Origin of the sequence: Thioalkalivibrio sp. ALE10, from assembly GCF_000381385.1 — a bacterium.
Lineage (GTDB): Bacteria > Pseudomonadota > Gammaproteobacteria > Ectothiorhodospirales > Ectothiorhodospiraceae > Thioalkalivibrio.
The window spans coordinates 1-41,854 of record NZ_KB906459.1; the positions used below are offsets into that span (position 1 = coordinate 1).

The window sequence follows — 41,854 nt, forward strand, 5'->3', positions numbered from 1 at the left end:
CTGCGCTTCGACGACGCCCGCGACGCCGAACAGATCCACCTCCACGCCCAGCGCGACCTCGACCTGATCACCCGCAACGACCGCAGCGAGACCATCGAACGCCACAGCCACCTCGGCGTCCACGGCGACCGCCTCGCCGAGGTCCGCGGCAACGAACACCTCACCGTCCAGGGCGAACGCCGCGAACACACCGCCGCCGACCAGCACCTCACCGTCGACGGCACCCTGCACCAGCGCTTCGGCACCGCCCAGCTCGTCGAGGCCGGACGGGAGATCCACCACGCCGCCGGCACGAAGATCGTCCTCGACGCCGGCGCCGAGATCACCCTCGAAGCCGGCGGCAGCTTCATCAAGATCGACCCCTCGGGCGTCACCGTCAGTGGCCCGACGGTCCGCCTCAACTCCGGCGGCAGCCCGGGCTCCGGCTCCGGGCAGGCCGCCCGAACACCTGCGTTACCTGAGGATGCGAAAACACGTGAACCTGCGGTTGCGCAGGTAGGTACGGAGCCTGACGGGCCCCGCATCGAACCGGCTCGCCAGGAGGCTGCCCTGCGCGGGGAAATGGCTCTGACCCAGCCCTGCACACCTGCCGGCGATGACCAGGGATCGGCATGACCATGGAAACACTCCGCATTGGTGCGCCACCAACGGGGACGTCCCTCGGTGACGGGAGACACTACCTGCTGCTAGACGGCATCGCGCTGGAGCCTCTGGAGCGGTGGCTCTACGAGCATCTCGATGCCCCCCTCCATGAGCCGCTGTACCTGCATACCCCCCTGGCGGAGTGTCGAAACATATCGCCATGTCTGGTGGCCCTGGAAGGGGATAGCCCCCTCTGGGACTCCTTCCTGAAACGGGGCGCGGCAGAGGGCTGGGGCTGGCTCATGGCCAGCGACTTCTCGTTGCTCGAAGTGGCGGAGCACCTGCGCTGGCTGTTGTTCGTCGAGCACCCCGAGCAAGGTGAGAACATTCTGCGAGTGGCCTCGCCCCGGGTCATGCAGTGTCTGCTCGAGGCCGAACCCGAGCCATCACAAAGCCCTCTCCTTGGCGTGATAGAAGCGCTATGGCTGCCCACGGACGAAGACGGCAACGTCACCTGGCGACACTTGACCCGCGACCGGGGCAACAGTCACCCCGGGGCACCGACACCACCGCGGGAGCGCTTCAGCCTGCAGCCGGCGCATCTCGAGTCGCTCAGCCGCATTCCCTGGCAGCGGTTTGCCGGAGAGCTGGCACAACACCTCGAGACGTTTTTTGCCGACGGCCCTCTGCTCAGGGAATGCGCGACAGCCACGGCGGCCGCCCGGCGGGTCATCGATGCCATACGAGACCTGGGGTTCGCCGGTCGGCGCGCCCACTACCACATGGCCAACATCCTGGGTGCCCACGGTCAGGCGGCCCTGGATGCACAGCGCATGCCGGAGCTGGCTCGCCTCCTGACCCAGACCGACGACCGCCCCCCCATGGAACGACTCAAGGCCGCCCTCGCCGAGGCCCAGCGGCTTGCGAGCAGGGAGAACAGTGCATGAGTAGCGATATGGAAGCCGCCAACCGCGTCGCCGACAGTCAGAACGACAACGACCCGGGCGAGGAACAGGGCCTGTGCCCCATTACGCGAAGCGACCTGCAACTGGTTCCGGTGCGCTACGCCCTGGTCGAGTCATCGGAGGCGGAGCGGGCATCGGACACCCCGGGCTTTGCCCCGCTGCACGACGGCAGTTTCCGGCGTTGCGGCGTTCGTCCGGTCCATGAGGGCTGGCTCTACCTGGTCCACAGTTCCGCGCCGGACGAGTTGCAGGTCTTCCGGGTCAAACCCGATGGCAGCGGTGATCCGATCATCGTCGAACGCAAGGGCAGCATCCAGGTGCTGTTCAGCCCGGTGGAGCTCACCGACGTGCATCAGTCGATGCTGCGGCAGGCGGCCTTTCGCGATCAGGTCATGACGCGGGTGAATGTCGGCGCCTACTGCCCGGGGAACGGCACCGCCCATCTGCTGGACCCCGAAGCGTTGAAGGATGTCCTGGCGGACGATTACGGTGAACCTCGCCCGACGCCGGCCGCCCCGGTCCCGGACAGCGGCGAGCCCCTCGACCCGGGCAGCTATCCCTGGTGCGAAACCGAAGGCGAACACGGCGAATGGCGCCTTGCCCGTGCCGCGGAGATCAAGGCGGCGATTCAGGGAGGCTACCAGCAGGACAGTGCCTGCTTGCTGGTCGACGACATCGCCGGGCGCATCAAGGACCTGGCCCAGGCCTGGGCCTGCCTGGCGGAACAGCAGGGCAACTGGCTTGCCGAGCAGGAAACCCCGCTCTTCGCCGCCCGAACCATAGAGGGGCTGATGACGCTGAACTTCGAGCCTCACGTCGGCAATGCGGGGGAGGGCAACGTCCCCGACTGGCTGGGGAATGCGGGCGATACCGAGCGGGATGACCTCCAGCGTCTTGCCGAGCTCTTTGCCCAGCATCGCGAAACCCGTGAGGACGCGGTCGCCAGTTCCGGCGGGCACCCGGGGCTTATTGCCAGGCATCTGGCACCCATCGAAGACGACATCACGGCGTTGAGCGAACAACTGGCCGAAAGACTGGGCACCATGCCCGAGCAGGTGGAAGACTTCGTCGAGCGCGCTGAGCGGGATCACTTCCGCGAGGTGATCGGCGGCCACTACGCCCTGGCGCCCAAGGGCATCGTCGATGTGATCCGCCAGAGCGAGATGGCGGACTACCTGGCCCATGCCGATCGACTCGAGGCGCAGTGGCAGCACGACTATCAAAGCATCGGCACCGATCTGGCGGCCATTCTGGAGACCTGGCATTCCCAGGCGCTGCTGCTCGACCGAGAGGAAGAGCGCCACATCGTGCTGGCCTGCCTGCTGGAGAAGCAGGCCGTGGAAACGCTGCTGGCCTGCGGCCAGGAGGCCTTCCTGGCGCGTTACTACGCCGGCAACGCCCCGGCAACGGCGCACCTGATGCACTTCGTGCCTACCGAATCGTTCATCGAGACATTCCTGTCACAAGGGAGTGGCATTCAGAAGGCCCTGTCCCAAGCGGCATCACTGATCGGCGCCGAAGGCGCGTTGGCCCGCTACCAGCAGTGGCGGGATACGGTGGAGCAACAGACCGGGCTTCGCTTTCGCAGCGTGGCGGGCCTTTCCGACGAAGCCCGAACCGCCATCGCCGGCGAAGTGCAGCTCAAGGAGAAGCTGCTGGGGCAGGCCGTCGTCAACACGCTGCTCGACGAGGTCCAGGACATCGATCTCGGGCCCCGTATCGCAACCCTCGCTTCCCGGTTGCCGGAAGGGCAAAGGCTGATGTTCGCCGAACGCCTGGGCCTGCTGGAGCTGGGCTGGGACATCCCCGATCAATCGGCGCTCGGCCGCATCCAGCAGGCGCTGGACGACACCGATACGGCCATGACCCGGCTGACCGCGCTGGAACAGGAACTCGAACAACTCCGGCGAGAACGCCAACAGGAGATGGCGCGCGCCTCAAGGCGGGGCACCCGCCAGGCCCATCGCCGGGCGGCCGACCAGTTCAACGCCCGCAAGATCCGGGAGGCCCAGGCGGACATCAACCGGCACCAACGCCTGCTGGGCGAAGCACTTGACGCGCTCGCCGAACACAGTTTCCCGATCGACCAGGACAACGGCCACGCCCTCAAAGTCGGCGGCCTCAGCATGGCCGCCACCCGTGCGGCCCTGGCGGAACGTGCCGCCGACCGGGAAATCGCCCGCCAGCCAAGAGCCACCCTGCACGCCACCCTGAACACCCTGGTGCGCGACGAGCAGGGCGAAATATCCACGGGTCGCAGCCTGGGGGTGCTGGTCAACGGCAGCCTGTCCGTGCTGGGCATGATCATGGCGGGCGTGGCGCTGCGAGACATGCTCAACGCCAAGGCACAGGCAGATGTTCTCGAGCACCTGAACAGAATGGTTGCCAACGTGTCCGGGGCCGCTGCAGGAGTCATGGCGATCCGGGAAATGATCATCGACGCCCGCCACCGCAACCTCTACCAGGGGCGCGGCTTCCAGCAGGTGGCCCTGGCCGAGACGCGTGCGGCTGCCGGCAGCCCCGCGCAACTGGAGCGCTGGGCCAGGGTGGCTAATGGGGCGATGGGGATGGTAGCCGGCCTGGGTGGCGCTGCGGGTTTCCTGGAGCTACTCAGGCAAGGCCAGCGCATAAATCGCGCAGACACCGACGCCGAGCGACTGGCCTCACAGGTTGCCTTTACAGGTGCCGTCGGAGTCGCCGGTGGTGGCTTCTTTATCGGCGGAATGAGCGCCCTTGGCCGGATACTGGGCAAGCCCGCCGTCGCCTGGCGACTGCTGCTGCTGAAATTCGCCGGCCCCGCGGGCTGGGTGGTGGCGGTCGGCACCGCCCTGCTGATCATCGGCGAGGCCCTCGCCAACCGCTTCTCGTTGAGCCCCGTGCAGCGCTGGTGCCAGCGCAGCCACTGGGGGCGAGAGGACGCAGGCTGGGATCGCGAGGCCCACGAGCGGGCACTGGCCCGACTGGGCGATACCGATCTCAGGGTGGAACGCCAGGGGCAGGCCGAGCCCCATGGCGGCCCGGGACCCGGCCCGGCAGCAACTGACCTCGCCATCCGCATTGGGCTGCCCGGGCTTGACGCCCCCAGTGCCGAAAACCTTGCAGTGGGCCTCTGGGGCGTCACCCCGCACCTCAAGGGAATGACCCGGGACTTACTCGAACATGCCGAGCTCGAAACCCGGGGCTCGAGCTATACCCTGCACTACCATTTCGATCCCGAGGCATTGGCCGACTGCCACGAGTTCCGCCTGGTCCTCCGCACCAAAGGCCCCGAGGGGGGTACCACCCGGGTATTCCAGCTGCATCGCCGCGGCACGTCGCTCTCCGACGCGTGGAAGGAGCTCGCCGCCCTCGGCGATCGCCGCCTCACCCGCCATCAGGTGGGCAACTGGCCGGACATGCCCCTGACGCCCTGGTCATAACAACAAGGGAAAACCCCGCATGCCCAAACCGACCAAAGACGAATCGTTGCCCCCCATGCGCGCCGGCGAGCGGGAAAGCCGCGCCGGCGGCGAGCAGTACTGCCTCAGCCCCCTGCCGGTCCCCACCGACAGCGAACACGGGGTGGACGTGGCCCACATCGACGTGCGCCATGACGAGGCCACGATGGACCTGCGCCAGGGCGCCAGCCCTGAGAGCCTCCTGATTACGGGGCATGTCTTTAGTGTTGGGTTGGTGGCAATTGGCGGACTGGCTCTCATTTTTTTGCTGAGTGCCGTATACAAGGGTTCACTGCCCCTGGAATTGGTTGCAGGGGGCCTGGGCAGCATTTACGCGGTTATATTATTTCCTCTGTTCGCGGGCATTCTCTATCCCGATGTCGTACTGAAACGCATCCCGCCCATTCGCCTGCACCGACAACGCCGCGAGGTGGCCTTCGTGGTGGATGCCCCCGGAAGGCGCTTCTGGCTGCCCGATCCGACCAACATGTGGTTGATGGCAATTTCCGGTGCCATTGCCATGCCGACCGGCATCATGATTTTTGTGGACATGTTCGAGTGGATGACGAATCCGGAAACGGCCTTCCCACTCAAGGTCCTGCTGATCCACATCGCCTCTTTGGCCTTTCTTCCCCTCTACCCCCACTTTTATGACTTCTGCCGCAAGCTGGTCGGCCAGCAGCGCCAGACGGTGCTCGTACCCTGGGAGGACGTGATCGCGGTCTGCGGGTTCAACCCCAGCCTCAGCGCCGGCGGGGTGACCGGCTTCGGCTGGAACTTCGCCCTGATGCCGCCCGATCCCGAACGACCCGGCTACACCCTGCCCGGGGCCGGCATCATCGTCGGGGTCGGCGGCCTGCCCGGCGCGCTGGCCCAGTGGGAGTACATCCGCCGCTTCATGGAGGAAGGGCCCGAGGCGATCACGCCTTCGGCCCAGGAGTGGGGCCTGGAGTGGTACGACGCCCAGGTGGCCCGGGAGCGGGAACGCTACGAGCGCACCCACGACAAGCGCCGCTGGCAGCGCTTTCGCCGCGAGCAGTGGTGGAACCATGCCCGCTTCGCCCACTGGTACACCGAGTACCGAATGAAGCATGTGCTGCCCCGGGCCGTGCCCAAAGACTGGCTCGCCGAGTGGTCCCGACCGCTGCCCAAGGCCCAGTGGGCCCGGCCCTCCCGACCCCTGACCGAGCTCAGCGAACACCTGCGCGCCGCCTACCAGCGCGGCGAGCCGTTCATCGAAATGGGCAATGTCGAAGACCGCTTCGGCGTCGAGGTCGAGCCAACACCGCGCAAGGCCTACCCCACACTGCCATTCGCCGCCAACGCGGCCTGACCGGAACAACCATGCACAGGCTCAACACGACCGCCTCAAATACTACCGCCCGTTCGGCCGGGTCATCCGCACGAAATGCCCCGAGGGGGGCACCAGCCGAGGCTCTAGCTATGCCCTGCACTACCATTTCGATCCGGAAGCATTGGCTGACTCCCGCGAGTTCCGCCTGGTCATCCGCACCAAAGGCCCCGAGGGGCACACCACCCGGGTATTCCAGCTGCATCGCCGCGGCACGTCGCTGTCCGACGCGTGGAAGGAGCTCTCCGCCCTCGGCGATCGCCGCCTCACCCGCCATCAGGTGGGCAACTGGCCGGACATGCCCCTGACGCCCTGGCCGTAAGAACAAGGTACAGGAGGCCCAATGCCCAAACCGACCACAGACGAATCGTTGCCCCCCATGCGGGCCGGCGAGCGGGAATGCCGCGCCGGCGGTGAGCAGTACTGCCTCAGCCCGCTACCAGCCCCCACCGACAGCGAACACGGGGTGGACGTGGCCCACATCGACGTGCGCCACGACGAGGCCACGATGGACCTGCGCCAGGGCGCCAGCCCTGAGAGCCTCCTGATTACGGGGCATGTCGCGAGCGGGTTGGGGATCTTTATTCTTGGCATCGGGGCATTTCTGTTACTGCTGGCTTTCTTTGGGGGGGGGCTGCCATTGGCAACCATCCCATGGTGGTTTGGGGTGGCTTATGGCATTTCGCTGTTTCCTTTTTTCACCGGCATTCTCTTTCCCGATGTTGTACTGAAACGCATCCCGCCCATTCGCCTGCACCGACAACGCCGGGAGGTGGCCTTCGTGGTGGATATCCCGGGAAGGCGCTTCTGGCTGCCCGACCCAACCAACATGTGGCTGATGGCGATTAATGGACCCATCGCCATGGTCACGGGGTATTACACCATATGGGAGTTTGCCGAGTTCCTACGCCCCGGGGTCGAAGCCGCATTTCCGATCAAGATGCCGCTTCTGCACATCGCCTCTCTGGCCTTTCTTCCCCTCTACCCCCACTTCCATGACTTCTGCCGCAAGCTGGTCGGCCAGCAGCGCCAGACGGTGCTCGTACCCTGGGAGGACGTGATCGCGGTCTGCGGGTTCAACCCCAGCCTCAGCGCCGGCGGGGTGACGGGCTTTGGCTGGAACTTCGCCCTGATGCCGCCCGATCCCGAACGACCCGGCTACACCCTGCCCGGGGCCGGCATCATCGTCGGGGTCGGCGGCCTGCCCGGCGCGCTGGCCCAGTGGGAGTACATCCGCCGCTTCATGGAGGAGGGGCCCGAGGCGATCACGCCTTCGGCCCGGGAGTGGGGCCTGGAGTGGTACGACGCCCAGGTGGCCCGGGAGCGGGAACGCTACGAGCGCACAAACGACCAGCGCCGCTGGCAGCGCTTTCGCCGCGAGCAGTGGTGGAACCATGCCCGCTTCGCCCACTGGTACACCGAGTACCGAATGAAGCATGTGCTGCCCCGGGCCGTGCCCAAAGACTGGCTCGCCGAGTGGTCCCGTCCGCTGCCCGAGGCCCAGTGGGCCCGGCCCTCCCGGCCCCTGACCGAGCTCAGCGAACACCTGCGCGCCACCTACCAGCGCGGCGAGCCGTTCGTGGAGATGGGCAATGTCGAACAACGCTTCAGCGTCGAGGTCGAGCCGCCACCGCGCAAGGCCTACCCCACACTGCCATTCGCCGCCAACGCGCCCTGACCGGAATAACCATGGGTATGGCTAAAAGGAACATGGTGGAGCCGTTGGCCGCCCGCTCGTCGCGGGACCGGATGAGCGACCTCAGCGCCTGGGCTATCGGTGCCCACGCCCTCCACGCCTGCCTCCAGGCCCTGCACGTCGGTCGGGCCACCCGAGCCGCCAGCACCCCGCTTCCAGCGCTACCTGCCCGACGGGCGCGAATACTACTTCTGGATCGATCGCTCGCTGCCCGACATCGAGCGCAGGGGCGGGCACTGCCACATCCACAGACAGACAATCACGGTCCGCGTGCAGTGGCGCCGCAACACCGAAAACGACGACCTGCCGCGCGTCCTGCCCGCGCCAGGCCCCACCGAACCCCGGCCGGACGACCTGCTCACGCCCGACTTCGAACGGACCGGACAGCCCGGGTGGGCCGACGAACGGACCTACCCGGCCGACGACGGCAAAGACGACCGCGAGACCGCATGAACAACCTCGATCCCATCACCTACGCGGACACCGCCTACACCGCCGAACAGGCCCACTGGCCCCGCCCCGAGCCCGACCAGCGCTCGCGGCGGTTCCGCATGACCGCCGCCAGCGGACAGCAACTCCCCCGCCGGTGCCCCACCGTCGACCTGTTCCCCATGAACGAACTGCAAAAGTTGCCGCCACGGAAACTTCGCGAGTTCGAGGCGGAAATCGCCGAGGAACCGGAAGGAAACACGCCGCGACCGAAGGAGCGCCCCAATCACCCCATCCGCTGGGACGAGGAGTGCCTGCGCCACACCTCCCTCTCCCGACTCAACTTCATCGTCGGCTTCATCCGCCTCCTCGGATGGGCCGGCGTCGTCGGCGTGACTCCGATCATGGCACTCGCTTCGGTCCTTGCCATTTTTCTCTTGTACGACCCCCAGGAAGTTGAGAATTTCTGGTCCCACGCCACCACATTCTTCTACTGGGAAATCACCTTCTGGGCCGCCGTGGTCTCCCCCGTGCTCTGGGGCGGCGCCAACCTGATCTACCGCCTGTTCCCCTCCGTCGGCGGCCTCCAGCGCGGCCCTCAGTGGGAGCTCAACCGCCGCACCGGCAACGTCATCGTCTACGACAACCCGAGACGCCGCAAAACCGCCTGGAAGATCCTGCACGAACGCCCGTTCCGCGAGTTCGACTGCCATCTGCAGAGCACCCCCAGCCACCAGGGACTGCCCCAGTACACCCTCAGCCTCGTCCACTACAGCCAGGACATCCACGTCCCCATCGCCGGCATGTTCGGGGCCACCGGCCACGTCGACCAGCGCGCCGCCTGGGACATGATCCAGCGCTTCATGGATACCTCCCAACCCCTGCCCGACACCCCCATGTGGGAAAAGTTTCGCCCGCTCGACCCCACCACCCTCGAGCATGACCGCCAGACCGGCCGCCCCCCGCGCTACTGGCGCGACATGGACGACGAGACCTTCAGCCAGGTCCTCCACGAACACCAGGACCGACTCAACATGCACTACCGCCGCTGAGCCCGCACCGTTGAACATGCAACTCGCACCCGACTCCATGTCGCCGGTCGCCCGCGTCGGCTCCGTGTCCGAGATCACGGCGCACTCGCTGCTGCGCCACTCCGCCGCGCATCCGCCCGCCCTCGAGCCGGACTCGGCGGGGCCGCTCGTGCCGGCGCGCTTCGATGACGATGCCGACCGCGCCAACCGCCGCGTAACCGTGCGCAGCAACCTCCCCGGGCTGGCGCCCGACTGGGATCCGTTCGCGGCCTTCCGCCTGAGCACTCGCACCCGAAGCGTCGAGCAGGCCAACGATGCACCCGTCGGAGCGCCGGAGGAGTCCATCGGGCAACTCCTGACACCCCGCTTCCAGCGCTTCCTGCCCGACGGGCGCGAATACTACTTCTGGATCGACCGCTCGCTGCCCGACATCGAACACAGGGGCGGCCACTACCACATCCACAGACAGACGATCACGGTCCGCGTGCAGTGGCGCCGCAACACCGAAAACGACGACCTGCCGCGCGTCCTGCCCGCGCCTGCCCCCACCGAACCCCGGCCGGACGACCTGCTCACGCCCGACTTCGAACGGACCGGACAGCCCGGGTGGGCCGACGAACGGACCTATCCGGCCGACGGTGGTGGGACTGTCAGGATCCGCTCACAACGCCACTGCCGCCCCCACCCACCATGACGCCACCACAGGACACCGGGTGGCCCGTCAGAGCGACAGGGCGGCCATCCACCAGCACCGTGGAACCGCCCGGAGCAATGTTGCGGGTGTGGGTGGACTTGCCGGATTTCTTGTGCGGGGCCAGCGGGTCGCCCTCGCGCGCAACCGGGCGTCCGTTGACGAAGACCGAGGGACTGCCCGAGATCACGGGCGTTGGCGGGTAGCCGTCATGCCCGGTATCCAGGTCTCCCACGACCATGATCGTTTTGGACATGGTTCCTTCTCCCTTGTATTGGCTATCCAGACTGCATAGCCCCCGGCACCACGAGAGTCCATCGGCGGCCATGACAGCGTTTGATTCGAGGGTCGAGGCCGCCCTTCCGGGCGGCCTCGATCCGGATCAGGACTCCTCGGGCGAACGCCAGTCGTCGGTACCGGAGGTACCGGCCACTGTGTGCTCCCAGTCGACCTTGCGATAGGCCAGGCTGACGTTCACGAGCTGGGTGAACTCGGCCTTGGATGCGTCCTGCGCGTGCGGCATGCTGAGATCGATGTCCACGATGGTGGCGTCGGTCAGCGTGGTGGTGAAGAAATGCTCCTGCTTGCCGTCCGTGGAGGTGCGGTACCAGCGCAGGTCCACGGACGGCAGGGATTCACCCGCTGCCAGGGCGTTGTAGAGCAGCGGCACGGCCTTGTTCAGGGCGACGGTGACGATCAGCGGCTTGTGCGCGCGCTGACCGGAGGGCTGACCGGATTGCGGATCGGTCGGGACAGTCACCACGTGCTTGACCTCCTGGACAAGCATTTCGTCCTCGTGCCCTTCCACATAGATGTTGCCGACCGAATCGGGGGTGAACGCGCCAGCGGTGATGTTGCCCTGGGTTTGTCCCTGGATGCTGATGTAGCAAGGTGTTGGCATTGTCAGTTCCTTGTGACGTTGGTTGGTGAATGTCCCGGAGGACACCAAACGAAAAGCAGCTTCCGTGCCAATGCTGCCCCGTTCTTTGTGCGGCCTGAAAAACAATAAGTTGTCGCCCCAGTCAACCGAGTCTCCCCTCCCGTGGGCGAAGTCTTGCCCGGCATGGCGAGCAGGATGTTGCCTGCGGGCAACTTGTTACCCGGGCGCCGCACGGCCCCGGACCGTCCGCCCCGCCCCTTGCGCACCGAGGGACGGGGACGGAAACGGCAACAGGTGGAAGCCGGCCGTGCAGCCTGATGCCCCCGACCGGGACAAACCCGTCAGGGTCCCCAGTAGGCCGGTGCTTCGTAATGCATTACGTCCTTTGCATCCGTCCCCTGGCGCTCGAAGCCGGCACCTTCCAGACAACGGGCCGCTGCTTCGCAGACGACAGGCAGACGCGCGACACAGGGTTCCCCCCGAAAGGCCTCCCGGGTCTGTCTTAACAACCGACGGCCATAACCCCGCCCCCGCCACTGCTCGGGCACGCCGAAGAACCGTAGCTGCCACGCCGCTTCCGGTTGCGGCCGGCAGGCGAGCACGAACCCCAGCGGCTCGGTCGGGCGTGGGCACAGGCTCATCAGGCGCCCATCCCAGTGTTCGACCCCCTCATCGGCAACCTGCAGCCAAACGCCACTCTGGACCAGATGCTCCAACGCACGCCGAAACGTTGCGAGCTGTTGCTCTTCACGCAGCACCCAGGGAGAACAGCCTTGGTAATCGGCAAGCCGAACGGTCTCCAGAAACGCGTCCAGCATTTCCGCGGGCACGGGGCGCAGGCCCAACCCGGCCGCAGTGTCCCCGGCAGCCGCCGCGGGCGTTGCATCGCCCTGGCCACGACGCCGGAACCACCCCTCAACGCGTTTCAGCATTCCGGCTTCCCCCGTCGTGGTAAAGCGCTGTCGGCAAGTCGTAGTTCCGTGTCAGAGGCCGGGTGAAGGGGTTCCGGGAGCCCTTGGCGGTGAGCTCGTAGGTCATGTGCCCCCCATCAACGCCGAAGCGAAGTTTCAGCTCCCTTTCCCCGGCGGAGACGATCTCGGCGTGGTCCACCAGACGGAACCATGCCCATGCCCCGCGGAACGACACACTGCGTGGCGAGCGGTTGACCTGTCCCGGTACCAGGGTGATCCGGCTTTCGTTGGTATCGCGAAGGTTGTTGGGCCAGATCATGCGAACCCCTTCCGGCGCACCGTGGCGGTATTCCAGGAGTTGTCCGTCAACGTTGAGAATGCTTCGCCGCTTGTCGCTGCTCAGTGTTACGGGCTCTACAGTGAATTCCACGTCCAGGAGGCCATCACGACCGAAATAGGCTTCGCGAATCCATTGGGCCTGCTCGACCGACCGCAGCACGGCGGGGTTCAGCAGCGAAGCGCCATCCGCATCCTCGAGCAGTTCCGGCCCCTCGTCGATGAACGGCTGCAGCTTGTCCTGGAAGAAACCATCGATCACCCCGCCTTCCGCAAAGAATGCCTCGAAGTCCTCGAGTGCCGCCTCGCGGTCGGCCTCCGGATCGAGGGGATAACGTCCCGCCAGACCGCTCTCGAAAGGGGCCACCACTTCGTCCAGCCATTGCCGCTCGAGATAACGAATCGCCTCGGCGGTGATCAGCTGCCAGCTCTGTTGCGCCAGGTCGTCAAGGAATCGATCAACGGGGGCCGGCAGATCCCCCGCCAGACGCTCGACCGCCTCCACCGGGTCACCGCTCGACAGCAACAGACGGTCGCGTGCGTGCCGGAAGGCCGTACGCCCGGGCTCGCTGGACTGCTCGATCGCCCGAAGGTGATCCCGCAGCTCTGCCACCGCGGCCATCGCGCTTTCCAGGTCACTCGGGTCGTCCTCGTCGGCGCGGCCGACGGCGTGCAGGGCCTCGAAATGCCGGGCAACCTCGCCGGCCAGCTGGTAACGCGGCGAAGTCTTGAGCGCCTCGCGGGCGGCTTCGTCGTCCACCGGCAGGCGCGGGTAGAGATCGGTATGGCGCCCCGCCTCGAGCAACAGCCGATCCAGAGGACGACTCGCCCCCAATAGTGCATCCATCACCACAACGGCGTGGGACACATGCTCGAAATCGACCAGCCGGATGTTGTCCAGGGCCTGACGCCAGGTGACATGGTAATCGGCCACGTAGCGCTCGCGAAGCGCGTCGCGGAGCCGCTCCTCATCCCGGTCGCTGAAGGCGATATCGTCACGTCGGCCCAGAACCCACAGGTCCACCAGCGCCAGTTCGGTGGCCTCCTCGATGTCCTCCAGAAATACTTCCTCGAAGCCCTGCCGGGTCAGCAGCCCGGGGAGCCGAATGCTGGAGACGTCGCCATCCCGCGCCCGAAAGACCGTACTCCACCCGGGTCCGACCCGACGGTCGAGACGCAGTGCCCCGTCGCCACGGGCCTCGCCCTGCTTGCGCAGCAGGGAATAGACCCGTTCGTCAAGCGGCTGACGCGCGAGCACCTGCTGGGCCTCCCGAATACTGCCCTCCACCGGCTCCATCGCCGCCTGCGCACGGGGGTTGCCCTGCGACCACTCCGAGAGGAGATCCGTATGGGCCATGGCGTAATCCATGTGGGCCAGCAGCCGGCGCTGCAGCTCACCCTGGTTGGGGAACTGTCTCTGCCAGCGATCCGCCATGTAGGCATGCACGCGCTCCGGCTGGCGGCCGCTGGCATCGGAGATCATCCGGAGAATCCGCAATCGGGTGAGCTGTTCGTTGCTGCCGGGCGCCGCGGTGTTCATCTCGTCCGCAATACCGATCAACACCGCGGGCAGGAAGTGGTACTGCAACATGTCCAGATAGGCCTGATCGACCATCCGGCCCACGGTATACCCCTGATACAGGCCCATATCCGCCACGGCCGGCCAGCGCTGTCGATAGTCACCGAAAACCGCAGTCGCATCGCGCATCCGGTCCAGCAGATCAACCATGCTTTGCCCGGTGGGGTCGTCACGCTGCATCACCGAGGGCTGTACGTCCATTAGCCCATGGGCCTTGGCTTCCACCGCCTGCAGGGCAAGGGCGTTCTTCTGGTAGAAATGACCCCAGCCCAGCACCAGCGCCAGACCGCCGCCCAGGCACAGCGCAATCGTTGCCCGGTGCACCGTACGACGCTTCGCGACAGCATCGGCCGTTTCTCCGACCAACCCCGCCTCGGGAAACACCACGCGCTGGAGAAGCTGTTCGGAAAAATACGCGACCGAGCGCGCCGCCCTGTATGCCGGACGCGCTTCGCCCTTCATGCGATAACGCGCGCTTGCCGTTTCCGCAAAGGGGTCCACCGGCACGCCCTGTTGATACACGGACGTGAAATACACTCCGCGTACCTGCGGTTCCGTGGCGTATCGTCGGGCGCTGAGTGCTTCCTGGAGGGTCTCGCGCAGCACCTCGCCCAGCCCCGCCAGCTGGCGGGAGAAACGGAACACCGCCTCCCGTTCGGAACGGTCCCGCGACTCCGCCAGCCAGTTCAAAAGCCTTCGGTCGATGCGCTGGACCATCCCTTCGTACTCTTTGGCGAAGGCCTGCTCCCAGTGATCGGGCTGGTCCGCGACTCCGGGCTCGAAGGAGAAGCCCAGTGGCTCGCTGCGGGCATCCCGGCCGTAATGACGGAAGAATTCGTCAAACCCGAAAAGACCGTCCATCTTGGTCAGGACCACGTAGACCGGCACCCGGCTCCGATAGCGGGTTGTCAGATCCTGCAAGCGTCCGCGGACCATCTCGGCCTGTTGACGGCGCTTTGAAGGGTTGGCCGACGCCAGCCACGAAAGATCCAGCACCAGCAGGACCCCGTCCAGGGGGCGCCGGGGCCGCTGGACCCGGATCCAGTCAACCAGGTTGGACCAGAGCCCTTGGGACACCGCGTCCATCGCGTTTTCATCCCTTCCGGAATCGTGTTCGAGCAGGCCCTCTCCAGGCTCGACCAGCACCGCCTGATCACTCACCCACCAGTCCACACGCCGACCGCTGCCTTCATCCTCCTCCGGCTGCAGCACCGTCCGGGTCAGCGCGAAACGCAATCCCGACCGATTGATCAGGCTGGTCTTTCCGCTGTCGTCCGGGCCCAGCACCATGTACCAGGGGAGAGAATACATGGCCCGGCGGCGCCGCCCGAGGTGTCCGCGCAGCTGTTCAAGCCAGCGGGCCAGGCCCTGGGTCTGGTGCTCCACCGCAAGGGCTACCGGGTCGGGCTGGTCAGCCTGTCTGCGTTCCTCGTCAACCGCCTTCAAACGGGCGGCCAGACGCACACCCCATATCACGAGCACCGTTGCGACCACGGCCAGAATCACCGCGAGCCGGTTCGGCCAGGGTGCCAGCGGGTGGCTGTCGCCCACCTGCCAGGCCGGCCCCCATATCCAGATCACGGCCAGCACTGCAGCCAGCATCGCCACGAGCAACCAGAACCAGAGCTTGCCGGAGCCGCCCCCCTGACCCGCCGCCTTCCCGGCCCCACCGATGGCGGACGGCTTGAAGATGCTCCGTGCGAAGCGGGAGATGCCTTTCCTTGCGTGATTCCACATGTGTGCTTCCTGCGTGTTTTTCCGATTAGTTCCGACAGCCTGCACCGGCCGCCTTCAGGCGCTGAACGAGCTGGGGTTCCCAGTGTTCCAGTGCGAGGTCCTCGATCACGGCCTGTACCGCCCGGTACTGCTGCCGGGACAGAGCCTCCAGCCCGGCTTCCCCAAGCAGGTCGGCGCTGGCAAGACGCCAATAGGCCTCGTCACGCGGAGACCTGGCTGCCGCCAGCCCGCGGTCGAGAATGGCGAGTGCGGTGTTCAGACCATCGTCCTGGTCCAGGCAGGAGCGCGCCTCTGCAAGGGCCTGCTGCCATGGAGCATCCGCTGCCGGCAGTCCGCTGCTTTCCGTCCCGCCCGCCCGGGCCAGCCACTGGCGCGTGGTTTCATCCGCGAACGCGGTCCCGTCGCTGAACTGCAGTTCCACAAGCCCGGGTAGCCTGGTTACGAATCGGACGGTTTCCTCGTGAATCGCATCGGCGCAGTCATCGAACCCCAGGCGCTGCGCCAGCGTTGCACTGAGACGCTGCCCCTCGAGCCAGAAGGGGCTGACCGCCAGACTTTTCTCCAGTCGCTGCCAGAGGGCGTGGTTGCCACCGCGCTCCGCCCCTTCGCGATACTCCGCCATGCGGTCGGCGGCCACGGCCGCCAGCTCGGTACGTTGACCGTCACGGGTCGCGGGAACACCGTCGATCGGCGCCCACACCGCGTAGCGACGCAGCCGATAGCCGATGGGCTGATCGGGCGCCTGAGCGGCCAGATGATCGGCCATGCGAAGCAGCGCTTCCCGTTGCCCGCGTTCGTCCCCGGTGCGCAGCTCGATTCCGGCCAGCGCGGAGCCTTGATCCGCGGACAATGGGGCCCGCTCGGGAGGCGTTGGTCCGTGCTCCTCCTCCAGCTCCCCTGGGCCCTCGGGCGCTGCCGCCGCGAGACGGGTCAGCGTTTGTTCCAGCTCCTCCAGGGGGTCGACCGGCAATCCCGCCGCCCGCGCCTTCTCCTGCAATTGCTCGAGTATGTCGAGGTGCTCTTTGTACCCGCATTTCGTGCCGGCCGGGAGACCGGCGGCCAAGTGAACGGCGCGCTGCATGATGGTGCCGAACAGTTTCCGGCGCAGAGCCTTGCCGGGCTCGCCGGGTCGCGGGTAGGCGTTTTCCCACCATGTATCCAGTGCCCCGGAGAGCAACCGCAACGAGACTTCGAAGCGGGCCGGGTCACGCTCCTGCTGCAGACAATGAAGCAGATGGGCGAGCACCCGAATGTCCTTGCCCGCTTCACAGAGCAGCCGGATCGCGCGACTTTCCGCGCCGGCCCAGTCAATCTGGCCATGCCGCAGGGAGCCGACCTTCATCAGTTCCTCGTCCAGCCAGGCGTAGTCGGTACTGCCGGCCACTTCCTGACCAACCCCCGAGGGCCCGTCCACCGGCGCCAGCACCGCCTCCACGTGCGCACCGGATTCGACCCGGTCCATGTCTTCTACCAACGACATTTCGCCCTCAAAGGCCGAATCGCTTCGGCCAGGTCGTCGATCTCGAAGCGCAGCCCGTCCAGTGCCGGCAACGCCTCGCTGCCCAGCTCCAGATTCCCGCCCGCCAGCAACTGCCGCAGGGTTGCGATCGCGGGCAGGCCGCGCCCCCCACTCACGACCCGGCCGCCATCGCGCACGCGCCAGGTCTGCTGGATGCGGGTGCCGCCCTGGACGAGCTCCATGTCGACGCGACCCGCCGACGCCGGTAGCGGAAGATGGACCTGGAAATGGGTAATGTCCGAATAGCAGGCGACCACCAGCCGAGGCCGCGGCGGCGGCGTACCCAGTGCCGGGGCTGTGAGCAGCACCACCTCCTCGTATTCCCCGACACTGAGACGATGATCGTCCGTCGCGCGTCGGGCTTCCTGCCGCTCGACCACCTCCCACAGCGGGGGGGCCGGGTGCGACGCGCCGGGGTCGCCCGATTCGGAGCGGAAGAGGTCGTCATAACAGGCCAGACGATCGGCCCTTGCTTCGATCTCCACGCATGCGGAGACGGCTTCCGGGCCAACCGACTCGCTGGCCTGCAGGAGCCCTGCCGCCCAGGCGAGCGGCAGTAACAGAAGCCGTGCAGCATTTCCGTGCCTCATGTGAAATCCTTGTCCAACTCGAATTGCCGGCATTTGTACGCCAGCGTCCTTTTCGGAACGCCCAGGCTCAGCGCAGCCTTGGCGCGGTCTCCCTCGAACTGGCGCAGCTTCTCCCGGATCAGACGCGCCTCGTAATCGCGCACCGCCTGCCGCAGGTTGACCGGCGCCTGCGCCGGATTGGAGGCTCCCGGGACGACCGGCTCCGTAGCCCTTGCCACCGGCAGCAACTCCGGCCGGATCACTTCGCCTTCGCTCGCCATCGCGCAGGCGTATTCCAGCGTATTGCGCAGCTCGCGCAGGTTCCCGGGGAACTCATACCCCTCCAGACAGGCGAGGGCTTCGTGGCTGATACTGATGCCGTCCCGTCCCTCGCGCGCGGCGAATTCGTCGACGAAATGCCGGGCCAGCTCGTCAATATCCTCCCGACGCTCCCGCAACGGCGGGAGATGGAGGGGGAACTGGTTCAGCCGGTAGTAGAGGTCGGCCCGGAAACGCCGATCGCGGATAAGCTCTACCAGCGGCTGGTGGGTTGCGGATACAAGACGGACATCCACCTCGTGCTCCCGCCCCCCGCCCAGCGGACGATACCGGCCACTCTCCAGCACCCGCAGCAGCTTCGCTTGCAGCGCCGACGGCATGTCGCCGATCTCGTCCAGAAACAGGGTCCCCCCGTCCGCCTCGGCCAGCAGACCGGCGCGATCGTGCGTCGCCCCGGAGTGGGCCCCACGCAGGTGGCCGAACAACTCCGATTCGAGCAGCGCCTCCGGGATGGCAGCGCAATTGATCGCCACAAATGCCTTTTCACGCCGCGCCGAGAATTCGTGGATTGCCCGTGCGACGTGCTCCTTTCCGGTCCCGGTCTCGCCCTGCAGGAGGACCGCGAGCCTGGTTTCCGCCGCGCGGATCACACGGGATCTCAGTTCGGCCATGGCCGGCGACCCCCCGATCAGTCGGCGGCCAAGCGCCTGTTCCAGGGAACGGGCCCGGGAGTCCTGTTGCAGGCGGTTCAGGGAATGGCGCAGATCCTCGTCACGGCGGTGCGCTCGCGCCTGGTTGAGCAGCCTGTACCAGGTGGTGCTGACAAGCCGCTCCAGCGCACCAAGGTCCGGAGCGGCCCGCAGCGCCCGCAAGCGGCCCGTGGGACCCGCGAGCGCCATGACTCCCAGCCAGTCGTTTCCGGCCGCTTCTCCACGCAGCGGCCGGCACTCGATCTCCCAGTCGCCGGGCAGATCCTCGATATCGGCCCGAAACTCCGGGTCATCCATGCGCCCTCGCAGGTCCGCCACGCGTGCTTGCAACGTACGCCCGGACCGGACCACATGCGCATAGGGATGCCGGAAGTCATCGCAGGCGTAGCGCGCCGCGTTGGCGTCGGCAGACATCCACCGCCCGCTGGCATCCAGCGCCAGGAGACGAACCCAGCCGGTCGGCACGGTTTCCTCGAGCAAACGGGCCGTGCGTCGGCGCAACTGTTCGGGTGATCGGCTTTCCACCAGTGGAACCACCGACACAAGCCCGCCGACGACATGGCCGTTCGCCTGCATGTCAGATTCGAGAGTCACGGTTGCGTGCAATCGCGGCGTGTGGTCAGGCGATATCAGCGCGGAATTCACCGCTCTCCGGGTCAATTCCGAGTTCCATGCGCTGGATCGTTTCCTTGCGGGCCAGATGCTCCAGCAGCTTCAACGACACCGGCGGCAACAGCTCGCCTTCGATGACGGATTCGAGCATGCGGGCACCGTTCTCGCTTCGCCGCGCCCGCCGGCAGATGGCCTGCGGCAACGCCGGCGCCACCTCGATTTCGGCACCCGCATGCTGCCGCCGGATACGCGTCACCAGGCCATCGAGTTTCGCGGTCACGATCTCCTCGAGGGTGCTGTCGGACAACGGCCGGTAAGGAACGATCTCCATCCGGGCCAGCAAGGCGGGCTTGAAGAACGCGGCGAGCTCCGGATAAAGCGCCTGCTCCAGGGCCTCCGGTTCCGCGTGATGCCGCACAATCTGTTCATACCCAAGGTTGGAAGCAAGGAAAAACAGAACGTTGCGACAGTCGATACAGCGACCTTCACCGTCACTGAGTTCCCCCTTGTCGAATGCCTGATAGAAAAGGTTCAGGACGTCGGGGTGTGCCTTCTCGGCCTCGTCCAGCAGTACCACGGAGTACGGACGCTGGCGGAGGGCCTCGGTAAGCAGCCCGCCTTCGCCGAAACCGACATAGCCCGGCGGCGAACCGATCAGCCGCGCAACACTGTGCTTCTCCTGATACTCCGACAGGTTGATGGTGGTCAGGAACTGTCGCCCCCCGTAAAGCTGCTCGGCGACCTGATGGACCGTCTCGGTCTTCCCGACACCGCTCGGCCCCACCAGCAGGAACGCCCCCAGTGGACGCCCCGGCCGGCGCAAATCCGCGCGCGCGGTCAACAGGTGCCGGTGAAGCTGTTCGATGGCTGCGTCCTGTCCCTTGATATGTTCGCCAAGCAGAGCGGGAAGCCGCGTCAGACGGCCGAGCTCGTCGTCGCTCATGCGATCCACCGGAACGCCTGTCCAGTCCTCGATCACTTCTGCAACCCGGGGCGCCTCGACCGTCGCGCTGACCAGGGCATGGCGCGTCTGCAGCGCCTCGAGCTCGCGTTCGAATTGCGCAAGCCTGGCGGCCGCCGCATCGCGCTCGCCGTCCTGCCCCGCCGCTTCGCTCAGCAGCGGGGAGTGCAGGTCCAGGATCGCCCGAACCTTTTCACGCTGTTCCTGCCATGCCGCATCGAGTTCGGTGCGCCTGGCCCGGAGCTCCGCAAGATCCCGCGACAGTTCCGCCTCGCGATCCCCCGCATCCGCACGCCCCAGCAGTCGCTCCCGCTGCACCTGGTCCATCTCCCGCTCCATCGCGAGAACCTCGCTATCCAGGTGAACCAGTCCCCGCGGAGGCGACTGCAACGCCCGGGCCACTCTTGCACAAGCGGTGTCCAGCACCTCGATCGCCTTGTCGGGCAGCTGTCGCCCGGCGAGGTAACGTGCCGACAACTCCGCCGCCGCCCGGAGGGCACTTTCGCCGATGACAACGCCATGGCTCTCTTCGTATACATCCCGCAACCCGCGAAGGATCACCAGCGCCTGCTCCGGAGTCGGCTCGGCCACGCTGACGGGCTGGAAGCGGCGCGCCAGCGCCGGATCCTTCTCGATGTATTTCTTGTATTCGCGCCAGGTGGTAGCGGCGATCGTCCGCAGCTCCCCGCGGGCCAGGGCCGGCTTCAGCAGATTGGCAGCATCTCCCGAACCCTCCGGGTTCCCGGCCCCGATCAGGGTGTGCGCCTCGTCGATGAACAGCAGCACCGGGCACCGTGCCTCCGCCGCTTCCCGTATCACTGCCTTCAGGCGTTTCTCGAACTCGCCCTTCATCGCGGCGCCGGCCTGCAGGGCCCCGAGATCCAGCATCCGCAAATCCACTTCCTGCAGTGACGCGGGCACCTTGCCCTCGACAATGCGAAGGGCGAGTCCTTCAACGAGCGCGCTCTTGCCCACGCCCGCATCACCGACCACCACGGGGTTGTTCTTCCGGCGTCGGACCAGGATGTCGATCATCTGGTCGATTTCGAGATTCCGACAGAGCACCGGATCCAGTTCACCTTCGCGGGCCTGTTCGGTCAGGGAATGGGTAAAACGCCCCAGCGCACTGTCATCCCCGCTGGCGGCAACCGCTTCGGCGCCCTCCTTCCGGGGCTGCTCCGCGGACCCGGCGACAAGCCGGTCGAAATCGCGCAACAGTGCATGGCGATCGACGGCCGCCATCCGATACGCGTTGTCGTGATCGAGGTAGCCGTCCGGGTACTGCAGCAAGGCGAGCAGGATGGCGCCGCTGCGCAGTTGACTATGCTCCAGCTCCGTGCTGGCCATCAGCCAGGCATCCTGCAGAAGGGCGACCAGCGTCGGCGAAAAAGCCGGTGTGCCCTCCTCTTCCGGACGCATGGGCGCCGCTGCGGCCAGCAACCGGCCGCGCAGCTCCGAAACCTCCCCGAGGGCATCGCCCAGCAGGCAGCGGACGTCGCACAAGGGCTGATCGAGGAACGCTGCCAGCACATGCGCAGCACTCACCTCCGGTGCGCGCTGTTCAATACACAAACCGGCCGCGGCCTCCAGGCCCTGCCGTGCGACCGGATGCAGACGCTTGAGAAGTGCGCCGAGCTCTACCTTGAGCATGTCAATTCCCTTTTTGTTCGAACCATTGCGCCACGAGGGCGCTGACTTCACTCGCCTGCTGACCGAGGGACCAGGACATCGCCAGATAAAGGCCCACAGACACCACAGCAAAAAGTCCAACGATCATCCACACGGGAAACTCACCGCGCGAGTTCCAGCGACTTCGCGTCACATGCCGTTCCGGATCCGTCAGTGCTTCTTCACTGGTTTCGTGCAGGGACGACAGCTGATCCCCCAGCGCCTTGACGATACGTTGATACTCGTCGTGTCTTTCAGGCTGAATGCGATAACGCCCCTCGAAGCCCAAACAAAGACATACATAAATGAAAGTCAGCAGTCCTTCGTACCGCTGCGGTTCCTGTTGAAGCCGTGCGAGGATGGAAAAGACCTTCTCCCCTCCCCAGGTCTCGTCATGAAAACGGGCCAGCAGCGAATGTTCCGCCCAGTCGCTCTGCCCGCCCCATGAGGTGCTCATCACCGCCTCGTCGACGAACGAACACAGGACATAGCGATACGCCAGCACGGTTGGTCTGTCGTAGCCCTGCTCCGTGAGCTCGATGTCGATGGAGCGGATCTCCTCCACCACCTGGCGATACAGGGCTTCGCTGTCTCCCAGCCACTCCAGCTGCCGAACCCGGATTACCAGTCCAAAAAGAGGGCTGGCCGCATCGACCAGTGGATTGAGGCTGTATCCGCGCAGGCGGAACACCAATGCCTCGTCGCCATCCAGCATGCCCGGCTTCACCGTGGCTCCGGGGTCTCTCTCGCCGGACACCCTTCCCTGATCCTTCAGACTTTCCGCGATAGCCGTCATCGCTAGCTCCTGATCGCCCAGAACTGGATATCCAGCCCCGGGAATTTCCCGCCGACGTGAAATGCAAAGCCGCTACCGCCGGACAACGTCGACCATGCCTCACTACGCCGGTCGAGCTGGAAGTAGATGTGGCTTGCGTGGTATGGAAGCTGCCGTGGCGCCACGGGCAACGGAACCAGCGGCACGCCCGGCAACTGCAGGCTCACCAGGTCCGTGATGCGTTCAATGCTGGCCACCTTGGTCTGCTGCACGAACAGGCGACGCAGTTCCTCCACCGGCATATCGGCGTGCACGGCAACAATGAACTCCGCCTCCTCCAGCAGCCCCGGGTCGCTCAAGGGCGCAACCATCAGGCCATAGCGGCGATGCTCCAGCGGAATCGACACGGCCCGGGCTTCCAGCACGGTCGACAAGGCCAGGCGCAGTCCCTGCATGAGCGCCCGCAACGAGTCGTCCGGGTGGTCATGGTCGTAGGGTGGATAGGTCCGCGGAAGACGCGACTCGTCCGTGAAGGTCGCCAGTTCGCCGCAGGCCTCCAGCATGCAGGCATACAGCGTTTCCGGATGCAGACGGCGATGCCGGGCCAGGTGCAGGAACCGGGGCTGAAGACGGTTGAGCAGCTGCAGAAGCATGAAATCCGAGACATCGGCAACACCCGCCTGCTCGGGAGCTGCGAGACGCTGCGCGACGTTCCTGGCTCGCTCCTGCATCAGGCCGGCCATCTCGCCGAGAAAGCGCTGCAGGCTCGGGGCCACCCGGGTACTCAGCGCCGTCGGGACAAAATGGGGATCCAGAACCAGCCCGCCATCCGGACGGAGCTCGAGGATCCGGGCCAGCGCCAGGCAGGCATAACCACTGCGATCATCGCGCTCCAACAGCAGCCTTGGGGCCACCCTTGCCACGGACAGTTCCGTGGCATCGCCCCCGCGGGAGTGCAGGTCGCGGATTTCGCGCGGCTCCCGCCGAAACCGACCTTCGTATTCCGGCTGATCGGTGTCCGCCACCTCGGCCACGCTGTCGCGCGCAAGCGGAAGCGCAAGATAGACATGCTGGTTGGCAGCACTCGCCTCCGTGACCTCCAGCGGCTCCGGCTCCAGGTCATCCCCGGGAATGTCGAAGGTTGTCCCGTCCGGCAACACGCCACGTGCCCGGGTCAGCGCCACCCGGCCGAACCCGAGAAACTCCTGGTTGAGCGACAGCTCCACGAACCCGTGGTCATAGGCGCAAGCCGCCTCGAGCCGGAGATTGACCACCCCTTCAAGGCTGCGTTGCTGTTGCTGGAAATGCTGCGGCTTGATGAAGTCGCCTTCACGCCAGACTACTCGATTTCGACACACCATCAGTCCTCGTCCTTAAGGTCGGCTTCGTGCCTGCGCAAATGCACGAGAAGGTTGTAGTCGAGGCCTCGCGGTTCAACGCGCAGGGCCTTTTTCCACTGCGCTTCATCCGGCATCGCGTAATACGCCACCAAACCGATGTAGCGGGCATCCGAGTCCAGTTCATCCAGAAAAAAACTCTTGAACTGGCCTGGCAACAGGGTGAAGTCGTCGTGGTCCAGATAATTGGTCCCGAGCGCGTCTTCGAGCTCTTCCTCGAGCTCCTCATAGCTTGCGGCCATGAGCATTGAGTCATCCTTCAGTTGCATCACGCGAAACATCAGCGGTGTACCTTCGCCTTCGCTGTTGGGATTGACGTCCTCGTCGGCCACCAGGCTCAGGCGTACCGCAGAAGGCTGGTCTTCCGGATGGCCTACCGGAACGGACGGGTCCCAGATCACCTGCCCCAGCTTTCCTGCCGTTTCCAATGGCGTTGCACATCCGCTTACAAAAACTGCAAAAATCACCCACACCAGCAACCGACACCCCCGGCAGGAGATCATTTCGTCTCCCCTTGCCGACTCCGCACCGACTGGTCATACGCCTGTTCGAACACCTCCCAGAACAGCTTTGCAAAGCCCTGTTGCCGATCGGAATTCAACTCCGCGAAATAGTGGCGGTACATGCGCCATGACCAACCGTCGCCACGGGCCTCTGCGTCGTCTCCGGTTCGATATGCCGCGAACCGACGCTGCAGGGTGTCCGGCTCGAACGCCGACAGCAGCGTCTGCAGCCCGGCACTGATTGCGGTTTCCATTGCCTGCTGATGCCGGCTCATGAGCTCCAGCGACTCTGACACCGCCGCCGCCGGCGCGAGATGCACCGGACTCCGATCGGAAGAAAACATCGTCCGGACCGTTTCGTCATAGTCCTGGCCCAAACGCAACGGATTATCTTCAATCGGCTGCAGACGGCGGTCGCGCAGCGGGTACCTGGACTCGTGCCGAGTACGGTGGAGTTCGCACAAGCCGGTCACCGTCGCCTTCACGGTCTCGCCGACGAGCGCCAGAAACTCTCTTTGCTCATCCGCGTCACGGAATTCCAGGTTCACACCCAACGCTCCGAGCAAGGGCTGGATACTCGCGCCACCGGCGGCGCCCGCGGTCGCGGTCGCCGTTTCCGGCCCCGACCATCGTTCCTCCAGGTGGGCCCCCACCGATTGCTCCAGCGCCTTCAGTTCGTCTTCGCGTGCTTCCGTGGACCGGGGTTGCGCCGGATTCATCATGGCACACTCCTCCCTGGACCGAAGGTCGCGGCCGCCGTCCGGCCCCGTCCACTCTCCGTTGACCGAACCACTCTTTTCGTTGCCCTCCATAGCCCCCTCCAATGCCTTGATCGGATCATCCGCATGCCGGCCCGCATCGGACTGACCACCCAACGCGACCAACGGGTCGCCTGCGTCATCCGCCTTCTCGGCCATCAACGGCCCGCCATCCGCCGTCATGACCGCCTCGGGACCTCCGGTCAGCGCCCCGGCCAAAGCGGAGATCCCGACATACTCGTTCCCGCTTCCGGCATGAACACGAACGTGGTAATCGCCGATCACCAGGGTGTCCCCCTCGGACAGCGAGACCTTCTGATCTCGCCCCAGCGGCTGCCTTCCATTGTTGATATAGGTATCGCCGCCTTCCGCCTGCAGGATGAAACTGCCGTCCTCGTATCCGACAAAGGCATGTACTCCGCTGACTCGCCCCGCCGTGTCGGGCAGCCACCAATCACAGCCACCCTCATCGCTGCCAATGCAACCGCCATCCGTACCGAAGACATGGCTACTGCTGCACTGACCATCGAGCACCGCCGGATTGGTTACTACCATGGTCAGTTCCGTCGGTCGTTCCGCCACCACATCACTCCCTTGTCTGTATACGGACACGCCGCCTCTGGCGCATCGCTTCCGTTCGTGGAGAGAGAAAACTGGTCCATCCCAATTGACTCGTTTTCGGGCAGGAAAGCCGCATGCCATCGACCTCCTCTGGCTGCAGTTCCAGCTCCAGGTCATACGCGAGCGGTTCACGCAGGAGGAAATCCACCAGCGACTGCAATACGCGGAACTCCCTGCCACTGGGGAGAAAATCGCTCATTCGTGTGCGACTCAGTCCGGCAATGCGGATCACAAACTTGCCGTTGATGTCGCGCACCCGCTCTCCGATGGTGAAATCCTGGTTCAGCCGCATACCGGCGACACCACAACGACTACGTTGATCGGGCGATATCTGCACCGATCGGGCACACCAGGGAAGCACCGTCACCTGCTCGAGGTCGAAGTAATGCGCAAGGATTCCCCCCACGACTTCCGGAGCCCGGGAGCGCCCCGCCACCAGGCCGGCATACGCCAGCATCTTGCTCCAGTTGATCGGCGTCTCGCCGCGCATGCCCTCGTCCGCGAGGCCGGTCAGCGCAAACAGCACCGCCGAGAATCCGTCACCTGCACCGTCCTCGTAGCGGATGTGATGGCGGTACTTTCGCCACGAGAAATGGAAAAGTGTCAGCAGGCGGTGATGGAAAAAATCCAGAAGGTCCGCCGCAGCCCCCTCGTCGTGAGCGCGCGCCTGCGCTACCTGTTCCAGGTAGTAACCGGGCAGGGGTGACTGCGCGCCATGCAACCCCATGAACCCCACTTCCAGCGAATAGCCGCGCCGATCGCAATGCCCCAGACGAACGACATCACTTCCGGGAAATCCCAACGAGGGCGAAACACAGAACCGAAGGCCACGGACGACAGGCCGCGTGTCCACCTTCGGGTCGGGGTTCTCCCCGCGCACGCGAAACAACAGTTCCACCAACTGGAAGAAGTCGTAGTGATGCGCGCGGTCCCGAAGGGCCTCGGGCACTACATCAGCGGTTGTTGTCCGGGCTGCCACTTCCATGTGTAGCTCTGCTCGCTTTTCCGATTAATGACCTGCAACTCGTGAAACGAGTTGATGCTCGCGTACAACCCCAGAAACCTGGCCAGAACCGAGCCAAACTGATAAAGGCTCCCTTCATCCCCAAAGGCGTCTTCATCCAGTTCCACAACCGAACGCAAACCCCGAACCGGCAACCCCTGGAACAGTCGGTCCGCCGCTTCCGTCCGAATCGAACGAATCCCGGCCAGCCGATTTTGCGAGACTCGCTCCGCCTGACGGTCTGCAAACGACCGGAAATCGTAGGCCCGCAATACCGAGCGGAGAGCATCCGTGCTCAGCAACGAGAGATAGTTGAGGGCCAGGTTCGACAGCAGCGTCCAGAGCAGGCCGTCATCCAGGCGTGGCTGCAGCCGCGGCGTGGGTGCCGTGATGTTGCTTACCGTGGCCATGGCCGGCGAGTCGTCGGCGTATGTCGTCACGTCCCCGACCGTCAGTGCCTCAGGGAGGCGCCGGTTGGTACAGGTGAGCCGCAACGAGACGGTTTCCCGGTCTCCCAGTCGCTGGACCTCGTCGCCGCGCACAAAGGAGATGTCGTGGTCGAAGCCATCATTTCGCATGCTCTCGCGCGTGCGCACCCGATAGAACAACGATTCCCCGCCGCGATCCCGCTCCAGCTGATGCTGGAAACTTTCGAAGGGGAAATAACGCCTGGGCTTTCCACGAAAGCGCCCGTCCGCCTCGGTCAGCCAGCCCTCCACCTCGTCGACGCTGAACACTTCGTAATGCCCCGGGTTTCGACTGCTGGGCGTTATCCTGTACTCGCTCCGCTGACCGGTCAGATCGACCGGGTCCGCATCCATCTCGAACAGGTTCACGGCCGGCGTACAGTGCAGCTGAAAGTTGTCGACCCCCGGACGCACATCGGACGGAAGGCTTCGCGAGAATCGGAACACCAACCTCACCTCCTCTGCCGCCCGGCTCGGGCAACTGGAGCTCACACCTTTCACTGCGACAAACCGGAACGCGTCCGGAAGGCACAGATACTCCTGCAGAATCCGGTAACCCTCGAAACTGTTCCTCGGATACGGCAAGACGGCCTGATCCCGTTCGAACCCCACCGGCCCAATGGCGTCAACGGACAATCTGTGTTGCTCGCCATCGATCCACAGGTGCAGGTCTTCCAGGTAATGCTGGAGCCAGAGGTAGAGCATCCGCGCCGAATATTCGTCGCCACCAAGGTAGAACCGCATGGACTCGGGAGCGACCGCATCCAGCGGCTGGTCTCCATGCACACGCAGGTGGAGGGTCAGCTCCGAGGAATTGCCCGAGTGGAGGTCTTCCACCTCCACCACCTCCAACGGGTTCAGGGTGACGTCATGGCTGGTTCGGAACCGGCACTCGGTACCCTCCACCGGAACACTGGACAGCATGGTGCCCCGCGGGATGCGGTAGGCCCCGGTCAATGCCTGCCACACCGGAGTGAACCGCACGATCGTCATGCTGGGCACCGGCCGCAGGTAGTTCGGCCACAAGGTGTTGATCAGCGAGTGAGTGAGTTCCGGAAACTCGTCCTCGACCTTCTCGCGCATGCGCCCGGTCAGAAAGGCAAAGCCCTCGAGCAAGCGCTCCACGTCCGGATCCGTTCCACGCTCGGAAAGGAAACGGCTCAGCTGAGGGTAGGCCTCGGCGAACTCGCGGCCCTGCTCCCGCAGGAAGTTCAGCTCGTCCCTGTAGTAACGGTTCAGCATCACTCAAACCCGGCCAACGCCGTCATTCGACGAGCCAGTACCGGCGATCGGCCAGCAACAGGTCCAGGGTGGTTTCGTCACGCCGGCCGTCCGACGCCAGCCGGGCACGCACCCGAAACTGAAGCCGTGTCGACTGGCTGCCGTTGTCCTGGACCTCCACGTTCACATCGGTGATGCGCGGTTCAAACCGCTCGATGCACGCCTGAACGGCCTGCCGCACACCAAGCTTGAGGTCCAGCGCGGCGCCCGTGGCATCGTTGAAATCCATCAGTCCGAGTTCCGGCACGCACGGACTGTGGCCCGGGCAGCTATTGAGCAGATCGGTCAAATGCCGCTTGATCGAGTCGACAAGCGCCTGGTCGCCGCCACCCGAAGGGACCGGGTAACCCGGTGCGGCCAGACGCTCGAACAACCGGGGCCCATTGATGGTCTGAGACACCTCGGTCATCGGCCCTTACTCCTTGTCCAGACGACCGACAAGCGAGAGTTCGAAGTTCGCGCCCATGTACTTGAAGTGTGGCCGAACCGCCAGGGATACCTGATACCAGCCCGGGTCTCCCTCCACATCGGAAACATCGATCGCGGCAGCCCGAAGGGGACGGCGGCTTCGCACATCGGCGGGCGGATTTTCCTGGTCCGCCACATACTGTCGGATCCAGTCGTTGAGCTCCCGCTCAAGATCCTGCCGCTCCTTCCAGGCACCAATCTGCTCGCGTTGCAGCACCTTGATGTAGTGCGCAAGGCGATTGATGATGAACATGTACGGGAGCTGGGTGCCCAGCTTGAAATTGGTCTCGGCCGCCTGACCCTCCGGGGTATTCGGGAAGCGTTTCGGCTTCTGCACCGAGTTGGCGGAGAAAAAAGCCGCGTTGTCGCTGTCCTTGCGCATCGTCAGAGCGATGAAACCCTCTTCCGCGAGCTCGTACTCCCGACGGTCCGTAATCAGCACCTCGGTGGGGATCTTCGCCTGCAGCTGGCCCATGGCCTCAAAGGTGTGGACGGGAAGGTTCTCGACCGCTCCGCCACTTTGCGGGCCAATGATGTTGGGGCACCAGCGGTATTTGGCGAAGCTGTCGGTCAGGCGTTCGGCCAGGAGATAGGCCGTATTCCCCCAGAGATAATGCTCATGGCTTTGGCTCACCGTCTCGCGGTAGCTGAAGGTCTTGATCGGGTTCTCGACCGGATCGTAGGGCATCCGCAGCAGGAAACGGGGCGCGGTCAGCCCCAGGTACCGGGCATCCTCGCTCTCGCGAAGACTGCGCCAGCGCGCATACTGCGGGCCTTCGAAGACTGCGGACAAGTCCTTGATATGGGGGAGCTCCTGGAAGCTCTCCACACCAAAGAATTCTGGTGCGACCGACGAAATGAACGGTGCATGCGCCACTGCGCCCACCGCAGCGGTGTACTGCAGCAGCTTGATGTCGGGCGTGCTGGGGTTGAACTCGTAAACCCCAATGACCCCGGCGACCGGGTCACCACCGAACTGGCCGTAGCCGGATGCATACACATGCTGATACAGCCCGCTCTGGGCAAGCTCGGGAGAGAACTCGAAGTCGTCGAGGAGTTCTTCCTTGGTGGCATGCAGCAGACTCAGGCGGATGTTCTCGCGAAAATCGGTGCGGTCCACGAGAAGCTTGAGCCCGCGCCATGCCGATTCGAGCTTCTGAAACCGGGGAAGATGCAGGACTTCGTCCACCTGCGCGCTGATCTTCCGGTCCAGTTCGACGATCATGCGATCCACGACCGCCTTGTTGACCTGAGGCGTTTCTTCGTCATCCCGCAGCAGTTCGCTGATGAAGGCAGCAACTCCCTTGCGCGCGACATCATAGCCTTCGTCCGCCGGCGCCATGCGGGTTTGCGCCATCACCTGATCCAGCAGGGACCCGGTGGCCACGCCGTCGCGGGACTGTTCCTCTACCACTTCATTCATTGCTTGTTACCTCGCTTCCGTTGCAAGCCCCGATTACTCGGTTTCATCCGTGGAGGGGGTGTCCTGTTCGAGTTCTTCCAGCAGCTGGTTTCGCGCCTCTTCGCTCTCCAGAAGCTCCTGCAGGCGTTCGCGAAACGCCGGCACATTGCCCAGCGGCCCCTTGAGGGCAACCAGTGCCTCGCGCAGCTCCACCAGCTTTCGCAGCTCGGGGACCTGCTGGGCGACCTTGTCCGGGGAAAAGTCGTCCAGCGCCTTGAAGGAGAGACTCACCGGAAGATCGCTGTCCTCATCGCCGTCCTGGAGACGGTTGGGCACCGAGGCCTCCAACCCGAGGCCCGCTTCGGCGAGCACGGACTGGAAGTTGTTCTTGTCGACCGAGACGGTGGAGCGTTCCTCGACCGGGGTATCCTCGGTGCCACCCTTGAAATCACCGACGACCAGGAGCTTCAGCGGAAGCTCGGTCTCCGCCTGCTGGTCTCCAGTGGCCGGGACATAACGAATGTTGATGCGCTCCCTGGGCGCAACCGTTCCTTCTTTGGACATGATTCACTCCTTGTGACCAGATGAAGTCTCGGTCAGACACGACAAACGCTCCGGCACCCACAAAGGTGCAGAACACTCGTGACGCTTGACGAGCTGACAAGAGGGAGACGTCGAAGTGGGAAATGCGGTGGCTACCGCGCATTGCGGGGGTCCTTTTCGTCCATGATTGTTGGTCGCCCCAGCGCCGGTGGGGGCAAATCGCTCTCGTCGCTTCGCCCCCCTGCAAGGAGCAAACCGAAAGGCGTTTTGAGCGCCCGATCATCCTGACCGGGAAACACCACTTTTTGTATCACTATGCGGAACCAGCCGTCCACACCAAAATCAGGGTTGTACCGACCTTCCAGAGACGTTAAGCACCGTTTCTGGAAATAGCGCACATTTTTGCGTTCCTCCGGCGCCAGGCTTTGCCCGCGCGGGTTCGCGGATCCAGGCCCCATCCAGGAGCGTCGTTCGGCACGGGGTTCATCCGGCTGACGGACAACGCGCAGGAAAGGTTGCAGGAACCCCTGGCTGCGCGCCTTCTCATTGCAAGTCGGGGGCATCTCGAACCCGGGCCGACAGGCTTCCGTCGTCCCCGCATACCTCCCAGCCAGCATCGACGCAGGCCTCGCACGGGCGCGGTAGTCAGCCGCGAGGCTTTCCAGCTGCAGCGCCTTCGCTACGGCCGGTCATCGCTTCCAGTTGCTCCGTCAACCGGACGTCGATGGCCTCCAGCTCGACGCGCAAGGACTCGAGGGCGTCCTCGTCGCCGCCGGATCGCTCCAGCTCCGCCAGCCGGTTGGCGACGTCGTCCCGTTCCTTCATGGCCTCCTGAATCGCGTCTACCTGGCGGCTTTGTGCCTGCCATTCGGCCTGCTCGGCCTCGGCACGCCGGAGCAGACGGCGCCGTTGCCACACCCACAGCACTACCAGCAGCACTAACACGCCGCCGATCAACATGTGGATATTGATGTTCATCGACGCTCCTCCCCGATATCCATATCACACAACCTCTTCCATTACAGGGTCTTTCTACCGCAGCCTCCTCCGAATCTCAAGCACCGTCAGCCGCCGCGGAAGATGACGCACGACTGTGTTGCTACCGGAGGCAAATCCGACCGAGCGCCTGAACGAACCCCCGAGGGTTCCGGATTTCGAGTGAGATCATCAAAGGCCGTCAGGCAATGTCGCCCCCTCCAAACGGAGGTGTCTCGGCCCGGCTGACATCCGGTTTCATTGGTCGGTCGATGGTGCGGTTCACGCCACGCCCCGACGCACATATTCAGGCCAGCCACAAGGAGAAGCGAAACCGTGGGTAACCAACTGGTATTCAAGAACTGGGGCACCCCGCTCATGGGGCTCTTCGTGCTCGTGATGAGCGTGATCTTCCTGACCACGTTCGGCCGCAGCACGCATCTCGCCTGCGGGGCGGAGGAGCGCTACTGCGAACTCACCCGATCGGCCCCGTTCGGCATCCATGAATCCACCGAGGGCCGCTACCCCCTGGAAGAGATCCAGCAGGCCACACTGGGCGAGAGTCGGAACAGCGACGGCGACCGCACCTACTCCGCCAACCTGCAACTGGACGACGGCTCGGTGGATATACTGGGCTACAGCCGGAGCGGCCGATCGGGCGTTCAATCCATCGTGGACGAGGTCAACACCGGCCTCGACGATGTCCGTCAGGAGGGAGACTTTCACATGAGCCACCAGGTCACGTTCGGCCTGTGGATGCCCCTGGCGATGAGCGTACTGGGTCTCTACCTGCTGCTGTTCCAGCGCAATGTCGTGGCCCTGTGGCTGCCGCCCGGGGTTGACCAGCTACAGGTCGCCGAACGGCGCTGGTGGCAGCCGGGGAGTCCCGGCAAGATCCGCGATATCCCCTTGCAGGACATCAGCCGGGTGGCCGTGGAGACGACGTGGTCGAGGTCACAGCGTTCCGGCCATAGCAAACCCGCCCACAGGCCGGTCATCTATCTGAAATCCGGGGAATCCATCCCCCTCACGCGAACGCGCAGATCGGGCCAGGGCGCCTTCCGCCGGCAAGAGCAAGTACGCCGCTTTCTCGAACAGGGCGGCGCATCGCTGGACGACGAGGAAAACTCGTAAGGTCGCTGCAGGTTGAAAGACAGGCGGACTGCTTCGGCTCGATCAGCCGCCGCTGCTCCTCGATCATCGCTAGGTGCTCGTGGTAACCGGGCCTCGTAGCCGAAGCACGGTCAGTTCTGTCGTGCCAGGCCCGAGCCCATTGGTGAGACCGCGCATGATGTCGGCTTTGCCGTCCTCGAAGCACGGAGTGATCTTCGCCACCGCGACGTCGCCTTCTCGGACGCAGGTGTAACCGTCAATCACATTCTGCAGCGCTCGGGTCTGGTCGAGAACCAGCGAGCCATCGTCTCCCACGGCCATCCGGATCGGCGGCTGGTCCGGTCCTCCGTGGTATTTGTTGCGGTAGTGCGCCAGAAATGCTTCTGCATCACGTCCACGGGTCAGGGCGTTCAGCCTTTCCAGCAACCAGGTGTGGAAGAGCCAAGCCCTGCGGGATGCGCTCAGCGGCGATGCGCCGCCGGATGTGGCATGATCGATCTCACCGTATTTCCGCCAAACCCGGGGGGCGCGACAGTTGCCCGGGTGTCCCGGAACCGCGTCATTCAAAGGAGAGAAGGATGTCCCGTACCCAACGCCCCCTGCTGCCGACCATCACCCTGGGCGCCCTCCTGGCCCTGTCCCTGCAAACCGCCTCTGCCGCCGATCCAACGGAGCGGCTTTTCGAGGCCGCGACGCAAGGCACTCCCGAAGAGGCCACGGCTGCGCTCGAGGCGGGGGCCGACGTCAATGCAAGGGACGATAACGGCGTCACGCCCCTGATGTTCGCACTCGCAGACAACGAACCGGCTATGGCCGAGTTTCTGATCGACCAGGGCGCCGACGTCGAAGGGCGGGATGACTTTGGCTGGACGGTGCTCATGGACGCCGCGAAACACCAGACACCGGCGATGGCCGAGACCCTCATCGAACTGGGTGCCGACGTCAACGCGCAGGACGATTTTGCGAGCACCGCCCTCATGGTCGCCGCCGGGAACAACGAACCGGCCATGATCGAGACCCTGATCGAACACGGCGCCGAAGTCGATGCGCGGGACGAAGAAGGCTGGACTGCCCTGATGGTCGCCGCCGCACAACACGAGCCGGCAGTGGCCACCATTCTCATCGACCACGGCGCGGACATCGAGGTGCGCAACGTACACGGCTGGACGTCCCTGGTGCAGGCCGCGCTGCGCGACGACCCGGCCATGGTCGAGACCCTGGTCGAGCACGGCGCAGACATCAATACGCGGGACAAAAACGGCTCCACTCCCCTCATGGACGCCGCGGCCCACAACATTCCGTCCATGGTCGAGGCCCTGCTGGCGCTCGGCGCCGACCCCGGCCTGACCAACAAGGAAGGGCAGACTGCCTACGACTTTCTGGACGACAACTTCCACATCAGCGAATCGGACGAGGTCTACCAGCAGCTCCGTGCCGCCGGGGCCGACTGATTTCCTGAATACAAGGACCCGGCCGGTATCCGAGACTGCATGAGGGATTGCGAGTTACCCCCTGCGCTCCGCCTAGACTGCGTGCGGGTCACACAATCGGAGTCCCCAATGGAAAATCTTCATCTGCCGATCCGCGTCGACAAGCGCGAAAAGGGCAAGATCATCCAGCGCATCGAAGAGCTGGAGGGCGTGGAACTGGAATTCACCGACCTGGATGTTGGCGATTACGTCTTGCCCAACGGCGTCGTGATCGAACGCAAATCCGCGGCCGACATGGTCCTGAGCGTGGTCGACAAGAGCCTGTGGGAGAACGCCGCGAAGCTGAAGGCCAACTACCGGCAGGTGATCTACATCGTCGAAGGGGATCTGTACGAGCCCCGCTTCTACCAGCAGGCGCTGGACATCCACCGCGCCCTGGCCCACCTGACCATCGCCCTCGGCATCAGCGTGCTGCCCAGCCCCGATGCCGACAACAGCGGCATGCTCATCTACCTGACCGGCCTGAACGCACAGATCGAGCCGGATCCCGTCGACCGTGAGGCCGAGTCGGACAATCGGCGCAAGGTCGCCGAATTCATCCTCAGCGGCCTGCCCGGGGTCGCCGCGGACGACGCCCGCGACCTGCTGCGCAGCCTCGGCAGCGTGCGCGACGTCATCAACGCCGACGCCGCTACCCTCGCCCGGACCGATGTCCTCGACCCCGAACGCGCCGAACGCATCGAGTCCGTCGTCACCTACGGCAGCCGCAAAAGCTGAGCCGGACAAGAGACCAGGGCCAGTACTGTCTCGCACCACAGGTGTCCGCTTCACGCGGTTCCGGACAGGAGCACCTCACACCACCGGTCTGCTGCTCTCCGAGAAAACCGTGCTGAACCTGCAACTAGTCCAGTACGATGGCCGGGTTGTGCGTGCCATCCGGCCCCATCGGGTCGTAGGGCGGCATCAACGTGATCTCGGCTTCCGGATCCGCCTCCCAGAATCACGGGGCCTGATCGGCCGGCGACTCCATCGACAGGCAGGAGATGCCCGGGCAGCTCATTGCAGCCGCCGTCTCGTCATCGACCTCGGCACGCGAGATCCGCAAAATCCGGGCCGTGGGTGCCTGAATGGTCGAACGCGTCAACGGACGCAGCGCCGACCTGCTGCGCACCCGGCGCTTCGACTCGGAAGCGCATCTGAACGACACCCTCCGGGATTACCAGTGCCTGTACGACCATCAGATCGGGCAAAAGGCGCTGGGGCATCGAACGCCGGTGGAGACACTCAAGGCCTGGCAACAGGAGCACCCCGATGTGTTTCGTAAACGGATATACAACCAGCCGGGACCTGACACCTAGGGAGACGCTGATTTAATCCGCCGCTGCTCCCGCCCGGCGAGTGGGTTTGGGATAATGGCAGCAGGTTTTCTGCCCGAGGTGATGGTCGATGTCGCAGCGCAGTTTTTCCGATCTCGAGTACTCCGCCAAGCGCAAGCAGACGCGGCGCGACCGGTTTCTGGGGGAGATCGACGCGATCACGCCCTGGGCGGCGCTGGTGGAGGCGATCGAGCCGCACTACCCGAAGGGGAAGCGCGGCCGTCCGCCGATCGGACTGGAGCGCATGCTGCGGATGTACGTGGCGCAGCAGTGCTTCAACCTGTCGGATGAAGGGGTCGAGGATGCGGTCTACGACAGTCAGGCGATCCGGAGCTTTGTCGGGATCGACCTGAGCCGCGAAGACGCCCCGGATGCTACGACCCTGCTGCAGTTCCGCCGGCTGCTGGAGCAGCACAACCTGACCCAGGTGATCTTCGACCGGATCAACGTCCACCTCCAGCAGCGGGGCCTGCTGCTGCGCGAGGGCACGGTGGTGGACGCCACCCTGATTGCGGCCCCGCCCTCCACCAAGAATCGGGAGAAGGCCCGCGACCCGGAGATGCACCAGGCGAAGAAGGGCAACCAGTGGTACTTCGGGATGAAGGCGCATATCGGGGCGGATGTCGTCACCGGTCTCGTCCACACGGGAAGGGCACGGCGGCAAACGTCTCGGACGTGTCGCAGGTGCCGGAACTGCTCCACGGCGAGGAAGCCAGCCTGCATGGCGACGCCGGCTACATCGGGGCGGAGAAACGCCTGAACGGGCATCGCCCGGAGACGCACATCGCGCGAAAGCGTGGCACGGTGCGCGCGCTGCCGGAAGGCGCGGAGCGCGACCAGGTCCGCACCGATGAACGGCACAAGGCCCAGTTGCGTTCGATCGTGGAGCATCCGCTCCATGTGGTGAAGAACCTCTTCGGGTATCGCAAGGTGCGCTACCGCGGCCCCAAGAAGAACACCGCACAGCTCCACAGCCTGTTCGCCCTGGCGAACCTGTACCGTGCGCGACGATGGGGACTACTGCCGCAGGGGTAGTGTGTCCGCAGGACCGGAAATCGCCCCTGTAACCGCCTAAAACGGCGGTTACAGGGAGTAAAACCGGCCGCCGTGGCCCCAATGTCCTTCCAAAAGTGCGTTGCCGGGACATGGAGCCGGCTGCGAGGCCATTGATCAGTGTTTCCTTAGCGGAAGATACTCTCGTGACGCACTTCGCTCATCTCGGGGGCATCTGCCGGACATACAGAGTCCGGATCGACCCGGGCCGCGTCGTCCACCAGACCAAGATCCGCCACGCTCGGCATGTCGCCACGCGAGATATCCAGATACTCCAGCAACCGGCCCATGCCGTTCAGTGCCCGTGCCCTGGCGATCTCCATATCGTGCTGGGCATTGATGAAGGCCCGGCTCGCCTCGAAGTACTCGTTCTCCGTGTCCAGCAGGTCCAGCAGGCTGCGCTGACCAATGCCGAACTGCTGGCGATACGCGGTACGCACGCGGTCCGACGAGTCGCGATGCTGGAGCAGGAAGCGCAGCTGGCTATCCAGGGAACGCATATCGTTGTACGCAACCGAGACAGTCTGACGTACATTGCGGCATACCGACTCCTGCTGGTCGCGCGCCTCGTTGAACTCCTCGGTGAACTGGCGCACCCGCGCCTGATCGGTACCACCGCGAAACAGGTTCCAGGTCATCACGACCTGCGCCGAGGTGTCGTGGACCCGGATGTCCTCGCGTTCGAACACGTCGTTTTCGTAGGCGTGACGCAGGCGCAGGTCCAGGCGCGGGTGGAAGGCCGAGCGCGCGACGTTGCGCTGTTCCTGTGCCGCCTCCATGTTGCGCAGCGAGGCAAACATGGCCGGGTTGGTGGTGATCGCCGTGGTCAGCGCCTCCTGGACGGTGCCGGGAATCGGCTCGTCGGAGAAGCTGCCGACCAGATCGACGCGGTCGCCCGCGGGCATCTGCCCCACAATCCGGTAGTAGCGCGCATTCACGTCATGCAGGTTCTGACGCTCGGTCAGCAGGTTGGACTCGGCCAGGGCCAGGCGACCCGAGGCCTGCTCGAGATCAACGCCTCGGCCCACACCACGCTCGGTCTGCTCCACGATCTGGTCGTACACCTCCTTGTGCGCGTCGTAGTTTTCCTGCGCCAGGTCCACCAGGGCGCGCTGGCGCTGGACATCGGCGAAGGCCCGTACGGCCTCCAGCGCGATCTCCTCGGTGGTCTCGCGCAGTTCGAAGTACCGCACCCGCTGAATCTCGCCCAGGCGGCTGACTTCGCTCGCGGTCTCGAAGCCGTCGTACAGCATCTGCGTCAGCGTAATGTCGACGCCGCGCGGATTCCGCGAAAATGAATCGAAGGCGTCGTCGCTGGAGCGCTGACGCTGATACCCGGTACGGGCGTTCAGATCGATCTCGGGCATGAAGCGCCCGCGGGCGCCGGTCTGCTCCTCACCGGAGGCACGAAAGGCATGCCACCGCGACTGCACATCGGGGTTGGAAAGCACCGCTTCCATCGCGGCGTCGCGCAGCGGTTCTGGAGCCTCGGCCTGAGCCGTTCCCCCTGCGACCATCGCGACAGCCGCCGCCAAGGCCAGCAGCCCGCCTTTTGCAGTGATCGACCTTGTTACATCCGCCATTCCTACCCCCATCAATCTTGCTCGAATGTTCGCATTGCCACCCCGCCCCAGCACCGCCGGACGTAGGCAAACGCAGATTTTTGACTCAAAACAGATCAAGATATACCCGCGCGCAGACGCGCGCAATGATTTTTGGTGGAAGTCACATAACAAGGGGAAAACACGAGAAGCGCCGAATACCTTGGCACGAGCCATCACTTCATGTTCTGGTTTCTGGCTTTTCATACAGGCGTGGCCCATTATTCAGGGTGTAGGAACTCTTCACCGCCTCCGGAGGGCCGCCTGCGTGCCCGCAACCTGGCCCAGGAATCCGTTCCGCTTGATACGACGCGTAAGCCTGGTGCTCGTGCTCGCGGCCGGGGTGTGGCTGCTGGGCTCCAGCCATGCGGGACTCGGCAGCCTGGCACAGCTGGAGCAGGTTGCGGCCGAACGCTACGGGCCCGAAACAGCGCAACGCGTACGGCGTTGGCGGGAGCTCCTGGAAGACCTCGCCGACGAAGACGAACAGACCCAGATCACCCAGGTCAACGCGTTTTTCAACCGCCAGCTGCGCTATCAGGACGATCAGGTCACCTGGGGGCAGGAGGATTTCTGGGCCACCCCGCTGGAGGCCCTCGACAAGGGTGCGGGAGACTGCGAGGACTTCTCCATCGCCAAATACGTCAGCCTGCGCAAACTGGGCATTCCCGATGAACGCCTGCGGCTTTTCTACGTGCGGGCGCGGCTGGGCGGCCCCGGAAGCAATCTCAGCCAGGCGCACATGGTTCTGGGGTATTTCACCGATCCGCGCGAGGAGCCCATGGTACTGGATAACCTCGTCACCCGCATTGAACGCGCGTCCCAACGGGACGACCTGACCCCGATCTTCTCGTTCAACAGCGAGGGGCTCTGGCCGGACGGGCAGGCACAGTCCGCCGCCGACCCCACGGCGCGGCTGTCACGCTGGCGCCGCATCCTCGAGCAGCTGGACGATTACGGCCTTGATCTCGACCAACCCATTCACCCGACCCCGGAATGAGGGCGCCGCCATGACGCTGAGAAAACAACTCTGGATCGCCGTCGCCATCATCATGCTGCTGGCGCTTGTGGTCAGTATCGTCGTGAGCACCTTGTCGGCCCGTAACTATCTGGCACAGCAGCTGCTGACCAAGAACGTCGACAACGCCGCTTCTCTGGCACTGTCGCTCTCGCAGCTGCCCAAGGACGAGACCACCGTGGAGCTGCAGATCGCCTCGCAGTTCGATACCGGCCACTATCAGCACATCCGGCTGGTGGACCCGACCGGTGAACTGATACTTGAGCGCCGCAACCCGGATCCGCCCCAGGGCGTACCCACCTGGTTCGTGGAGCGCCTGGGCTTCAACGTGCGCCCCGGGGTCGCCCATGTATCCGATGGCTGGAGCTCCTTCGGTACCCTGATCATCGAAAGCCAGACCAACTACGCCTACGAGGCCCTGTGGGAGGGCACGCTCCGCCTCACCGCGATGTTTGCCGGCGGCTTGCTGATCATCGGGCTCCTGGGGTCCTTCCTGCTGGGGCGGCTGATCCGGCCGCTGAACCAGGTTGTGGAACAGGCGGAAGCGGTCGGTAAAAGGCGGTTCATCACGACCCCCGAACCGCGCACCTGGGAATTCCGCGCCCTGGTGCGCGCCATGAACCAGCTGACCGATCACGTACGCATGATGCTGCAGGAAGAGTCCACCCGCCTGGAGCGGCTCAAGAACCACCTGCAGCACGATGATGTCACCGGACTCCTGAACCGCGATGCCTTTCTGGCTCGCTTTCAGGCCACGCTCGACAACCGCCACGGCGGCTCCGGCGGCAGCTTTGTGGTGCTGCGCATCTCCGACCTAGCCGAACTCAACCAGACGATCGGGCACGCTGCGCTCGACCAGCTTCTGGCCCGCATCGCAGGCGTTGCCGAGCAGCAGGCGAGCGTGAGCAGCCATGGTGCTGCCGGACGCCTGAAGGGCTCCGACATCGCAGTCTTTGGTGACGGCATTGATGACAGCGAGCGCTTCGCCGAATCCCTGCTGACCGCGATTCGCGCCGACCTCACTGCCCCGGAAACCCCGCAGGCCCTGACCCTGCACCTGGCCGGAACCCCCTTCCACCCCGATGACACAACGGGCGAGGTTCTGAGCCGAGTGGACCAGGCGCTGGCCCGCGCCGAACTGGAGCCCGGAGACTCTGTCGCCGAAGAGCCGCATGCCGTTCTGCCCCACGCCAGTCAGAACGAATGGCGTAGCGCCATCACCCAGGCCCTGGGCAGCCATGGTGTACAGCTGGCGCGGTTCCCGGTGATCGATGCGGACCACGAACTGATGCACCACGAGGCGCCGATGCGCCTGGTGCTGGATGGCGAGTCACGCCCGGCCGGCTACTTCATGCCCTGGGCCGTGCGCCTGGATCTGATCCGGAAGCTGGACGATGCCGTGCTCGATGCCGCACTCGAACAACTCGGCCGCACCGGTGACTGCCTCGCGATCAACCTCTCGGTGGACAGCCTGCGGGACACCGCTTTCCGGCAGCGGCTGGAAGCTCGCCTGACAACGGAACCGGAGATCGCCGGCCGCCTGTGGCTCGAATTCCCGGCACGAGGCGCACTGGCCCACCCTGCCGAACTGCGCGACCTGTGCCGTATCGCCCGTGTGGCAGGCTTTTTTGTCGGCCTGGAACACGCCGGACCCGAGGCCTTCCGCTCGCACGACCTCACCACCTTCGGACTGCACTTCGTCAAGCTGCAGGCGTCCCTGGTCCAGGGTGTCCAGCGCTCCACCGAAACACAGGCCCTGATCCGCGGACTCTGCACCCTGGCCCATTCCATCGGCATCCTGGTCATCGCCGAAGGCTGCGACCACGCGGACGACGTGGAGGCCCTGCTGGATCTCGGAATCGACGGTGTAACCGGCCGCGCGGTGCAGGGAGTTACTGTCGAAAGTGGTGTACGGGGGGATTGAGAAAGGCGGCGTATCCGGCTGGAATGGAAGTGCGAGCAACCAGCCAGCCAAAGGAGATACGCCACCATGGCTCACGATACGACAGACATCCCGAACGGACCAGAGGACCCGTTGACCGATCTGCTGCGCCGCGGGGCGCGGGATCTGATCAAGCAAGCGGTGGAGGCCGAGTTGCAGACGTTCATGGAGCGCTACGCGGAGGA

Annotated in this window: 34 protein-coding genes and 3 pseudogenes; 17 read left to right on the plus strand and 20 right to left on the minus strand. The window is 65.0% G+C overall.

Annotated features, from left to right (window positions below):
• The 9 genes and pseudogenes from F788_RS14085 to F788_RS0112510 form a co-directional block, all read left to right on the plus strand.
• A pseudogene (locus F788_RS14085) lies at positions 1 to 615 on the plus strand (type VI secretion system tip protein VgrG); the annotation flags it as partial.
• Positions 612 to 1,529, plus strand: coding sequence for a DUF4123 domain-containing protein (locus F788_RS0112475; RefSeq protein ID WP_019590372.1), 918 nt, complete (start codon positions 612 to 614; stop codon positions 1,527 to 1,529). The pseudogene F788_RS14085 and the gene F788_RS0112475, both read left to right, overlap by 4 nt.
• Positions 1,526 to 4,966: a toxin VasX gene (locus tag F788_RS0112480; RefSeq protein WP_231372055.1), complete on the plus strand. Its 3,441-nt coding sequence runs from the start codon at positions 1,526 to 1,528 to the stop codon at positions 4,964 to 4,966. The genes F788_RS0112475 and F788_RS0112480 overlap by 4 nt, the downstream gene beginning before the upstream one ends.
• Positions 4,967 to 4,985: 19 nt before the next feature.
• Positions 4,986 to 6,317, plus strand: a complete 1,332-nt coding sequence (locus F788_RS0112485) for a hypothetical protein (protein WP_019590374.1) — start codon at positions 4,986 to 4,988, stop codon at positions 6,315 to 6,317.
• A gap of 142 nt (positions 6,318 to 6,459) precedes the next feature.
• Positions 6,460 to 6,657, plus strand: coding sequence for a hypothetical protein (locus tag F788_RS0112490; RefSeq protein ID WP_019590375.1), 198 nt, complete (start codon positions 6,460 to 6,462; stop codon positions 6,655 to 6,657).
• A 21-nt stretch (positions 6,658 to 6,678) separates the two neighbouring features.
• On the plus strand, positions 6,679 to 8,013 hold the full coding sequence (locus tag F788_RS0112495) for a hypothetical protein (RefSeq protein WP_019590376.1): 1,335 nt from the start codon (positions 6,679 to 6,681) through the stop codon (positions 8,011 to 8,013).
• Between the two features lie 99 nt (positions 8,014 to 8,112).
• On the plus strand, positions 8,113 to 8,484 hold the full coding sequence (locus F788_RS14175) for a hypothetical protein (RefSeq protein WP_231372056.1): 372 nt from the start codon (positions 8,113 to 8,115) through the stop codon (positions 8,482 to 8,484).
• Entirely contained in the window at positions 8,481 to 9,512 is a 1,032-nt protein-coding gene (locus F788_RS0112505) for a hypothetical protein (protein WP_019590378.1), read from the plus strand. The genes F788_RS14175 and F788_RS0112505 overlap by 4 nt, the downstream gene beginning before the upstream one ends.
• A gap of 16 nt (positions 9,513 to 9,528) precedes the next feature.
• Positions 9,529 to 10,185: a hypothetical protein gene (locus tag F788_RS0112510; protein ID WP_231372061.1), complete on the plus strand. Its 657-nt coding sequence runs from the start codon at positions 9,529 to 9,531 to the stop codon at positions 10,183 to 10,185.
• Here F788_RS0112510 and F788_RS13800 read toward each other — a convergent pair.
• The 18 genes from F788_RS13800 to F788_RS0112600 all read right to left on the minus strand — a co-directional run bounded on the left by F788_RS13800 (position 10,142) and on the right by F788_RS0112600 (position 32,139).
• Positions 10,142 to 10,438 carry a type VI secretion system PAAR protein gene (locus tag F788_RS13800; protein WP_026332787.1) on the minus strand — a complete coding sequence of 99 codons (297 nt, stop codon included), beginning with the start codon at positions 10,436 to 10,438 and terminating at the stop codon, positions 10,142 to 10,144. The two genes, F788_RS0112510 and F788_RS13800, sit on opposite strands and share 44 nt — an antisense overlap.
• A gap of 126 nt (positions 10,439 to 10,564) precedes the next feature.
• Positions 10,565 to 11,083 (minus strand): Hcp family type VI secretion system effector, encoded by a 519-nt coding sequence (locus F788_RS0112520; protein WP_018870968.1) that lies wholly within the window; start codon positions 11,081 to 11,083, stop codon positions 10,565 to 10,567.
• A 320-nt stretch (positions 11,084 to 11,403) separates the two neighbouring features.
• On the minus strand, positions 11,404 to 11,994 hold the full coding sequence (locus F788_RS0112525; protein WP_018870967.1) for a GNAT family N-acetyltransferase: 591 nt from the start codon (positions 11,992 to 11,994) through the stop codon (positions 11,404 to 11,406).
• A complete protein-coding gene (gene tssM / locus F788_RS0112530; RefSeq protein WP_019590381.1) occupies positions 11,978 to 15,625 on the minus strand; it encodes a type VI secretion system membrane subunit TssM in 3,648 nt (1,215 codons plus the stop codon). Before tssM ends, F788_RS0112525 begins: the two co-directional genes overlap by 17 nt.
• A 25-nt stretch (positions 15,626 to 15,650) precedes the next feature.
• Positions 15,651 to 17,105, minus strand: a complete 1,455-nt coding sequence (gene tssA, locus F788_RS0112535; RefSeq protein WP_231372057.1) for a type VI secretion system protein TssA — start codon at positions 17,103 to 17,105, stop codon at positions 15,651 to 15,653.
• The gene (gene vasI / locus F788_RS0112540) at positions 17,093 to 17,734 is read right to left on the minus strand and encodes a type VI secretion system-associated protein VasI (protein ID WP_231363070.1); all 642 of its coding nucleotides are present in this window, start codon (positions 17,732 to 17,734) and stop codon (positions 17,093 to 17,095) included. The genes tssA and vasI overlap by 13 nt, the downstream gene beginning before the upstream one ends.
• Positions 17,731 to 19,278: a sigma-54-dependent Fis family transcriptional regulator gene (locus F788_RS0112545; RefSeq protein ID WP_018870963.1), complete on the minus strand. Its 1,548-nt coding sequence runs from the start codon at positions 19,276 to 19,278 to the stop codon at positions 17,731 to 17,733. Before F788_RS0112545 ends, vasI begins: the two co-directional genes overlap by 4 nt.
• Before the next feature lie 43 nt (positions 19,279 to 19,321).
• Complete coding sequence (gene tssH, locus F788_RS0112550) at positions 19,322 to 22,045, minus strand: type VI secretion system ATPase TssH (protein ID WP_231372058.1); 2,724 nt, start codon at positions 22,043 to 22,045, stop codon at positions 19,322 to 19,324.
• On the minus strand, positions 21,927 to 22,739 hold the full coding sequence (gene icmH, locus F788_RS0112555) for a type IVB secretion system protein IcmH/DotU (RefSeq protein ID WP_231364983.1): 813 nt from the start codon (positions 22,737 to 22,739) through the stop codon (positions 21,927 to 21,929). The genes tssH and icmH overlap by 119 nt, the downstream gene beginning before the upstream one ends.
• 2 nt (positions 22,740 to 22,741) lie before the next feature.
• Positions 22,742 to 24,079 (minus strand): type VI secretion system baseplate subunit TssK, encoded by a 1,338-nt coding sequence (gene tssK / locus F788_RS0112560; RefSeq protein ID WP_018870960.1) that lies wholly within the window; start codon positions 24,077 to 24,079, stop codon positions 22,742 to 22,744.
• Entirely contained in the window at positions 24,079 to 24,618 is a 540-nt protein-coding gene (tssJ, locus tag F788_RS0112565) for a type VI secretion system lipoprotein TssJ (RefSeq protein ID WP_081617437.1), read from the minus strand. Before tssJ ends, tssK begins: the two co-directional genes overlap by 1 nt.
• Positions 24,615 to 25,958, minus strand: a complete 1,344-nt coding sequence (gene tagH / locus F788_RS0112570; protein WP_231372059.1) for a type VI secretion system-associated FHA domain protein TagH — start codon at positions 25,956 to 25,958, stop codon at positions 24,615 to 24,617. The genes tssJ and tagH overlap by 4 nt, the downstream gene beginning before the upstream one ends.
• 4 nt (positions 25,959 to 25,962) lie before the next feature.
• Positions 25,963 to 26,982: a type VI secretion system baseplate subunit TssG gene (gene tssG, locus F788_RS0112575; RefSeq protein ID WP_026332788.1), complete on the minus strand. Its 1,020-nt coding sequence runs from the start codon at positions 26,980 to 26,982 to the stop codon at positions 25,963 to 25,965.
• On the minus strand, positions 26,946 to 28,709 hold the full coding sequence (tssF, locus tag F788_RS0112580) for a type VI secretion system baseplate subunit TssF (RefSeq protein WP_018870956.1): 1,764 nt from the start codon (positions 28,707 to 28,709) through the stop codon (positions 26,946 to 26,948). Before tssF ends, tssG begins: the two co-directional genes overlap by 37 nt.
• Positions 28,710 to 28,731: 22 nt before the next feature.
• Complete coding sequence (gene tssE, locus F788_RS0112585) at positions 28,732 to 29,157, minus strand: type VI secretion system baseplate subunit TssE (protein WP_019590387.1); 426 nt, start codon at positions 29,155 to 29,157, stop codon at positions 28,732 to 28,734.
• A 6-nt stretch (positions 29,158 to 29,163) separates the two neighbouring features.
• On the minus strand, positions 29,164 to 30,639 hold the full coding sequence (gene tssC, locus F788_RS0112590; RefSeq protein WP_018870954.1) for a type VI secretion system contractile sheath large subunit: 1,476 nt from the start codon (positions 30,637 to 30,639) through the stop codon (positions 29,164 to 29,166).
• Between the two features lie 33 nt (positions 30,640 to 30,672).
• Positions 30,673 to 31,182 (minus strand): type VI secretion system contractile sheath small subunit, encoded by a 510-nt coding sequence (gene tssB / locus F788_RS0112595; protein ID WP_018870953.1) that lies wholly within the window; start codon positions 31,180 to 31,182, stop codon positions 30,673 to 30,675.
• Positions 31,183 to 31,806: 624 nt separating this feature from the next.
• Positions 31,807 to 32,139, minus strand: a complete 333-nt coding sequence (locus F788_RS0112600; protein ID WP_019590388.1) for a hypothetical protein — start codon at positions 32,137 to 32,139, stop codon at positions 31,807 to 31,809.
• 333 nt (positions 32,140 to 32,472) lie between these two features.
• On the opposite strand from F788_RS0112600, the gene F788_RS0112605 reads away from it, so the two are divergent.
• The gene (locus tag F788_RS0112605) at positions 32,473 to 33,270 is read left to right on the plus strand and encodes a hypothetical protein (RefSeq protein ID WP_019590389.1); all 798 of its coding nucleotides are present in this window, start codon (positions 32,473 to 32,475) and stop codon (positions 33,268 to 33,270) included.
• A 69-nt stretch (positions 33,271 to 33,339) separates the two neighbouring features.
• Here the strand turns inward: F788_RS0112605 and F788_RS14180 are convergent, their stop codons facing one another.
• Positions 33,340 to 33,816, minus strand: a complete 477-nt coding sequence (locus F788_RS14180; protein ID WP_231372060.1) for a hypothetical protein — start codon at positions 33,814 to 33,816, stop codon at positions 33,340 to 33,342.
• A gap of 11 nt (positions 33,817 to 33,827) precedes the next feature.
• Here F788_RS14180 and F788_RS13460 point away from each other — a divergent pair, with 11 nt between their 5' ends.
• From F788_RS13460 to F788_RS13465, 4 genes and pseudogenes are all read left to right on the plus strand, one after another.
• A complete protein-coding gene (locus tag F788_RS13460; protein WP_019590391.1) occupies positions 33,828 to 34,700 on the plus strand; it encodes an ankyrin repeat domain-containing protein in 873 nt (290 codons plus the stop codon).
• Between the two features lie 108 nt (positions 34,701 to 34,808).
• On the plus strand, positions 34,809 to 35,456 hold the full coding sequence (locus F788_RS0112625; protein WP_019590392.1) for an ERCC4 domain-containing protein: 648 nt from the start codon (positions 34,809 to 34,811) through the stop codon (positions 35,454 to 35,456).
• Between the two features lie 350 nt (positions 35,457 to 35,806).
• Positions 35,807 to 36,037: pseudogene (locus tag F788_RS0112630) on the plus strand (IS481 family transposase); the annotation flags it as partial.
• An 88-nt stretch (positions 36,038 to 36,125) separates the two neighbouring features.
• A protein-coding gene (locus tag F788_RS13465; protein WP_155984441.1) for an IS5 family transposase occupies positions 36,126 to 37,090 on the plus strand; the annotation gives its coding sequence in 2 pieces (ribosomal slippage) (positions 36,126 to 36,702 and positions 36,702 to 37,090; 966 coding nt in all).
• Positions 37,091 to 37,236: 146 nt separating this feature from the next.
• On the opposite strand, the gene F788_RS0112640 is transcribed toward F788_RS13465, so the two are convergent.
• Entirely contained in the window at positions 37,237 to 38,625 is a 1,389-nt protein-coding gene (locus F788_RS0112640; protein WP_038037750.1) for a TolC family outer membrane protein, read from the minus strand.
• Positions 38,626 to 39,031: 406 nt separating this feature from the next.
• Between F788_RS0112640 and F788_RS0112645 the strand changes: the two genes are divergently transcribed.
• The 3 genes and pseudogenes from F788_RS0112645 to F788_RS13970 all read left to right on the plus strand — a co-directional run.
• Positions 39,032 to 39,709, plus strand: a complete 678-nt coding sequence (locus tag F788_RS0112645) for a transglutaminase-like cysteine peptidase (protein ID WP_019590396.1) — start codon at positions 39,032 to 39,034, stop codon at positions 39,707 to 39,709.
• Between the two features lie 10 nt (positions 39,710 to 39,719).
• On the plus strand, positions 39,720 to 41,651 hold the full coding sequence (locus F788_RS0112650; RefSeq protein WP_019590397.1) for a LapD/MoxY N-terminal periplasmic domain-containing protein: 1,932 nt from the start codon (positions 39,720 to 39,722) through the stop codon (positions 41,649 to 41,651).
• 66 nt (positions 41,652 to 41,717) lie between these two features.
• Positions 41,718 to 41,854 (plus strand): annotated as a pseudogene (locus F788_RS13970) (IS256 family transposase); the annotation flags it as partial.

What these genes read in the sequence shown, in the direction of transcription:
- tssK (WP_018870960.1), bottom strand. Translation starts at nt 24,079, where the DNA reads ATGGTGTGTCGAAATCGAGTAGTCTGGCGTGAAGGCGACTTCATCAAG.
- F788_RS13800 (WP_026332787.1), bottom strand. Translation starts at nt 10,438, where the DNA reads ATGTCCAAAACGATCATGGTCGTGGGAGACCTGGATACCGGGCATGAC.
- tssA (WP_231372057.1), bottom strand. Translation starts at nt 17,105, where the DNA reads ATGTCGTTGGTAGAAGACATGGACCGGGTCGAATCCGGTGCGCACGTG.
- tssJ (WP_081617437.1), bottom strand. Translation starts at nt 24,618, where the DNA reads ATGATCTCCTGCCGGGGGTGTCGGTTGCTGGTGTGGGTGATTTTTGCA.
- F788_RS0112485 (WP_019590374.1), top strand. Translation starts at nt 4,986, where the DNA reads ATGCCCAAACCGACCAAAGACGAATCGTTGCCCCCCATGCGCGCCGGC.
- F788_RS0112505 (WP_019590378.1), top strand. Translation starts at nt 8,481, where the DNA reads ATGAACAACCTCGATCCCATCACCTACGCGGACACCGCCTACACCGCC.
- tssM (WP_019590381.1), bottom strand. Translation starts at nt 15,625, where the DNA reads ATGTGGAATCACGCAAGGAAAGGCATCTCCCGCTTCGCACGGAGCATC.
- tssF (WP_018870956.1), bottom strand. Translation starts at nt 28,709, where the DNA reads ATGCTGAACCGTTACTACAGGGACGAGCTGAACTTCCTGCGGGAGCAG.
- F788_RS0112625 (WP_019590392.1), top strand. Translation starts at nt 34,809, where the DNA reads ATGGAAAATCTTCATCTGCCGATCCGCGTCGACAAGCGCGAAAAGGGC.
- tssG (WP_026332788.1), bottom strand. Translation starts at nt 26,982, where the DNA reads ATGGAAGTGGCAGCCCGGACAACAACCGCTGATGTAGTGCCCGAGGCC.
- F788_RS13460 (WP_019590391.1), top strand. Translation starts at nt 33,828, where the DNA reads ATGTCCCGTACCCAACGCCCCCTGCTGCCGACCATCACCCTGGGCGCC.
- F788_RS0112480 (WP_231372055.1), top strand. Translation starts at nt 1,526, where the DNA reads ATGAGTAGCGATATGGAAGCCGCCAACCGCGTCGCCGACAGTCAGAAC.
- icmH (WP_231364983.1), bottom strand. Translation starts at nt 22,739, where the DNA reads ATGACGGCTATCGCGGAAAGTCTGAAGGATCAGGGAAGGGTGTCCGGC.
- F788_RS0112495 (WP_019590376.1), top strand. Translation starts at nt 6,679, where the DNA reads ATGCCCAAACCGACCACAGACGAATCGTTGCCCCCCATGCGGGCCGGC.
- vasI (WP_231363070.1), bottom strand. Translation starts at nt 17,734, where the DNA reads ATGAGGCACGGAAATGCTGCACGGCTTCTGTTACTGCCGCTCGCCTGG.
- F788_RS0112475 (WP_019590372.1), top strand. Translation starts at nt 612, where the DNA reads ATGACCATGGAAACACTCCGCATTGGTGCGCCACCAACGGGGACGTCC.
- tssB (WP_018870953.1), bottom strand. Translation starts at nt 31,182, where the DNA reads ATGTCCAAAGAAGGAACGGTTGCGCCCAGGGAGCGCATCAACATTCGT.
- F788_RS0112510 (WP_231372061.1), top strand. Translation starts at nt 9,529, where the DNA reads ATGCAACTCGCACCCGACTCCATGTCGCCGGTCGCCCGCGTCGGCTCC.
- tssC (WP_018870954.1), bottom strand. Translation starts at nt 30,639, where the DNA reads ATGAATGAAGTGGTAGAGGAACAGTCCCGCGACGGCGTGGCCACCGGG.
- F788_RS0112520 (WP_018870968.1), bottom strand. Translation starts at nt 11,083, where the DNA reads ATGCCAACACCTTGCTACATCAGCATCCAGGGACAAACCCAGGGCAAC.
- F788_RS0112545 (WP_018870963.1), bottom strand. Translation starts at nt 19,278, where the DNA reads ATGCAGGCGAACGGCCATGTCGTCGGCGGGCTTGTGTCGGTGGTTCCA.
- tssE (WP_019590387.1), bottom strand. Translation starts at nt 29,157, where the DNA reads ATGACCGAGGTGTCTCAGACCATCAATGGGCCCCGGTTGTTCGAGCGT.
- F788_RS0112525 (WP_018870967.1), bottom strand. Translation starts at nt 11,994, where the DNA reads ATGCTGAAACGCGTTGAGGGGTGGTTCCGGCGTCGTGGCCAGGGCGAT.
- F788_RS0112640 (WP_038037750.1), bottom strand. Translation starts at nt 38,625, where the DNA reads ATGGTCGCAGGGGGAACGGCTCAGGCCGAGGCTCCAGAACCGCTGCGC.
- F788_RS0112650 (WP_019590397.1), top strand. Translation starts at nt 39,720, where the DNA reads ATGACGCTGAGAAAACAACTCTGGATCGCCGTCGCCATCATCATGCTG.
- F788_RS0112600 (WP_019590388.1), bottom strand. Translation starts at nt 32,139, where the DNA reads ATGAACATCAATATCCACATGTTGATCGGCGGCGTGTTAGTGCTGCTG.